Annotated in this window: 49 protein-coding genes (2 of these 49 running past the window's edge); 25 read left to right on the forward strand and 24 right to left on the reverse strand. The window is 68.0% G+C overall.

Annotated elements, in window-relative coordinates; all coding sequences use genetic code 11:
• Together WFI54_RS09490 and WFI54_RS09495 are read left to right on the forward strand one after the other, a co-directional pair.
• Positions 1-527: the 3' portion of an ABC transporter ATP-binding protein gene (locus WFI54_RS09490; RefSeq protein WP_336652546.1), read on the forward strand. Its footprint begins 379 nt before the window's first position; 527 of the gene's 906 nt are visible here — the last part of the coding sequence; the start codon falls outside the window, past its left edge; its stop codon occupies positions 525-527.
• A complete protein-coding gene (locus WFI54_RS09495) occupies positions 524-1651 on the forward strand; it encodes an ABC transporter permease (protein WP_336652547.1) in 1128 nt (375 codons plus the stop codon). The genes WFI54_RS09490 and WFI54_RS09495 overlap by 4 nt, the downstream gene beginning before the upstream one ends.
• Positions 1652-1796: 145 nt before the next feature.
• Here WFI54_RS09495 and WFI54_RS09500 read toward each other — a convergent pair whose 3' ends face one another.
• Positions 1797-2648, reverse strand: coding sequence for an aldo/keto reductase (locus tag WFI54_RS09500; protein WP_336652548.1), 852 nt, complete (start codon positions 2646-2648; stop codon positions 1797-1799).
• A gap of 179 nt (positions 2649-2827) precedes the next feature.
• On the opposite strand from WFI54_RS09500, the gene WFI54_RS09505 reads away from it, so the two are divergent.
• Complete coding sequence (locus WFI54_RS09505; RefSeq protein WP_336652549.1) at positions 2828-4348, forward strand: DHA2 family efflux MFS transporter permease subunit; 1521 nt, start codon at positions 2828-2830, stop codon at positions 4346-4348.
• 92 nt (positions 4349-4440) lie between these two features.
• Positions 4441-4764 (forward strand): thiamine-binding protein, encoded by a 324-nt coding sequence (locus tag WFI54_RS09510; RefSeq protein WP_336652550.1) that lies wholly within the window; start codon positions 4441-4443, stop codon positions 4762-4764.
• Between the two features lie 82 nt (positions 4765-4846).
• On the opposite strand, the gene WFI54_RS09515 is transcribed toward WFI54_RS09510, so the two are convergent.
• Complete coding sequence (locus tag WFI54_RS09515) at positions 4847-11398, reverse strand: DUF5979 domain-containing protein (RefSeq protein WP_336652551.1); 6552 nt, start codon at positions 11396-11398, stop codon at positions 4847-4849.
• A gap of 305 nt (positions 11399-11703) precedes the next feature.
• Here WFI54_RS09515 and WFI54_RS09520 point away from each other — a divergent pair, with 305 nt between their 5' ends.
• From WFI54_RS09520 to nrdF, 9 genes are all read left to right on the forward strand, one after another.
• Positions 11704-13668: a sigma-70 family RNA polymerase sigma factor gene (locus tag WFI54_RS09520; protein ID WP_336652552.1), complete on the forward strand. Its 1965-nt coding sequence runs from the start codon at positions 11704-11706 to the stop codon at positions 13666-13668.
• A gap of 97 nt (positions 13669-13765) precedes the next feature.
• Positions 13766-15634 (forward strand): ABC transporter ATP-binding protein, encoded by a 1869-nt coding sequence (locus WFI54_RS09525; protein ID WP_336652677.1) that lies wholly within the window; start codon positions 13766-13768, stop codon positions 15632-15634.
• 19 nt (positions 15635-15653) lie between these two features.
• Positions 15654-16880 (forward strand): pyridoxal phosphate-dependent aminotransferase, encoded by a 1227-nt coding sequence (locus tag WFI54_RS09530; protein ID WP_336652553.1) that lies wholly within the window; start codon positions 15654-15656, stop codon positions 16878-16880.
• A complete protein-coding gene (rlmH, locus tag WFI54_RS09535; RefSeq protein ID WP_336652554.1) occupies positions 16877-17335 on the forward strand; it encodes a 23S rRNA (pseudouridine(1915)-N(3))-methyltransferase RlmH in 459 nt (152 codons plus the stop codon). The genes WFI54_RS09530 and rlmH overlap by 4 nt, the downstream gene beginning before the upstream one ends.
• Positions 17336-17453: 118 nt before the next feature.
• Complete coding sequence (locus WFI54_RS09540; protein ID WP_336652555.1) at positions 17454-17831, forward strand: hypothetical protein; 378 nt, start codon at positions 17454-17456, stop codon at positions 17829-17831.
• A gap of 296 nt (positions 17832-18127) precedes the next feature.
• Positions 18128-18361: a glutaredoxin-like protein NrdH gene (gene nrdH / locus WFI54_RS09545; RefSeq protein ID WP_024356182.1), complete on the forward strand. Its 234-nt coding sequence runs from the start codon at positions 18128-18130 to the stop codon at positions 18359-18361.
• Positions 18362-18532: 171 nt separating this feature from the next.
• Entirely contained in the window at positions 18533-18955 is a 423-nt protein-coding gene (gene nrdI / locus WFI54_RS09550; RefSeq protein WP_336652556.1) for a class Ib ribonucleoside-diphosphate reductase assembly flavoprotein NrdI, read from the forward strand.
• Positions 18955-21096 carry a class 1b ribonucleoside-diphosphate reductase subunit alpha gene (gene nrdE / locus WFI54_RS09555; protein WP_336652557.1) on the forward strand — a complete coding sequence of 714 codons (2142 nt, stop codon included), beginning with the start codon at positions 18955-18957 and terminating at the stop codon, positions 21094-21096. The genes nrdI and nrdE overlap by 1 nt, the downstream gene beginning before the upstream one ends.
• Positions 21097-21223: 127 nt before the next feature.
• A complete protein-coding gene (gene nrdF, locus WFI54_RS09560) occupies positions 21224-22192 on the forward strand; it encodes a class 1b ribonucleoside-diphosphate reductase subunit beta (protein ID WP_336652558.1) in 969 nt (322 codons plus the stop codon).
• 155 nt (positions 22193-22347) lie between these two features.
• Here nrdF and WFI54_RS09565 read toward each other — a convergent pair whose 3' ends face one another.
• Together WFI54_RS09565 and WFI54_RS09570 are read right to left on the reverse strand one after the other, a co-directional pair.
• Positions 22348-22491: a hypothetical protein gene (locus WFI54_RS09565; RefSeq protein WP_336652559.1), complete on the reverse strand. Its 144-nt coding sequence runs from the start codon at positions 22489-22491 to the stop codon at positions 22348-22350.
• Between the two features lie 44 nt (positions 22492-22535).
• Positions 22536-23051 carry a hypothetical protein gene (locus tag WFI54_RS09570; RefSeq protein WP_336652560.1) on the reverse strand — a complete coding sequence of 172 codons (516 nt, stop codon included), beginning with the start codon at positions 23049-23051 and terminating at the stop codon, positions 22536-22538.
• 70 nt (positions 23052-23121) lie between these two features.
• On the opposite strand from WFI54_RS09570, the gene WFI54_RS09575 reads away from it, so the two are divergent.
• Together WFI54_RS09575 and WFI54_RS09580 are read left to right on the forward strand one after the other, a co-directional pair.
• A complete protein-coding gene (locus tag WFI54_RS09575; protein WP_336652561.1) occupies positions 23122-24447 on the forward strand; it encodes a cryptochrome/photolyase family protein in 1326 nt (441 codons plus the stop codon).
• Positions 24448-24485: 38 nt separating this feature from the next.
• Entirely contained in the window at positions 24486-24941 is a 456-nt protein-coding gene (locus WFI54_RS09580; RefSeq protein WP_336652562.1) for a DUF3817 domain-containing protein, read from the forward strand.
• 112 nt (positions 24942-25053) lie between these two features.
• Here the strand turns inward: WFI54_RS09580 and WFI54_RS09585 are convergent, their stop codons facing one another.
• Genes WFI54_RS09585 through WFI54_RS09605 form a run of 5 tightly spaced genes read right to left on the reverse strand, consistent with a single transcriptional unit; the run spans position 25054 to position 32018 of the window.
• Positions 25054-26703: an ABC transporter ATP-binding protein gene (locus WFI54_RS09585; RefSeq protein WP_336652563.1), complete on the reverse strand. Its 1650-nt coding sequence runs from the start codon at positions 26701-26703 to the stop codon at positions 25054-25056.
• Positions 26700-27608, reverse strand: a complete 909-nt coding sequence (locus WFI54_RS09590; protein ID WP_336652564.1) for an ABC transporter permease — start codon at positions 27606-27608, stop codon at positions 26700-26702. Before WFI54_RS09590 ends, WFI54_RS09585 begins: the two co-directional genes overlap by 4 nt.
• The gene (locus WFI54_RS09595; RefSeq protein ID WP_336652565.1) at positions 27605-28645 is read right to left on the reverse strand and encodes an ABC transporter permease; all 1041 of its coding nucleotides are present in this window, start codon (positions 28643-28645) and stop codon (positions 27605-27607) included. Before WFI54_RS09595 ends, WFI54_RS09590 begins: the two co-directional genes overlap by 4 nt.
• Positions 28645-30306: an ABC transporter substrate-binding protein gene (locus tag WFI54_RS09600; RefSeq protein ID WP_336652566.1), complete on the reverse strand. Its 1662-nt coding sequence runs from the start codon at positions 30304-30306 to the stop codon at positions 28645-28647. The genes WFI54_RS09595 and WFI54_RS09600 overlap by 1 nt, the downstream gene beginning before the upstream one ends.
• Positions 30303-32018, reverse strand: coding sequence for an amidohydrolase (locus WFI54_RS09605; protein ID WP_336652567.1), 1716 nt, complete (start codon positions 32016-32018; stop codon positions 30303-30305). Before WFI54_RS09605 ends, WFI54_RS09600 begins: the two co-directional genes overlap by 4 nt.
• 143 nt (positions 32019-32161) lie before the next feature.
• Here WFI54_RS09605 and WFI54_RS09610 point away from each other — a divergent pair, with 143 nt between their 5' ends.
• Together WFI54_RS09610 and WFI54_RS09615 are read left to right on the forward strand one after the other, a co-directional pair.
• On the forward strand, positions 32162-32845 hold the full coding sequence (locus tag WFI54_RS09610; protein ID WP_336652568.1) for a TetR/AcrR family transcriptional regulator: 684 nt from the start codon (positions 32162-32164) through the stop codon (positions 32843-32845).
• Positions 32846-33036: 191 nt separating this feature from the next.
• Positions 33037-34383 carry a M20/M25/M40 family metallo-hydrolase gene (locus WFI54_RS09615; protein ID WP_336652569.1) on the forward strand — a complete coding sequence of 449 codons (1347 nt, stop codon included), beginning with the start codon at positions 33037-33039 and terminating at the stop codon, positions 34381-34383.
• A 9-nt stretch (positions 34384-34392) separates the two neighbouring features.
• Here the strand turns inward: WFI54_RS09615 and WFI54_RS09620 are convergent, their stop codons facing one another.
• Positions 34393-35583, reverse strand: a complete 1191-nt coding sequence (locus WFI54_RS09620; RefSeq protein WP_336652570.1) for a helix-turn-helix domain-containing protein — start codon at positions 35581-35583, stop codon at positions 34393-34395.
• 156 nt (positions 35584-35739) lie between these two features.
• On the opposite strand from WFI54_RS09620, the gene WFI54_RS09625 reads away from it, so the two are divergent.
• Genes WFI54_RS09625 through WFI54_RS09640 form a run of 4 tightly spaced genes read left to right on the forward strand, consistent with a single transcriptional unit; the run spans position 35740 to position 41777 of the window.
• Positions 35740-37071 (forward strand): MFS transporter, encoded by a 1332-nt coding sequence (locus WFI54_RS09625; RefSeq protein WP_336652571.1) that lies wholly within the window; start codon positions 35740-35742, stop codon positions 37069-37071.
• A 51-nt stretch (positions 37072-37122) separates the two neighbouring features.
• Positions 37123-38778, forward strand: a complete 1656-nt coding sequence (locus WFI54_RS09630; RefSeq protein ID WP_336652572.1) for a thiamine pyrophosphate-dependent enzyme — start codon at positions 37123-37125, stop codon at positions 38776-38778.
• Positions 38779-38828: 50 nt separating this feature from the next.
• Positions 38829-40478, forward strand: a complete 1650-nt coding sequence (locus WFI54_RS09635) for an amidohydrolase (protein WP_336652573.1) — start codon at positions 38829-38831, stop codon at positions 40476-40478.
• 24 nt (positions 40479-40502) lie between these two features.
• Positions 40503-41777: a M20 family metallo-hydrolase gene (locus WFI54_RS09640; protein WP_336652574.1), complete on the forward strand. Its 1275-nt coding sequence runs from the start codon at positions 40503-40505 to the stop codon at positions 41775-41777.
• Here the strand turns inward: WFI54_RS09640 and WFI54_RS09645 are convergent.
• From WFI54_RS09645 to WFI54_RS09670, 6 genes are read right to left on the reverse strand one after another with little or no spacing between them, the layout of a single operon-like run.
• On the reverse strand, positions 41728-42600 hold the full coding sequence (locus tag WFI54_RS09645) for an amino acid ABC transporter permease (RefSeq protein ID WP_336652575.1): 873 nt from the start codon (positions 42598-42600) through the stop codon (positions 41728-41730). The two genes, WFI54_RS09640 and WFI54_RS09645, sit on opposite strands and share 50 nt — an antisense overlap.
• A complete protein-coding gene (locus WFI54_RS09650; RefSeq protein ID WP_336652576.1) occupies positions 42597-43244 on the reverse strand; it encodes an amino acid ABC transporter permease in 648 nt (215 codons plus the stop codon). Before WFI54_RS09650 ends, WFI54_RS09645 begins: the two co-directional genes overlap by 4 nt.
• Positions 43245-43293: 49 nt before the next feature.
• Positions 43294-44196, reverse strand: a complete 903-nt coding sequence (locus tag WFI54_RS09655; protein WP_336652577.1) for a transporter substrate-binding domain-containing protein — start codon at positions 44194-44196, stop codon at positions 43294-43296.
• A 44-nt stretch (positions 44197-44240) separates the two neighbouring features.
• Positions 44241-44999: an amino acid ABC transporter ATP-binding protein gene (locus WFI54_RS09660; RefSeq protein ID WP_336652578.1), complete on the reverse strand. Its 759-nt coding sequence runs from the start codon at positions 44997-44999 to the stop codon at positions 44241-44243.
• Positions 44996-46183 (reverse strand): amidase, encoded by a 1188-nt coding sequence (locus WFI54_RS09665; protein WP_336652579.1) that lies wholly within the window; start codon positions 46181-46183, stop codon positions 44996-44998. The genes WFI54_RS09660 and WFI54_RS09665 overlap by 4 nt, the downstream gene beginning before the upstream one ends.
• Positions 46176-46919 (reverse strand): aspartate/glutamate racemase family protein, encoded by a 744-nt coding sequence (locus tag WFI54_RS09670; RefSeq protein WP_336652580.1) that lies wholly within the window; start codon positions 46917-46919, stop codon positions 46176-46178. Before WFI54_RS09670 ends, WFI54_RS09665 begins: the two co-directional genes overlap by 8 nt.
• A gap of 113 nt (positions 46920-47032) precedes the next feature.
• On the opposite strand from WFI54_RS09670, the gene WFI54_RS09675 reads away from it, so the two are divergent.
• The gene (locus tag WFI54_RS09675; RefSeq protein WP_336652581.1) at positions 47033-47692 is read left to right on the forward strand and encodes a GntR family transcriptional regulator; all 660 of its coding nucleotides are present in this window, start codon (positions 47033-47035) and stop codon (positions 47690-47692) included.
• A 136-nt stretch (positions 47693-47828) separates the two neighbouring features.
• On the opposite strand, the gene WFI54_RS09680 is transcribed toward WFI54_RS09675, so the two are convergent.
• Positions 47829-48251: a TFIIB-type zinc ribbon-containing protein gene (locus tag WFI54_RS09680; RefSeq protein ID WP_336652582.1), complete on the reverse strand. Its 423-nt coding sequence runs from the start codon at positions 48249-48251 to the stop codon at positions 47829-47831.
• Positions 48252-48390: 139 nt separating this feature from the next.
• On the opposite strand from WFI54_RS09680, the gene WFI54_RS09685 reads away from it, so the two are divergent.
• On the forward strand, positions 48391-48780 hold the full coding sequence (locus tag WFI54_RS09685) for a TIGR02611 family protein (RefSeq protein ID WP_336652583.1): 390 nt from the start codon (positions 48391-48393) through the stop codon (positions 48778-48780).
• Here the strand turns inward: WFI54_RS09685 and WFI54_RS09690 are convergent.
• From WFI54_RS09690 to cls, 3 genes are all read right to left on the reverse strand, one after another.
• On the reverse strand, positions 48773-49381 hold the full coding sequence (locus WFI54_RS09690; RefSeq protein WP_336652584.1) for a DUF4870 domain-containing protein: 609 nt from the start codon (positions 49379-49381) through the stop codon (positions 48773-48775). The two genes, WFI54_RS09685 and WFI54_RS09690, sit on opposite strands and share 8 nt — an antisense overlap.
• A gap of 139 nt (positions 49382-49520) precedes the next feature.
• Positions 49521-50216, reverse strand: coding sequence for a winged helix-turn-helix domain-containing protein (locus WFI54_RS09695; RefSeq protein WP_336652585.1), 696 nt, complete (start codon positions 50214-50216; stop codon positions 49521-49523).
• A gap of 455 nt (positions 50217-50671) precedes the next feature.
• Positions 50672-52174, reverse strand: a complete 1503-nt coding sequence (gene cls / locus WFI54_RS09700) for a cardiolipin synthase (protein WP_336652586.1) — start codon at positions 52172-52174, stop codon at positions 50672-50674.
• A 258-nt stretch (positions 52175-52432) separates the two neighbouring features.
• Between cls and WFI54_RS09705 the strand changes: the two genes are divergently transcribed.
• Complete coding sequence (locus WFI54_RS09705) at positions 52433-53779, forward strand: hypothetical protein (protein ID WP_336652587.1); 1347 nt, start codon at positions 52433-52435, stop codon at positions 53777-53779.
• A gap of 79 nt (positions 53780-53858) precedes the next feature.
• On the opposite strand, the gene upp is transcribed toward WFI54_RS09705, so the two are convergent.
• Positions 53859-54497, reverse strand: a complete 639-nt coding sequence (gene upp, locus WFI54_RS09710; protein WP_336652588.1) for a uracil phosphoribosyltransferase — start codon at positions 54495-54497, stop codon at positions 53859-53861.
• A gap of 26 nt (positions 54498-54523) precedes the next feature.
• On the opposite strand from upp, the gene WFI54_RS09715 reads away from it, so the two are divergent.
• Positions 54524-54988: a nucleoside deaminase gene (locus WFI54_RS09715; protein ID WP_442918562.1), complete on the forward strand. Its 465-nt coding sequence runs from the start codon at positions 54524-54526 to the stop codon at positions 54986-54988.
• An 80-nt stretch (positions 54989-55068) separates the two neighbouring features.
• On the opposite strand, the gene WFI54_RS09720 is transcribed toward WFI54_RS09715, so the two are convergent.
• The 3 genes in view from WFI54_RS09720 to WFI54_RS09730 are tightly spaced (at most 1 nt apart) and all read right to left on the reverse strand, a layout consistent with a single transcriptional unit that may run on beyond the window.
• Entirely contained in the window at positions 55069-56139 is a 1071-nt protein-coding gene (locus tag WFI54_RS09720; protein ID WP_336652590.1) for an ABC transporter ATP-binding protein, read from the reverse strand.
• Position 56140: 1 nt separating this feature from the next.
• Positions 56141-57031, reverse strand: a complete 891-nt coding sequence (locus tag WFI54_RS09725) for an ABC transporter permease (protein ID WP_336652591.1) — start codon at positions 57029-57031, stop codon at positions 56141-56143.
• A protein-coding gene (locus tag WFI54_RS09730) for an ABC transporter permease (protein ID WP_336652592.1) crosses the window boundary here: on the reverse strand, positions 57028-57156 show its end. The gene runs 720 nt beyond the window's last position; the window shows 129 of its 849 coding nt (coding positions 721-849); the start codon falls outside the window, past its right edge — the gene reads right to left on this strand; its stop codon occupies positions 57028-57030. Before WFI54_RS09730 ends, WFI54_RS09725 begins: the two co-directional genes overlap by 4 nt.

Consider the following 57156-nt stretch of genomic DNA (forward strand, 5'->3'; position numbering starts at 1 on the left):
TCGAGAGCCTCTCGCTCGGCAACCAGCAGCGCGCGCAGATCGCTGCGGCGCTCGTGCACGAGCCGATCGCGCTGGTGCTCGACGAGCCCTTCTCCGGTCTCGATCCAATCGCCGTTGAGGTGGTGCTCGGCGTGCTGCGCGACTACGCAGCGCAGGGCGCGCCCGTGCTGTTCTCGTCGCACCAGCTCGATATCGTCGAACGCCTCTGCGATGACGTCGTCGTGATCGGCAACGGGCGCATTCTTGCCTCTGGATCCCGCGAAGATCTGCGCGCCCAGCACTCGGGGCGCGAGTTCGAGATCGAGCTCACCGGCGCCACCGCCGATGCGGGCTGGGTGCGTGAGCAGCCCGGCATCTCGGTCACCCACCTCGATGGCGGCTTCGCCCGCTTCCAAGCCGATACCGACGCTGCCGCGCAGGCCCTGCTCGTGCGTGCCGTCGCACTCGACTCGGCAGAGTCTGCAGTGCGCCGCTTCGGCCCTGTCACCCCGACGCTCGCCCAGATCTTCAAGGAGGTCGTGCAATGACCACGCAGATTCAGACCCGTGCCGCATCCCGCCCGGTCGGAGGTGCGCAGGGCGCCTGGCTCGTCGCCGAGCGCGAGATCACCACTAAGCTCCGCAGCAAGGCCTTCCTGGTGTCGAGCGGTGTGTTGCTGCTACTCGTGCTCGCCGGTGTGCTGTTCAGTGGCTTCATGGCGAACACGGGCGGGCTCGGCGGCCCGACGAAGGTCGCCGCGGTTGGCGAGGCGTCGACGGCGCTGCAGCCGTTCGCGGGGCACGGCTTCGAGGTGATGCAGGCGTCAGATCGCGCTGCCGCCGAGCAGCTCGTGCTCGATGGTGAGGTAGACGCGGCGGTCGTGCCCGGCGGTGACACCGCTGTCAATCTCACGGTGCTCGCAAAAGACAGCCCCCCGACCGACGTGCTGAGCGCGCTCTCGGCGACACCCTCCGTCGAGCTGCTGGCACCCACAACCGACAACCCGGCGCTCGCCTATGTCATCGCGATCGCCTTCGGCGTGGTGTTCATGATGAGCGCGATCACCTTTGGCACCACGATCGCGCAGAGTGTTGTCGAAGAGAAGCAGACCCGCATCGTCGAGATCCTGCTCGCCACGGTCTCGGCACGAACCCTGCTCGCGGGCAAGATTCTTGGCAACAGCATCCTCGCGCTCGCTCAGGTTGTGGCGATCGTGGCGGTCGCCTCGGTGGGCATGCTGGCGACGGGGCAGGATCTGCTGCTCGGCGAACTCGGCACCTCGCTCATCTGGTTCGGCATCCTGTTCGCCTTCGGTTTCGTGCTGCTCGCCACGATGTACGCCGCACTGGCAACGCTCGTGTCGCGGCAGGAAGACGTGGCCTCGGCGGTGAGCCCGGTGATGTGGCTCGTGATGCTGCCCTACTTCGCGATCATCTTCTTCAACGACAATCCGCAGGCGCTCGCCATCATGAGCTACGTGCCGTTCTCGGCCCCCATCGGCATGCCGATGCGGCTGTACCTCGGCACTGCCGAGTGGTGGGAGCCGCTGCTGTCGATGGGCGTGCTGCTCGTCTCGATCGCGATTGTGCTCTGGATCGGCGCGCGTATCTACAGCAACTCGATCCTGCGCACGGGTGCCAAGGTCAAGCTCAGCGAGGCCATCAAGGGGTAGTCCCCGCCGTACACGACGGGCCTGGCGGCGATCCGTATGGGATCTGCCGAAGATATGGTCGATTCGACTGTGAATCCCATATCTTCGGCAGATCCCATATTGTTGGGGCGTGGGCTGGGGCTGGTCAGGGGCTGGGCCTCCGGGCTCAGTTCACCTCGTCGGGATGGGAGCCGCTGCGGAAGCCGCGATCCAGCCCGGCAATGGCGACCATCGCCTGGTCGTCGAGTTCGAAGCCGAACACATCGCCGTTCTCGGTGATGCGGGAGGCGCTGCTGGCCTTCGGAATCACGACGTTGCCGCTCTGCAGATGCCAGCGGATCGCGATTTGCGCGACCGACACACCCCGCTCCCGCGCGAGCTCCGCGAGCACCGGGTCGTCGAGCAGTCGCCCGCGCGCGAGCGGTGACCACGCCTCCGTGGTGATTCCGTGCTCGGCGTGGAACTCGCGAAGCTCCCGCTGTTGCAGCCAGGGGTGCAGTTCGACCTGGTTGACAGCGGGCACGGTCTCGGTTTCGTCAAGCAGTCGCTGCAGGTGAGGGATCTGGAAGTTGCTCACGCCGATCGCCCGCACCCGCCCCTCTGAGCGCAGCCGCTCCAGCGCACGATACGTCTCGACGAACAGCCCCCGTGCGGCGCACGGCCAGTGGATGAGGAAGAGGTCGAGCTGATCGAGCCCCAGATCTGCAAGCGTGCGGTCGAAGGCGCGTAGGGTGCGGTCGTACCCCTGCTCCGTGTTCCACACCTTGCCGGTCACGAAGAGGTCTTCGCGCGAGAGGCCGCTGTCGAGTGCGCTGCGGATTCCTCTTCCCACGCCGGTCTCGTTGCCGTAGAAGGCGGCACCGTCGAGGTGGCGGTATCCGGCGGCCAGGGCGAGGGACACCAGCCGTTCGGCGTCGTCTGCCGGCACCTTGTAGAGGCCGTAGCCAAGCTGCGGCATCTCAACGCCTGGGGCGATGGGGATTCGCGGGGCGGGGAGGGGCGCAGCTGCAGCGGTCATGCTTCGACGCTACCGAACACCGCGCGCGCCGCCCAGCCCTGAATCGATCCCCGCCGCCGCGATTAAGGCCTGTGCGAGCCTTGGCTGACGGCAGCGATCCGCCCGGGAGAGTGCCCGACAAGGCCCGCGATCCGCCCCTCCCGCCTGTCGATGTCAGAGGCCGGGAGTAGGCTTGCCGCGTGAACAGCGCCCCTTCCTCCAACCGCTCCGAGATCAGGCCGTGGCCGGCCCTGTGGTCTCTGGTGCTCGGCTTCTTCATGATCCTCGTCGACACCACGATCGTGTCGGTGGCCAACCCGTCGATCATGCGCGGCCTCGACACGACGATGGTGGCAACGCTGTGGGCCACGAGCGCCTATCTGCTCGCTTATGCTGTGCCGCTGCTCATTACGGGCCGTCTCGGCGACCGCTTCGGCCCGCGCCGTATCTACCTCGTTGGGTTGACGGTCTTCACGCTGTCATCGCTTGCGTGCGGCCTGGCCGGCGGCATCGAAACGCTCGTCGCGGCCCGCGTCTTCCAGGGCCTCGGTGCGGCGCTCATGACGCCGCAGACCATGGCCGTGATCACGCGCATCTTCCCGCCGCGCGAGCGGGGCTCGGCGATGGCTGTCTGGGGTGTCACGGCGGGCGTCGCGACACTGGTGGGGCCCATCCTCGGCGGGTTTCTCGTCGATGCCTGGGGTTGGCAGTGGATCTTCTTCATCAACGTGCCCGTCGGTGTGATCGCATTCGTGCTCGCGCTGCGCTTCGTGCCGGTGCTGCCCACTCACGCGCACCGCTTCGACTGGCTCGGGGTGCTGCTGAGCGCGGTCGGCATGTTCCTGCTGGTGTTCGGTATTCAGGAGGGTGAGAGCTTCGACTGGGGCACCATTTGGGGGCCGATCACCGTGTGGAGTCTCATCATCGCGGGCGTCGTGGTGCTCGCGCTGTTCGTGTTTTGGCAGCGGGTACAGCGGGGCGAACCCCTGATCCCGCTGCAGATTTTCCGTGACCGCAACTTCTCGGTGGGCTCTGCGGTGATCGTGACCGTCGGGTTCTCAGTCACCGGTATGGCGCTGCCACTCATGTTCTACCTGCAGTTGGTGCGCGGGCTCACACCCACGCAGTCGGCGCTCATGATGGTGCCGATGGCGGTGCTGTCGATTCTGCTGGCCCGCCCCATCGGCCTGCTCATCGACAGGCGCGATCCGCGCCGTCTGCCCGTGCTCGGTCTGCTGCTCGTCGCCGCCGGTTTGGCCAGCTACGCATTGATGGCTCGCCCAGACATATCGCTGTGGCTGCTGCTGATTCCGAGCGCGGTGCTCGGTCTCGGGAACGCCTTCATGTGGGGCCCGCTCGCGTCGATCACCACCTTCAGCCTCGCGCAAGATCTCGCAGGGGCCGGCTCAGGCGTGTACAACACGAGCCGGCAGGTCGGTGCGGTGCTGGGCTCCGCTGCGATGGCGGCGTTCATGGGATCGCGGATCGCGGCCCATTTCGGCCCCGCAGCGGCTGACGCAGCTGGTGGGTTCGGCGGAGCGACCGGCGGATCGGGAGCTCTGCCCGCCGCCCTGCAGGGCGACTTCTCGGCGGCAATGGCGGAGTCGATTCTCATGCCGATGGGCGTGATGATCCTTGGTGCGCTCGTCGCGCTGCTCTTCGCGAGGCGCCCGAAGAGCGCCCGGGAAGCCGCCCAGGAGGCCGCAGCCGCCGCGAAGTGACACAGCAGCCCTGAGCGGCACCTCGATCGAGGCGCTTCTGGATCCGCCCCCGGTCAACCCGGCCCCACATCACCCCGAAAGGAATACCGCGCATGATCGTCGCATTCTCCGTCGCCCCGAGCGGCGGCCCACAGCGAGGCGACTCCGTCTCCGACGCCGTTGCCGAAGCCGTGAAGGTGGTGCGCGCCTCGGGGCTGCCGCACCGCACCAGCAGCATGTTCACCGAGATCGAGGGGGAGTGGGACGAGGTCTTCGACGTCGTCAAGCGCGCCACCGAGGCTGTGCTGCCCTTCGGATCGCGGGTGTCGCTCGTGGTGAAGGCCGATATTCGCCCCGGCTACGAAGGCGAACTCGACGCGAAGCTCACCCGCCTCGAGCGCGCCATCGTTAGCGCCGAGGGCGCAGGCGGCGAGTAACGGCTCGGCCAAGAACCCCACAAACGCCGCAGCGGCGGCCGCCCGGTGAGGGCGACCGCCGCTGCGGCGTTTCCGAAGTGGCTCAGGCGTTCGAGCTGCGTCGGCGCCGGGCAACGCCCAGGCCCACACCGCCTGCCGCGATCAGCGCGACCACAGCGGCGGCGAGCCCCCACAGTTCGGCACCCGTGGTGGAGAGCACCCCGCCCGGTGCCGGCGGGGTCGGGGGCACGCCGTCGAAGGTGTTCGCGACCAGCGCGGTGGTGCCGCCGGCAGCCACCACGATGCCGTCGCGGCTCGCGCCCGCGGTCTCCTCACCAGCCACGGTGATCGAAGTCGACTTCGCCCCGCCGGTGCCAGTCTCGGTGAGTGCGCAGCGCGCCCCCTCCGGCAGCCCGGTCTCGGCGTGCCGCTCGCCGGCGCTGAGGGTGAAGCGCTTCGTGATCGGATCGCTCAGCCCGCGAGCCTCGCAGACCAGTTCGAAGGCGTAGCGCTCCGAGCGGTGCTCTGCCGCAACCGGGTGCTCGTCAGCGCTGAGCACCGACTTCTCCACCACGATGCCGCCCAGGGTGTAGGTGTTGGTGAAGCGCAGCTGCGTCGCACCATCCTCCTGCTCCCTGATGCGCACCTCAGCGCTCTGGCCGTCGCTCGCAGGGGAGACCCCCGGCTGCGTCTCGATCGAGCGGCCGGTCTCGCCGTGCTCGCCGACAGCCCCGGCCTCGGTCGCCGTGCAATCGGCGCCGACGGGCATGCCCGGCACGGTCACCGAGCCGTTCTTCGGCACCATCACCGTAGACATTTCGCCCAGGTCGAGCGAAACGCGGGCGGGATCGGCCACGCCGCTCGGCACGGTGCAGGAGAGTTCGACGGGATACTCGGCCGGCGCATTCTCGACGCCGGCACCGACCACCTGCTTCGAGATGACGAGCGGTGCCGTCTTCACGGTGACACCGGCACGCTGCGGAGTCGCGGGCAGGTTGACCCGGTTTCCAGAGGTATCCCAGGCGATCACACCGTTCTGGTTCCACGCGAACTGCGGGGTTGCGAACTGCTCGAGCGTGGGGTGAAGGCCCTGAGCTGCCGGGTCAATCACGCGGTTCACGGTGTCGAACTCGATGACGACGTCGCCGCCTGGTGCGAGCGGTGTCGCGGTCATATCGACATTCACACGAATACCGGCGATATCGGCGATGTCCCCGGTGAACGCGGCGACGGGGGTCCACACATTCGCCGGGTTCGTCGCGGTGTCGGAGCAGGTGGGATCCGCCACCCACAGCGATCCGCCAGGCACGTCACCGACACAGGCAGCGGGATTCACGGTCACCTCGACCGTGGGTGTCGCCCCCGCGGGCAAACCGCTGAATCGGAAGACATCGGCGAGGTTCTCGCCGACGAGCACGGGCCGGAACGTCGACCCCCGCTCCGCGCCGCCCGCAAGCATCTTGTCGCCGATCGTCGGCATCATGTCGACGATCGTCATCCGTGCGAGCGGGTTCGTGCCCGTGTTGAAGTGCTGCAATTTCCAGGTGTCGCGCGCTCCGACCGCTGAATACGATGCGCAGGGGTTGCGCGTGTAGTCGGAGCCGATGGGCCGGTACACCGTGGGCAGGCACTCCTCGCCGGTGCGCACATTGAGTGCTCCGTTCACGAGATTCTCGCCGAGGGTGTCGACGTACTCGCCGCGCACCGTCTTCGCTGAGCCGACCACGGTGCCCGCACGCGGCTGCACGAAGTTCGTGTTCGAGCAGCGGTACGCCTCGACAGGGGCAGGCGGCTGCTGCCCGAAGTCGTTTGGCTGCTGGCACACCGCGAGCGGCACGCCAGTCTCGACGGTGACGGTGTTCGTCGCCTGAGTGCCCGTAGGAACCGGCAGCAGGGCGAGTCCGAGCCCAATGGTCATCGTCTCACCGGGCGCCATGCGAGACCCTTCCGGCCAGGTGAACACCAGCGACCTGCCGTCGGGCGAGCGCGTCACCGAAACATCCGAAGGGTCGGTGCTGAGGCCGCCCGTGCCGGTGCTCGTGAAGGTGGGCTGTTCGCCATCCCATTCGAGTGTGGTGGGGAGCGTATCGGTGACGTTCACGAGGGGCAGGTAGCCCGTGCCCGTGTTCGTGAAGATGAGCTGCCAGGGCATGCTCACGAGCGGTTCGACCTGGTGGGTGCCCGCGTCGTTCGGGGCGCGTTTGCTGACCCTGAGCGTGTGCGTGCCCGGGCCGAAGGTCACCTCGGCGTCGGCGTCGGCGTCGGCCCGGCCGTAGGCGCGGTTGTCTGCGACCACGCTCGCCGTGTTCTGCTCGCTGTCGCCAGTCCAATCGACTGCGGCGTCAGCGCGCAAGCGCACGGTGAAGCCGAGCGCGGCGGAGCCCCACGAAGAGTTCCACGACGTTGCGCCCTGCGGGAAGAGCCCGTTCCCTGCCGCGCGCGAGAAGTCGACGGCCACGCCGGTGATCTTCGCCGGGTCGCCGGTGAAGCCGTCGAACGCCGTCCATGCTCCGTCGACCTGCACCTGCAGTGCTGAGGTGTCGGCGTCCTGGGGGGCGGTGACGGTGCCAAACGACACGAACTCGAAGCGCTGCCAGAACGAGGCGGAGTCGTCTTCGATGCGCAGCGTGTTCAGCGGAGCGGTCGAACCGTTCGAGTTCGCGGTGAGCGCCACCTGCACGGGGTCGGTGGGCGAGGCCTCGATGATCGTGGTGTCGCTCGAGGAGCCGTGCTGCACGGCGACGGTCTTCTGCAGTGCGACCTGCACGGCCGCCTTCTGCAGATCGACGGCCGCCTGGGCGGTGTCGCTCGGCTGCGTCTCGGGTGCGATGACGGCATCCCAGCCGCGGGCTACCGCGAGGTTCGGCACGCTCACCACGGAGTCGATGTCGCCGCCCTCGACAGGCAGCCCGGTGAGTCGTGACTCTTCGCGCAACTGCACGTCGAGCTTCATCACGAGCGCACTACCGACGGCGATGCGGTTGCCGTTCGTATCGGGGTCGGTGCCCGAGAACGTCGTGGCGATGCCGATCACGTCAGGCAGCAGCGCCGTGAAGGCGGGGTCGCCGTTGAGCACCTGCTGCAGCGTGAACGTGGTGCGTGTGCCGGCGGGGGTGCCGTCGTAGAGCCACAGCTCGACCTCGCTGTCAGCAGTGTCGATGAAGGCGGGCAGCGTGCCGAAGCTCACCCCGGTGAGGTTGAAGACATCGAAGTGGTTGCCCGCACCGCGCACCTCGGCACCGTAGTCGCGGTCGGCGAACTGGCTTTCGTCGATTTCGACTACGGTGCCTGGCCGCAGCGTGTCAGTGATGCGGATCTTCGCGAGCTGCATGGCGTCCCGCGTGCCCTGCGGCGCTGTCGAAGCATTCGAGCCGGTAAGGGTGTAGCGGGCGCGCGGGTAGTCGGCCGCGGCGAGCTCGCCCTCGTTCGGAACGGTCATCTTGATGCTGGCTGCCGGTGAGCCCGTGGGGGCACCGGTGACGGCGTCGAGGGGCTGCACCTGCTTCACGAGGTCGACGTTCGTGGTGCCGTCGAGCACCTGGATGGTGTCTGCGGCGGTTGCCGTATCCGAGGTCGAGTCGCCGCGGATCCCGGTTGCGGCGAAGACGTTCTCGACGCAGCCATCGGCGGCGCCTACGCAGTTGAACGTCGTGTTGTGCTCCTTCACCCACTTCACCGATCCGTCGGCGGTGCGGGCGCGCTCGCGCAGCTGCCAGTCGAGGCGAAAGGTGCGGATGTCGGCCGAGGCCGCAACGCCGGTGCCGGCCTTCGGGGCGGTGAGGTCGCCTGCCTGGGCTGCGGCCTCGCGCGCGGCCGTGTTCTCGGTGAGCACGAGGCGCACGCCGAGCGTGCTGAGCTGCTGCTGGGGGGTGAGGGTGTACCCGGTGAAACCGTTGGCGTTCATCCAACTGCCGCCGGGGATCGGGGTCACACTCACCCAGTCGCTGCCGTTGTAGAGCTGCACGTCGGTGACGAGATCCCAGGCGAGCCGCGGGTCGACGGTTGCGTTTGCGGCGGATCCACTGGTGCGGATCGGGCGGATATGCGTGAGGTTGAAGGCCTCGAAGACGGTGCCTGCGCCGCTTGCGGTGGGCGCTGCCGGATCCTGCAGCACTACCGTGGCGTAGCCGGGCTCGGTTGTGGCCCAGCGCTGCGTGGTGGAGGTGCGTGCCCCGGACTGCGACGTGAGCAGGTCGTCGGCCCAGGCCTTCGACGCCCACATTCCGGTTCCGGGCTCCGGCCCGTTGTCCTGCGTGCCGCGCACGCCCACGTTCTCGGCGTCGTTGGCCCTGCCGGTGACGACACGGCTGTCGAGTTCGCCGGTACCTGTCGCTGAGGCGACGTTCTCGTAGCGCTTGGCGGTGAGGTAGTCGGTTGCTGTGGGTGTAGCGGCGTCACTGCGCAGGCTGGTGCGGGCGGTGAATGACAGGTTGGGCTTCACGTAGGTTTTCTGTGAGAGACCCTGTTCGTTGGTGTACACGAAGCGCACACCGGTGACGCCGGCGGGCAGCGGGAAGGCGTCTTGCTCTGCCGGGTTGGTGACGAGCGGGGTCGTCGCCCAGTTGCCGGCGGCATCACGGATGTAGATGTCGAGATTGGCCTGGGTCGCGGGTTCGGTCATGTTGACCGGCCTGCTGATCGGGGGGAGGATCTGCGTCGCGTCGAAGGCGTCCCAGAAGGTGCCTGCGCCGCCCCAAGCATCTTCGACGGTGATCGTTGTCGGTTTGGTGCGTCCACCGCCGGTGGTGGCTGTGGTGTCGAGCTGCACCACGACGTTCTGGCCGGGGAGCACGGTGCCGGGGCCGACGCGCTTGTCGATGACGACGTCGATGCGGGGGGCGACGAGCGCGAGCGTCGCACGGGCGGTGGTGGTGGCGTCGGGCATGCCTGCCTTGGTGCCGGTGACCGCGATGACGTTCGGCAGCGGCTGGGTGCGGGTGCCGGGTGCGACGAAGGTCTCAGCGGAGTTCGTCTTGATGCGGTAGCGCAGCTCTGCGGCGGTGTTCGGCGCGATCTTGCCTGCGTAGCTGATCGAGAAGCCTGTGATTGTCGCGCCGGCTGGCGGTGCAGGGAGCGGATCGCCCCGTGTCAGGGCGACGGTTGTGGGTCCGCCGGCGTGGAGCCAGGTGAACTCGGCAGTGTCGGCCCCGGCCGGCCAGATCGCGTCGAGGTTGCTGTTGTCGAAACCGTCGAAGGTGAGATCTGATCCGAGGAAGAGCGGATCGGAGCCCGTGCCGGGCTCGGCGATCGTGAGCGTGTCGAGGCTGGTGCTCTGGGGTGCGCTGGGGTTGATGGCGCGCAGCACGACGCCTACGGATTCGCCTGCGGTGATGTCTGCGAGGGCGGGGGTTTCGGTGCCGCCGGGAAGCGCGTAGAACCGCTTCTGAGCGTTGACCGCGATCGCTTCGGGGGCCACCTCGAAACCTGCTTCGGCTGGCTTCGACACCGGTGCCTGATCAGGTGCTTCCACGGTGGCGAGCACCTGATTGCTTGCCGTCCAGCCCGTTGCCACGCTGGCGCCGGTGCTGCGGTTCGTGGCGCGCTGCGTCACGGAGAATGCCTGAGAGACCGACGCGCCGGGAGCAATGCTCGCTTCTGCCGCGGTATAGGCGGTGCGCACGCCGGCGATCTCAGTGTTGGGGATTGCGGGCGTCCACGTCACCCAGTTCCAGGATCCGCCGGTGAACCGGTACACCTCGACAGTGGTGCTGTCGGCCCCAGCGGGTCGGGCACTTGTGGGGTCTGTGGGTGCGGTGAACCCGGCGAAGTCGACGAAGTTGAAGGGGTTGCCCGCGGGCAGTGCGCTCGCGCCGTCGGGGGCGAGCGCCGGGTCGGCGGGGTCTTGCAGTTTGATCGCGCTGGCGGGGATGTTCGAGGCCTGGGTTGCGCCGATGGTGACCGTCGAGGCGGCACCCGGTTCGTAGCTCTGCGCTGACGGGCTCCAGCTCTTCACCGGTGCGACGTCGATCGAAACGGGGTTGTCGACTTCGATGATCGCGCTCGACGACACCTCGAGTGCTTTCGCACCTGATTTGGCGGTGAAGGTTGCGGTGTTGGTGAGGTCGGAGCGGAGCACCGGATCATTCGGGGCGAGCCCCTCAGGAATGGTGATCGTGTATTCGAGCACGCCCTGCGCGCCCGTCGGCAGGCCCGTGCCCGCCGTGTTGCCCGCGCCTGCCTGCACCGGCAACGCCACCCCGACAGTGATCCGCAGCTGTGCGGGATCGCTCGGGAGGGTGCCGCTCAGAGGCTGCGTGGGGGAGTCGCCCGTGGCGATTCCGGGGAGATCGAGGGTGACACCGGTGCGCTGATTGTTGAAGCTGGCATTGAGGTCACTGATCCGCCAACCCGCGAATGCGGCGGGCAGTGCGTCCACAACAACCGCAGGGCCGTCCGCGTCTTCATCGTTCGCAAGGAACTCGACACGGTACGTCACAGAATCGCCAGGGCGGAGGTCGCGTACCTCCTTTTCCCCGTTCACCGTCTTACTGATGAGAATCGAAGCGCCCTCCGCGGCAGCCGCCGGCAGCACCTGCCCGCCAGCCGCGAGTGCGCCGCCGAACAGCAGCGCAGACAGCGCTCCCGCGAGCACGCGCGTTACGCGCCGCCCCTTCGGCTGATCCTGATTCTTTCGCCTGAGCGCTGAGAATCGCATACCTTGTGTCCCCCTTCGGTACGGTTCGAGCGCACCCCTGCGCTCGAAGCCCGGCTCCTGCGCTTGGGAATACTTCTGGGGGAAGCAGCGCAGAAGCCGGGCACACAGAAGACGGCAGAATCTCCGAATCGTGACGCGCGTTTGCAGAAATTTTTCTCACAGTGCCCGAATTGGAGTTCCCAGTGGTTCCACCGATAATCGGATGGAGGGGGCCTTGCGCACCGATTTCGGGGCACGAGGGGCTTATCTGGGTTTGTGTCGCAGGGAATCGGCGCGGATCCGCAACCAAGTGGGGGCTTGTGGTGATGAGCGATGATTGGCGACGGCACTCGGATTCCGAGCTGCTTGAGCTGAGCCGCGATGGCGGTGACGACGCCTTCGCCGAGCTGTGGAGGCGGCATCGCCGCGCCGGTTACGCAGCGGCTCGCAACATCGCCCCCTCGCTCGATGCCGATGATCTCGTCTCCGGCGCCTACCTGAAGATTTTCGAGCTTGTGCGTGACGGGCGCGGGCCCAGCGGCGCGTTCCGCCCCTATCTCTACAGGGTGCTGTCTTCGCTCGCCGTAGACGCCTACCGTTCGCCGGAGCATGCCGTCGCTGATCTTGAAACCTCGCCTGACGTGGTCGAAGAGGCTCCCGGCGCAGACGCTGCGTTCGACCGCGAATCGGCGGCCCGGGCCTTCGCATCGCTGCCAGAGCGTTGGCGGGCAGTGCTCTGGTACACCGTCGTTGAAGGGCTCCCGCCGCGAGAAGCGGCACCGCTGCTGGGCATTTCGCCGAATGGCGTTTCGGCGCTCGCCCTGCGGGCCCGGGAGGGGCTGCAGTCGGCGTGGGTCGAGGAGCACGCCGACATGCAGCTCGCCGATCTTGCCTGCCGGACCACGCGCCGCCGCCTGCAGAACTTTCAGCGCGGCAAACTGCCGGCCAGGCAGAGCAGAGAGGTCGAAGCACATCTCGACAGTTGCGAGGCGTGCGCCGCCGTCGCCGCCGAGTTCACGATGCTCAACCGCCAGCTCGCCCTCGTGCTTTCGCTGGTGGTGCTCGGAGGCGGATCCGCGGCCGCATTCGCGGCGACGCTCGGGGCGGGATCAGGCGTCTCTGCCACCGCGGCCGCTGCAGTTGCGGCGGCTGGTGGCGGTGCCGGGTCGGGGGGTGCCGGCGGCGCCGGTGGCTCTTCCGGGGCCGGGCTCGGCGGGGTGACGATCGCCGTCGTCGCAGTTGCTGCTTCGGTTGCGCTCGCCGCGGCAGCGGTCGGCGGGGTGGCGCTCGTGAACTCCTTCGGTGGAGGAACGGATCCGTCGGCTCCCGTGGAAGCTGCGCCAGCGGATGATGCTGCCGGAGGGGCTGGAGACCTGCTCACCCGGGCTGATGCCGCCGAGCCGGATGCGCGCAGCGCTGATGCAGTGTCACCGCCTGTGGTCACGAAGCGCGCCTCCGCGGAGGATGCGCCGGGATCGGGGGCGCCCGCCGAGGTGCCGCAGACTGTGGCACCGGGCACGTCGGAGACGGTACCTGGGGAGCCCGATCCGGGTACAACGGGCCCGACGGGCCCACAAGTGGAGCCCGCCACCCTCTTTCCGGGGGAGCCGTGCTTCACCCCCAATGTCGATGCTGGGCAGTTTTCGATCTCCGGGCGCGCAAGCGCGACGGGTTCGGTCGAGCTGCGCCTTCCTGCCGAACTGGGCGGCAGCACGGTTACCGCCGTGACCGGCGGCGACCGGAACTGGGCTTCGGAAGCGATGTCAGGGCTCGACGTGCTCGTCGCGAGCACGACGGCAGTCGAGGCTCGCCTCGTCACGGGGTCTGCTGCCGGGCTGTGGGTGAGCGTACCACTGCCGCAGTGCGGCCAAACCGGGCCGAATGTGGTCTCCGGGATCAGCGTGACGGGGGTCTGCCTGGCGGTGCCAGGCAGTCAGCTCGGAACCGTGCGACTCGACGGCGAACTCTCCGAGTACGGTGTGGTGTTCGCGCGGCACCGGCTGTTGGGAATCACCACCCCGATCACCGATCCGCTGCTCGAAGGAGCGCCGGACCTGCGCTACCCGTGGCTCACTTGGCACGGGATTCTTGCGCGCGCAGCGGCGTGGAGCCCGCACAGCTGGTCGGCGACATTCCCGCTGGTGGTCGCACCCGCTTCGGTTGACGAATACAACGCGGGCCTCTTCGGCACCCTTGAACTCAGGGTGCAGACCCCTGGCTTCTGGGGCATCGACGGGGGAACCACCTCGCCGTGGATGCCGATCGACACGCTGCAGGCCTGCACTCCGTAGCGGCGGCCGCCGATGCGGGGCGGGTGCGCAGTTCTCCGCCTGCAGCGGACGCACCGCGTGAATGTCGGCCGCTGCAGGTAGTCTCCGAACCATGAGCATGGGCGGTGGCATAGGAGGCGGGCGCGGATCGCGCGTATCCGCGGGCGACGCGGCGCGCCAGCGCGAGATCAACGAAGCGGCCCCCCAGATCCCGCATCTCGGTCAGCGCATCGCGGCGCTCTTCTCCCCGTACCGCTGGCAGCTCGCGGTGATCATCGTGCTGGTGCTGATCGCCGCCGGGCTCGGCATCCTGCCACCGCTTCTCACGCAGCGCATATTTGACGACGGGCTGTTCCCGCCGGGCGGGATGCCCAACCTCGAACTGCTGTCGTGGCTCGTGGCGGGCATGATCGCGGCCTTCGTGCTGTCATCGGCAATCGGCATCGTGCAAACCCTCTTCACCGCGCGCGTCGGCAATCGGGTAATGGGTGATCTGCGCGTGCGACTGTTCGCGCATCTGCAGTCGATGGAGCTCGGCTTCTTCACCCGCACCAAGACCGGCGTGATCCAGTCGCGCCTGCAGAATGACGTGGGCGGTGTCGCCAATGTGCTCACCAATACGGTCTCGAACATCATCGGCAACACGGTCACCGTGATCGCAGCTGCGGTCGCGATGCTGCTGCTCAGTTGGCAGCTCACCATCATCGCAGTGGTGCTCATGCCGATCCTCGTGATCGCGCAGCGTCGGGTGGGTCAGGTTCGCGCCCGTATCGCGGGCCGCACCCAAGAATCGCTCTCCGAAATGACGGCAATCACCCAGGAAGCCCTCTCGGTCTCGGGGGTGCTGCTCGCCAAGACCTATTCCCGGCAGCGAGCAGAGACCGAGCGTTACGCCGCAGAGAACCGCAGACAGATCGAACTGCAGGTGCGGCAGACGATGAGCGGCCAGGTCTTCTTCGCCCTCGTGCAGGTGTTTCTGTCGGCCGTGCCCGCCATCGTCTATCTGGTGTCGGGGTGGATCATTGCGCGCGGGCAGGGTGAGGGTTTCGACCCTGGGATCACGGCCGGCACGATTGTCGCGTTCACCACGGTGCAGTCGCGCCTGCTCTTCCCGCTCATGGCGCTCATGCGCATTGCGCTCGACCTCCAGACCTCGAAGGCGCTCTTCGCCCGTATCTTCGAGTACCTCGACCTCGAGCCCGCGATCACCGACGCCCCCGACGCCCGCGAGCCGTCGGATGCCCCCGGCCAGGCCGGCCGCGTCGATTTCGACGGGGTCTCCTTCCGCTACCCGGACGCCGGGGCGCAGCAACGGCCCACGCTCGACGGGGTCACGTTTCACGTGGAACCGGGCGAGTTCGTCGCCTTCGTGGGTGCTTCTGGCTCGGGCAAGACCACCATCGGCTCACTGATTCCGCGCCTTTATGACGCCAGTGCCGGCACTGTGCGCTACGCGGGCGACGACGTGCGCGAGCTGCGCCACGAAGCGCTTGTCGACCGCATCGGCGTGGTCACGCAAGAGCCTTACCTCTTCCACGCCTCGGTCGCCGCGAACCTGCGCTACGCCAAGCCCGACGCATCGCAGCAGGAACTGGAAGCGGCGGCACGGCTCGCCAATATCCACGACACCATTGCAGGCTTCGCCGACGGCTACGACACCATCGTGGGGGAGCGCGGCTACCGCCTCTCAGGGGGTGAAAAGCAGCGCATCGCCATCGCTCGGGTGCTGCTCAAGAACCCTCGGGTGCTCGTGCTCGACGAGGCAACCAGCGCACTCGACACCGTGAATGAGCGCGCCGTGCAGCGCGCGCTCGACGACGCACGCAGCGGGCGCACCACTATCGCAATCGCCCACCGACTCTCCACCGTCGTCGACGCCGACCGCATCTACGTTGTCGGCGAAGGCCGCATCCTCGAACAGGGCACGCACCACGAGCTCCTGCTGCGCGGCGGCGCCTACGCCGAGCTCTACGCCCAGCAGAGCTGAGCGGGAGTAGGATTTTCGCGTGCGCCCCATTACCCAGTCGAGCAAGTTGGCGGGGGTGCGCTACGACGTGCGCGGCCCGATCCTGCAGGAGGCCGAGCGGCTCGAGCGCGTGGGGCACAAGATCCTCAAGCTCAACATCGGCAACCCGGCCCCCTTCGGCTTCGAGGCACCGCCCGAGATCGTTGAGGAGCTGCGGCGCATCCTGCCCATAGCCCAGGGGTACAGCGACTCCCGCGGCATCCTGACCGCCCGCGAGGCGGTAGCCCGCTTCTACGCCGAGGAGGGCGTCGCCGGAGTCGGCCCCGACGACGTGTTCATCGGCAACGGTGTCAGCGAGATGATCTCGCTTGTGCTGCAGGCCCTCGTCGACGACGGCGACGAGATTCTCGTGCCCGCCCCCGACTATCCGCTGTGGACGGCGCAGGTGACGCTTGCCGGCGGTCTTGCCGTGCACTACCCCTGCGATGAGTCGAACGGGTGGATGCCCGAGCTTGAAGCGATCGAGCGCCTCATCACCCCGCGCACCACGGGCATCGTGCTCATTAACCCGAACAACCCCACCGGCGCTGTCTATTCGCCCGAGTTGGTGCGCGGTTTCGCGGCGCTCGCTGAACGGCACGGCCTGGTGCTGATGGCCGACGAGATCTACGACCGTATTCTTTACGATGGGGCGGTGCATGAGCACGCGGCGTTGCACGCGCGCGACACCCTCTGTCTCACGTTCAGCGGGCTGTCGAAGGCGCAGCGCATCGCGGGGTATCGTTCGGGCTGGGTGGTCGCCTCGGGTGATCGCGCGGTCGCGCGCGACTTCCTTGAGGGTCTGACCCTGCTCGCGAATATGCGCATGTGCGCGAGTGTGCCGGCGCAGCATGCGATCCCGATTGCGCTCGCGGCTGGGTCGAACGGCTCGGGGATCGTCGAGCTTTGCGCGCCCGGGGGCAGGCTTCGGGAGCAGCGGGATGTTGCGCACCGGCTGCTGACGGAGATTCCCGGCGTGAGTTGTGAGCGGCCGGGCGGCGCGCTGTATCTCTTTCCGCGGCTCGATCCCGAGGTGTATCCGATCGACGATGATCAGCGCTTCGTGATCGAGTTGCTGCGCGCGACGCGAGTGCTCGTCACGAACGGGCGAGGCTTCAATCTGCCCACGCCCGACCATCTGCGTTTTGTGACGTTGCCGTCGGTGCCGGTGTTGACCGAGGCGATCGGCCGCATTGCCGACTATCTCGAGACGGTGCGGTCGCGATGACGGTGCGGGTGCTCGCGGTGGGCAAGAAGCACGAGGCGTGGGTCACGGAGGGCATCGACCGCTACGAGAAGCGCCTGCGCAAGCCCTTCGATGTGAGTTGGCAGTTGTTGCCCCATTCTGCGCGTGAGGGGGATGCGGCGCGGGCTGAGGAGTCGGAGCGCATTCTCGCGAAGGTGGATCGCGATGCGTTTCTGGTGCTGCTCGATGAGCGCGGGCGCAATGTCGATTCGCCTGAGCTTGCCGCGACGCTGCAGGGAGCGTTTGCGGCGGGTCGTTCGGTGACTGTGGTGATCGGCGGTGCGTATGGGGTGGCGGATCGCGTGCGTGAGCGCGCCGATTTCGTGTGGAGCCTGTCGAAGCTCGTCTTTCCGCATCAGCTCGTGCGTTTGATTCTCGCCGAGCAGATCTATCGCGCGCAGGAGATCGCGGCGGGTCGGCCGTATCACCACGTGTGAGCTGGCCCGCTCGGCTCAGACTGATGCGGTGCGTTGCAGCCTGGGGAGGGCGTGTGAGCGAGGCGCGCCAGCGCACCCGCATCCCATCAATGTCAGTGGTGCCGCCTAGCGTGAGGACATGACCCCCTTTCGCTTGAGCACCCGGCTGCAGCCGCCCCCTCGGGGCCGCCTGTCGCTGGCCCGGCCTATGGTGCCGGCGGCGGGTTCTGAGGCGGGCGCCGTCGAGGTGCCGTGGCGGGTGGTTGCGCGTTCGGCGAGCGGTGTGATCGAGGTGGAGCATTGCGGTGACGGGCCGCTGCACTCGGTGCGCTTCGCTCTCGCGGGCGAGGGCATGTTGGGGCTGTCGCTGCCCCGCACGGTGTATCCAGAGGAGCGGCTGCGGGTGGTGGTGCGCAGCGCGAGCGGGTCGGCGGTTGCCGAGTCGGCCGACGCGATGCTGGTGCTGCGCTGGTTTCAGCCCGATGGGAGGGAGCTGCTGTGGCCGATCGCGCTCTGAATCGAGGCCCGCCGGGGTGGGTGTGCGGCGGCTTGTGCGGCTCTGTGCGGGGGTGTCATGCGACACGCCGGGGCGGGAGTGTGTGGGAAAAAACTTCCCTGCCTCCCGGCTTGTGGATAACCACCCGAAAGGGGCGGAACTCCGCCGAAAGTTCTCCCCAGATGCGCTCGGCTCCGGTGGAAATAAAGTGGAAAACTACAGCGTTGTAACTACTGCATCTTGTGGTTCACGCGGGTGTGGTTCACTATATGTAGTGCCCCGGACGGGGCGTATGACTTTTGGAAAAGGGGCGTGAAATGGCCATCACGGTGTACACCAAGCCGTCGTGCGTGCAGTGCACGGCGACCTACCGGGCGCTCGACAGCAAGGGAATCGAGTACGACGTGCTCGACCTCTCGCAGGACGAAGCCGCGCTGGAAACGGTGAAGGAGCTCGGCTACCTGCAGGCTCCCGTTGTGGTGACCGACGACGAGCACTGGTCGGGTTTCCGACCCGACAAGATTTCGGAGCTCGCCGGCCGCCTCGCGTAAGCGATCTGAGCCGAGTCGGCAGCGGGTGGGGGAATGCTCGTGGCCAGCTCGGACGCACTGACATCATTTCGAACCGCTGCGGCGGGCAGGGCCAGAAGGCCCCGCCCGCGGCAGCGGTTCAGCAGCGAGGGGGTCTCACGGCCCTCGGGGGTTCGCGCGGAGGTGACGAGCATGACCGACCTGGTGTACTTCTCCAGCGTCTCGGGCAACACGCACCGTTTCGTGCAAAAGCTCGGGCGTCCCGCCCTGCGCATCCCCCTCCACTCGCGCGACGAGCCGCTTCTGGTCACCGAACCCTACGTGCTGCTCGTCCCCACCTATGGCGGCGGTCCCGAAACGCGGGCCGTTCCCAAACAGGTGATCCGCTTTCTGAATGACGAGCGCAATCGCAAGCTGCTGCGCGGTGTGATGGCGGCTGGCAACACCAATTTCGGTGAGGCCTACGGGATCGCGGGCGACATCATCGCCCGGAAGTGCCACGTGCCCTTCCTCTATCGATTCGAACTCTTTGGAACCCCGGACGACGTCACAGCCGTCCACGAAGGATTGGAACAGTTTTGGGCTCTGCAGGAACCACAGCCGGAGGCACCGTGATGGAAGCCGGTCACGAGTCTTCGAAGATCAGCGAGATGGATTACCACTCGCTCAACGCGATGCTCAACCTCTACGACGCCGACGGCAAGATCCAGTTCGACAAGGATCGTGAAGCTGCGCGCCAGTACTTCCTGCAGCACGTGAACCAGAACACGGTGTTCTTCCACTCCTTCGAGGAGCGGATGCGCTACCTCCTCGACAACGACTACTACGAGCGCGAGCTCATCGAGCAGTACTCGCTCGATTTCATCGAGGCGCTGCGCGACGAGGCCTACGGCATGAAGTTCCGCTTCCCCACCTTCCTCGGGGCGTTCAAGTTCTTCACCTCGTACGCGCTGAAAACCTTCGACGGCAAGCGCTACCTGGAGCGCTTCGAGGATCGCGTCGTGATGGTCGCCCTCGGCCTCGCCCGCGGCAACGAGGAGCTGGCCCGCGGCATCGTGCGCGAGATCATCTCCGGCCGTTTCCAGCCCGCAACCCCCACCTTCCTCAACCTCGGCAAGGCACAGCGCGGCGAACTCGTCTCCTGCTTCCTCCTCCGCATCGAGGACAACATGGAGTCGATCTCCCGCGGCATTAACTCCTCGCTGCAGCTCTCCAAGCGCGGCGGCGGTGTCGCGCTCCTCCTCTCGAACATCCGCGAGGCAGGCGCCCCGATCAAGAAGATCGAGAACCAGTCCTCCGGCATCATCCCCGTCATGAAGCTCCTCGAAGACAGCTTCAGCTACGCGAACCAGCTTGGTGCGCGTCAGGGCGCAGGCGCGGTGTACCTCTCGGCGCACCACCCCGACATCATGAAGTTCCTCGACACGAAGCGCGAGAACGCCGACGAGAAGATCCGCATCAAGACCCTCTCCCTTGGTGTCGTCATCCCCGACATCACCTTCGAACTCGCGAAGAAGAACGAAGACATGTATCTCTTCTCGCCCTACGACGTCGAGAAGGTCTACGGGGTGCCCTTCGGTGACATCTCCGTCTCCGAGAAGTACCACGAGATGGTCGACGACGCGCGCATCAAGAAGACCAAGATCAGCGCCCGCCACTTCTTCCAGACCATTGCCGAGCTGCAGTTCGAGTCGGGCTACCCCTACATCGTGTTCGAAGACACCGTGAATCGGGCAAACCCGATCAAGGGTCGCATCAACATGTCGAACCTCTGTTCCGAGATCCTCCAGGTCAACACCCCGACCACCTACAACGAAGACCTCAGCTACGACCACATCGGCAAAGACATCAGCTGCAACCTCGGCTCGATGAACATCGCCAAGATGATGGACGGCGAGAACTTCGGCGAGAGCGTCGAGCTTGCGATCCGCGCGCTCTCCGCGGTGAGCGACATGAGCCACATCGCCTCGGTGCGCTCCATTGAAGATGGCAACGACAAGTCGCACGCCATCGGTCTCGGCCAGATGAACCTCCACGGCTACCTTGCGCGCGAGCACGTGCACTACGGCAGCGAAGAAGGTATCGACTTCACGAACATTTACTTCTACACGATCCTGTTCCATGCGCTGCGCGCCTCGAACACGATCGCGATCGAGCGCGGCACCACCTTCGAGGGCTTCGCCGACTCGAAGTACGCCTCCGGTGAGTTCTTCGACAAGTACACCGACAATGTGTGGGAGCCCGCGACCGAGCGCGTGCGTGCCCTCTTCGCAGATGCAGGCGTGACGATCCCCACGCAGGACGACTGGCGAGAGCTCAAGGCGAGCGTGCAGCAGCACGGCATCTACAACCAGAACCTGCAGGCGGTGCCCCCCACAGGCTCCATCTCCTACATCAACAACTCCACCTCGTCGATCCACCCGATCGCATCGAAGATCGAGATCCGCAAAGAAGGCAAGCTGGGTCGCGTGTACTACCCGGCCCCGTACCTCACGAACGAGAACCTCGAATACTACGAGGATGCCTACGAGATCGGGCCCGAGAAGATCATCGACACCTATGCTGCGGCCACGCAGCACGTCGATCAGGGTCTGTCGCTGACGCTGTTCTTCAAGGACACCGCGTCGACGCGCGACATCAACAAGGCTCAGATCTACGCATGGCGCAAGGGCATCAAGACGATCTACTACATCCGCCTGCGTCAGCTCGCACTCGAGGGCACCGAACTCGAGCAGTGCGTCAGCTGCATGCTCTGATGCACGGAGGCCCGCGCTCGTCGCGGGCCTCCGCTATCCTGCGGGTGGTGCGCGCCGCGGGATCCGCACCCTTGGATCGAAGCGATCCTGCAGCTCTCGGCAGGATAACTGAGCAGAAAGAACACCGATGAACTTCAAGCTGGGCCACGCAGTGCAGGCGATCAACTGGAACCGCATCGAGGACGAAAAAGACCTTGAGGTCTGGAACCGTCTCGTCAACAACTTCTGGCTTCCCGAGAAGGTGCCGCTCTCGAACGATGTGCAGTCGTGGGCCACGCTCACCCCTGCGGAGCAGCTGCTTACCATGCGCGTCTTCACCGGGCTGACGCTGCTCGACACGATCCAGGGCACTGTGGGCGCTGTGTCGCTCATCCCCGACGCGATCACCCCGCACGAAGAAGCCGTGTACACCAACATCGCGTTCATGGAGTCGGTGCACGCGAAGAGCTACTCGTCGATTTTCTCCACGCTCTGCTCCACGCAGGAGATCGATGACGCCTTCCGGTGGTCGGTCGAAAACCAGTACCTGCAGAAGAAGGCGCAGATCATCGTCGACTACTACGAGGGCGACGACCCGCTCAAGCGCAAGATCGCTTCGACCCTGCTCGAATCGTTCCTCTTCTACTCCGGCTTCTACCTGCCGATCTACTGGTCGTCGAAGGCGAAGCTCACGAACACCGCCGATCTCATCCGCCTCATCATCCGCGATGAGGCCGTGCACGGCTACTACATCGGCTACAAGTTCCAGAAGGGGCTCGAAGCCGAAAGCGAAGAGCGCCGCCAGGAGCTCAAGGACTACACCTTCGCGCTGCTCTACGACCTCTACGAGAACGAGGTGCTCTACACGCAGGACCTCTACGACGGGGTCGGCCTCACCGAAGACGTCAAGAAGTTCCTGCACTACAACGCGAACAAGGCGCTCATGAACCTCGGCTTCGAGCCGATGTTCCCCAAGGAGATGACCGACGTCAACCCCGCGATCCTGTCGTCGCTCTCTCCGAATGCCGATGAGAACCACGACTTCTTCTCGGGCTCCGGCTCCAGCTACGTCATCGGCAAGGCCGTCGCCACCGAAGACGAGGACTGGGACTTCTAACCACAGTGCGCCGCCCCCACGGGGGCGGCGCACTGCTTTCTGTTGAGGAGGTTCGAGGCCCTATGCAAAACCATCAAAACCGCCTCACCCCACCCCAAACCCCCTGATCAAAAAGCCTCTTCTCCACGCGTAGCGTGGATGTTCCCAGCCGCGGCTCACGAGCGCGGCACGAGCCCCACAGGGTGGAGCAAAGCGGCTCGCCGGCGCCGCTTCGGGTAGGGGCGCGTCGTGGGGGCGCCCTCTGCAATCACATGCGGATCGGCCGACACCACGGTGCCGACACCTGCAAGGGGCGCCATCACAGCACCGCCTCTGAGCGCCGCCGATCCGCCACCCCAAGAACCTACTGAGCCCGCCACCCCCGAGCCAGCTTGCGCAGTTTCTGCACCCGCCAGCGCCACATCGGCCAGAGCACGACGGCGGCCAGCGGCGCGAACCATCCGCCGATCGTGAGTTCGTCGCGCCATACCGCGGAGCGCGGGCCCGCCGGGATGATCGTGATCTCGTGATTCCAGGAGCTGATCAGCGCGAGAGGGCCCGAAAGCGGGCACCCCGCATCACGCATGGTTCGCGCCTGCGAGCCGACCGTCTGCGAGCCGGCCGCCCGCGAGTTGGCCTCCTGCGCATCGAGATCCACGATGACGATGCGCTGCGTTCCCGCCGGGAGCACCCCGAAGAAGCGCAAGGCAACATCGACCCGGCTGCCCGTCTCGAACACCGCCGGGAATTGCGCACCACCGCGGGGCCGCATCTGCAGCAGCGGCCGATACAGCTGCCCGGCGGCGGCAGGTGAGTGCGCCGCTCGCCACGCAGCATCAGCCGAGCAGTCGAGCGCCGCAGCAACAGCAATCCGCACCATATTTCCGCCCCCCTCGCAACGCGAGCGGCGAGTTCCGCCGTTCGTCAGACCTCAACGCTACTCTGAAGTGATGACAACGCTCGTGTGGCTTCGTGACGACCTGCGGCTTGCCGATCACCCGGCCCTCAATGCCGCCGCGCAAGACCCCGACGGCATCGTCGTGCTCTACGTGCTGGAAGACGCATCCGAGCATGTGCGGCCCCTCGGAGGCGCCACCAGGTGGTGGCTGCACCACTCCCTCGTCGCGCTGCGAAACTCCCTCGAACAGCACGGCATCGAACTGGTGCTTAGACGCGGCGCAGCCGAAACCGTCGTGCCGGCGGTGGCACGCGAATCCGGCGCCGACAGGGTGCTGTGGAACCGGCGCTACAACGAAGCACGCGCGCACGACGCACACATCAAAACGGCACTGAGAGCAGCCGGCATCGAAGCGCACTCCACCCCCGGTGACCTGCTCTTCGAGCCGTGGCACATCGCCAACGGGGAGGGAAACCCGTACCGGGTGTACTCAGCATTCTGGCGCGCCTGCACCTCCGGGCTGCCACCCGCGGCACCCCTCGGCCCACCAGACACGCTCACCGCAGCCGCTGCGAGCGTCGACAGTGACGCGCTGGAATCGTGGGGCCTGCTGCCGCACGCCCCCGACTGGTCCGGCGGGCTCGCCGAGCGCTGGACCCCAGGCGAACACGCCGCTCTCGACAAACTCACCACCTTCCTCGCAGACGGCGCGCAGCACTACTCGCGCCGCGACTTCCCCGCCGAACGCACCGGCTCAGAACTGTCACCGCACCTGCGCTGGGGCGAAATCAGCCCGCGACAGGTGTGGCATGAAGCGCTGCGTGCCGGCGGCGATGTGGGCCTGTTTCTCTCCGAGCTCGGCTGGCGTGAGTTCGCGAAACACACCGCCTACCACTTCGGCCCGCTCGCCTCGCGCAGCCTCGACACCCGCTTCGAAACTTTCCCCTGGCGCGAGGTCGACGCAGACGAACTGCGTGCCTGGCAGCAGGGCCGCACCGGCTTCGGCATCGTCGACGCCGGCATGCAAGAACTCTGGCAGACCGGCTTCATGCACAACCGGGTGAGAATGATCGCCGCATCGCTCTTCACCAAAAATCTGCGCTTCGACTGGCGCGTGGGGGAAGCGTGGTTCTGGGATACGCTTGTCGACGCCGACGACGCCAGCAATCCTTTCAACTGGCAGTGGGTCGCCGGCTGCGGGGCCGACGCAGCACCCTACTTCCGCGTCTTCAACCCCGATCTGCAGCAGAAGAAGTTCGATCCCGAGGGCCGCTACGTCGACCGGTGGGCGCCCTACAGCGCCGGCCTGCCCCGCATCCTCGACCTGAAGGCCTCCCGCGCCGAAGCCCTGCAGGCCTACCAATCAATCACGCGCTAAGCACGCTCTCCCAGCCGCGTCTCGATACCCTGGGAGGCATGTCACCACGCCTGCTCTTCCGCACCTTCGCGTTCGCCGAACTCGTGACCTGGACGGGGCTCATCACCGCCCTCGTGCTGCGGGGCACCGGCGTCTCCGACGCCCTCGTCGCCCCAGCCGGCGGGGTGCACGGCTTCGTGTTCCTCTCCTACTGCGTCATCACCGTGTTCGTGTGGGTGAACGATCGCTGGTCGTTCGGCACGGGCCTCCTCGGCCTCGCCACCGCCGTGGTGCCGTTCGCGACGCTGCCGTTCGAACTCGTCATGGATCATCGCGGCAAGCTGGGGCGCAGCTGGCGTCTCGGCGCCGGCGGCGAGCAGCCCCGCAACTTCATCGAGCGGGTGCAGGCGTGGGTGCTGCGGCACCCCTGGTGGGCGCTCGTCATTCTCGCGGTGGGCGTGACAGCCGTGTTCTCGCTGCTGCTGTGGATGGGGCCGCCGATTCCGAAGAGCTGACCGGGGCCGGGCTGCGAAGTGCCGACGGGCGCAGCGCGAGCAGCGCAGCACAGCTGAAACGGCGATGGCCGGGGGCGGATCCGATCCGCCCCCGGCCATCGCCGTTCTGTCGTTATGCCGCCTGTTCCCAGAGCGGTTCGGGCCGTGACTCGATGAGCCTGCGGGTGTAGTCCTCGCGGGGTGCGCCGAGGATTTGCGCGGTGCGACCGTGTTCGACGATCCGCCCGCGCTGCATCACGATCGTCTCCTCGCAGACGCGCGACACCACAGCGAGGTCGTGAGTGACGAACACGATCGTGAGACCGAACTGTTCGCGCACCTCCTCCACGAGTTCGAGCACCTGCGCCTGCACCGAAACATCGAGTGCGCTGGTCGCTTCGTCGAGCACGAGCATGCTCGGCTGCGCGGCGAGTGCTTTCGCGAGCGCGACGCGCTGCCGCTGCCCGCCGGAGAGGCCTCGCGGCCGCGAGGCCAGCTGTTCGGGGCGGATCCCCACCCGTTCGAGCAGCGCGCTCGCCTCCCGCTCCGCATCCGCGCGTGACGCTCCGCGGTGCAGGCGCACCACGTCGGCGACGGCGCGGCCCACCGCGATGCGGGGATCGAGGGAGAGGTATGGATCCTGGAACACCATCTGCGTGTGCGCGGCGAGCGCGCGCCGTTCTGTCGCGTTGAGCGGGCGCTGCGGTCGGTCGGTGCCGTCGATGGTGAGCGTGCCCGAACTCGGCTCTTCGAGGCCTACGATGATGCGGGCGAGGGTCGACTTGCCAGATCCTGACTCGCCCACGATGCCGAGGGAGCCGCCGCGTGCCAGCTCGAAGCCCACATCGGAGAGCGCGAGCACGTCGTCGCGGCCGGGGATGCGGTAGCGCTTGGTGATGCCTGCGGCGCGGATCGCGGCAGGTTGTGCGGCGGCGGGCTGCCCAGCCACTGGCACCGCGTCTCCGAAGCGGTCGAGGTCGATGCGGGGCGTCGCGGCCAGCAGCTGCTGCGTGTACGCCTCCCGCGGGTCGCGGAACACCGCCTCGGTGGCACCCTCCTCGACGACGAGGCCGCCGCGCAGCACCACCACCCGTTCGCAGAGCGACGCCGCGAGGCCGAGGTCGTGCGTGATGAACAGCATGCCCATGCCGCGCGCCTGCTGCTGCTCGCGCAGCAGTTCGACGATGCCGGCCTGCGTGGTCACGTCGAGCGCCGTGGTGGGCTCGTCGCAGAGCAGCAGTTCTGGCTCGTCGAGCAGCGCCGCCGCGATCATCACGCGTTGCAGCATGCCGCCAGACAGCTGGTGCGGGTACTGGTCGAGCAGCGCTTCAGCGCGCGGCAAGCCCACCTGTTCGAGCTGCGCGATCGCGCGGGCGGCAGCGTCGGCGCGGCTGAGCCCGTGCCAGCGCACCAGCGTCTCGGTGAGGAAGTCGCCGAGGGTGCGCACCGGGTTGATGCCGGAGCGCGGATCTTGGAAGATCATCGACGCGCGCTTGCGGCGGATCGTCTGCAGATCGGCGGGTGTCGCCGTCACCGTGTCGATTCCGGCGACGCGCACCGAGCCGGTGAGGGAGGCGTGTTCGGGGAACAGGCCCAGAGCGGCGCGTGTGGTGAGCGACTTGCCCGATCCCGATTCGCCCACGAGCGCCACCGACTCACCGGCGCCGACAGCCAGTGAGACACCGTGCAGCAGGGGGCCGTGGCTGGGCACGCGCAGGGTGAGGTCGTCGATCTGCAGCAGCGGATCGCCGCCGCCATGACGGGTGTGAGATGCTGCGGTCATGAGAAGTTGCCTCCGATTCGGTCGGAAAGTTCTTCGCCGATCACATTGATGGCGACGACCACGAGCACCACCACGGCGGCGGGCACGAAGGTGGGCAGTAGCGCACCGCTCATGAGCGCGCCGCGGCTCTCGTTGATCATGGAGCCCCAGTCGGCAGTGGGTGCCTGCACGCCGAGGCCGATGAACGACAGCGCGGCGAGGTCGGCGAGTACGTAGCCGAAGTTGAGGGTGGACTGCGCGCCGACCGTGGGCACCACGTTCGGCAGCACCCGGGTGAACGCGATCCATGAGCTGCGGAAACCCAGCACCCGGTAGGCCTGCACGTAGGGGCGGGCGCGCTCCGTGATGATGAGACCGCGGGTGAGCCGCGCCACATACGGCACGTAGGCGATCGTCATCGCGAGCACCGGTGCGAACAGGCCCTTCCCGAAGAGTGCGACACCGAGCATCGCGAGCAGCATCGCCGGGAAGGAGAACAGGAAGTCGAACACCCGCGATAGCACGGCATCGAGCCAGCCGCCCTGCCACGCAGCGACCAGGCCGAGTACCAGCCCGAGCACCGTTGAACCGAGCACCACAATCAGCGGGCCGATCAGCGAGGTGCGCGCGCCGAACATGAGGCGCGTGAGCAGGTCGCGGCCGAGCGCGTCGGTGCCGAGCCAGTGTGCCCAGCTGGGGCCGGCCAGAATGTTCTGCAGGTCGACATGGTCGGGGTCGTAGGGGGCGATGACCGGCGCGAGCGCTGCGGCCAACACGACAACCGCGACGAACACGACCGCGATCCGCCCGGTCACGGTGAACAGGCCACGCCGCTTCACCTTGACAGGCACGGTGAGGGCACGGGTGCCCTCAGGCGGTGCGGGTGCCGCGGCTGCGCGGCGCGAGGGGGTTGCTGCGGTGCTCATCGGGTCTCCGTTCCTGCGGCGATGCGCGGATCGATCAGCGGTTGGATGAGGTCGACGATGGTGTTGACCGTGACGAAAGCGACCACCACGACCAGCACGATCGCCTGCACGACGGGGAAGTCGAGGCGGTCGACCGACTGCACGAGCAGTGAGCCGATCCCGGCGAGGCCGAAGGTCTGCTCCACGATCGCGCTCGACACAAGCAGACCGGCGACGAGCACGCCGCTGACCAGCAGAATCGGGCCGATCGCGTTGCGCAGCACATGCCGCAGCACCACCGACGACTTCGTGAGGCCGCGGCTGGTAGCCACCTCGACGTGCTCGCGCACGAACTGCTCATTCATGGACGAGCGGGTGACCCTCGCCACCAGCGCCACGAAGGCCAGGCCGAGCGCGAAGGCAGGCAGCACCAGGTGCACGAAACGGTCAACACCCTCATGCCCGCTGCCGAACGACGGAAACCAGCCCAACTGCACCGAAAAGATGGCGATGAGCAGGATCGCGATGACGAACGACGGCACCGCGCCGAGCGCGGTGGAGGTGATGAGGATCGCGCGATCCGTGAAGCGACCGCGCCGCAGGCTCGCCCAGATACCAGCCGCGAGGCCCAGCACCGAAATGATCACCGCGGCCATCGCCACGAGTTCGAGGGTGACGGGGAGGCGCTGCAGCAGCACATGCGAGACATCGTCGCGGTACTGCAGCGAACGCCCGAAGTCGCCGCGCAGCACGCCGCTGATCCAGCTCAGGTACTGCTCGATAGGCGATTTGTCGAGCCCGTACTGGCGCGTCACCTCGGCGATGGCCTCAGGGCTCGGGCTGCGACCGCGCAGCAGGAACCGGGCCGGATCACCCGGCACCACGAAGCGCGAGAAGAACACCACCAGCGAGGCGGCGAACAGCGTCGCGACGAGGCCGACGATGCGGCCAACGATGAAGCGCGCGGTGCGCGCGCCCCGGCTCGGCCTGCGGCGGCTCTCGCTCTCCTGCAAGCGCACAGCCCGCGTCTGCGGAGCTCCCATTGCGGTTTCGCTCATCACTCGGCCCTCCCGATCGTCGCAGCCCAGGGGTAGTACATGTAGGAGATGGAGGGGTCGACACCCGTGATCCGCTCACCCAACCACAGCGTGGTGGGCAGATCGATCAGCGGAATCCAGGGCAGCTCCTCGCTGGCGATCTGCTGCGCCTCAGCCGAGAGGAAGGACCGCCCCCCGTCATCCATGGTCTGCAGCGCCCGGTTCACCACATCATCGAACTCTGGGTTCGACCACTGCCCGTAGTTCGAGAACTCGCCGGTGCGCAGCACCGCGTACATCTCGAGCGGGTCGGTGCTCGACAGGTACCAGGTGGTGGCGAACAGGTCGACGCCCTCGATCGCGGAAGGATCGGAGAAGAGCAGCGTGTAGGCGTTCGGGGTGCGAGTCTCGATCTCGATGTCGAGGCCGATCTCGCGGCCAGCCGAGGCGACCGCCTGCGAGACCACGTCGAACGACGAGTCGAGCGGGGCGGTCACATAGGTGATCTTCGCGCCCTCGGCACCGGCCTCCTGGATCAGTTTGCGGGCCGCCTCCAGGTCGTAGTCGTATGCGGGCAGCTCGTCGAACGCGAGGCGGGTGGCCTCGGGGTCGCCGTCGATCCACACCGACTCGGAGGTGAGCGCGTTGGTGGCGGTGCCGTAGCCCTGCACCGCGGCGCGCACCAGCGCCTCGCGATCCAGCGCCATCGTGAGCGCCCGGCGCACCCGCACATCGCCCAGCGGGCCGTCGAGGTTCGATACGACGAGACTCTGCACCGTGGTGTTCGTGCCGAAATAGACGGAGCCGGTGTCGCTGGCACGCAGCACGTCGATCGCGTTGTACGGGATGGTCCATGCGCCGTCGATCTCGCCGGTCTGCAGCGCGTTGACCCGGGCATTGGCGTCGTTGAGGATCACGAACGTCATCTGCTCGGCCTTCGCCCGCAGCTCGGGATCCCAGTAGTCGTCGAAGCGGTTGAGGGTGATCGACTCACCGGCTCGCCACTCCCCGAACGAGAACGGCCCGGTGCAGTTCACCCCCGTCGACTGGTTGCCGTAGTCGGGGCCGGCCGCCTCGGTGGTCGCAGCCGACTGGATCACGCCAGGCGCGGCCGACATGAGTTTGTTGAACTGCGAGTCCGGCACGACGGTGCGCACGGTGACTTCGTGCTCGCCCGTCTGCTCGATCGACTCGACGTTCTTGTACGAGTCGTACCAGAACGAGGCGACCTCGGGATCGAGGTGGCGCTTCAGCGAGACCACCACGTCGTTCGGCGTCATCGTGGTGCCGTCGTGAAACTTGACGCCCTCGCGGATCGTGTAGACCCAGCTGAGGGGGTCTGGGTGCGTCACCTCGGTGGCGAGACCGGGCGACTGCGACAGGTCGGAGTTCCACCGCAGCAGCGACTCGCACACGTTGGCGAGCACAGTGTTGTCGGCATAGTCGAAAGCGTAGGCGGGGTCGAGCGAGTAGGGCTCAGTCTGCAGCGCCCAGGTGAAGGAGTCGATGTCGCCGGCGGGCGCGGGCGTGTGTTCGGTGAGCGTGAAGGTGCCGGAGTTGCGGGCGGTGGCGCTCTGCCCGCACCCCGCGAGGGCGCTCACCGCGAGAGCAGCAACGCCCATGGTGGCGATGATACGGCGGTTGCGGGCGGCGCTGCCGGCCAGGCGGATCCGATCCGTCATGCGGCGGCCCCCCTCGGATCGACGGCGTCGCCGGTCGCTGCGCTGTCAGCCGCTGCGCGTGCGTAGACGCGCTCGCCGCCGACCCAGGTCTCATCGACGCCGACGCTGCCGATCTGTTCGGCTGGCACATCGAAGACGTTGCGGTCGAGGATCGCGAGATCGGCGTAGTAGCCGGGGAGGAGCCGCCCGGTGGCGTGGTCGAGGTGGTTGATGCGAGCGGTGCCCTGCGTGTAAGCGTCGAGGGCCTGCGCGAGGGTGAGCTTCTGGTGCTCGGGGCCGAGGGGCGGGCGCTCCTCGCCGTAGGCGACGCGGTTCACGGCGACGTGGATGGCCTGGATCGGGTCGGGGCTGGAGACCGGCCAGTCACTGCCCGCGGCGAGGGCTGCCCCGGCCGAGGCGAGCTCCCCGAAGGGGTAGTGGTGCGTTTCGGCGTCGCCAGCGAGGAACGGGAGGGTGAGTGTGTCGAGCTGATCCTCGTGGCACGCCCACAGCGCCTGCATGTTGGCGGTGGCGCCAAGCGGCGCGAAACGGTCGACATCCTCGGAGCGCACGAGCTGCAGATGGGCGAGATGGTGGCGGTTGCCGCTGGGGCCGTTCACGGTGCGCGCCTGCTCGATGGCGTTGAGGGCGTCGGTGACGGCGCGATCACCGAGCGCGTGGAAGTGCACCTGCACGCCTTCACGGTCGAGTGCCGTGACGAAGTCGGCCATCTGGCGCGGGTCGAAGAAGGAGATGCCTCGGTTGTCGGTGGCCTGACCGTGGTGGTCGAGGTAGCAGTCGTGCATCGCAGCAGTGAAGTTCTCGGCGACGCCGTCGACCATCACCTTCACCGAGCTCAGCGAGAGACGTTCGGGGTCGCAGGCGGCGGCGGCCTCGTCGCGGCGGGCGATAATGGGGCCGAGCTGTGCGTCGCCCTCTTCGCGGTTCCACCACTGCGCGCCCCGCACGCGTACCTTGAGCGTGCCGTCGGCGACCGCGCGATGGTAGACGGGCACAGTGTCGGGACTGCCCATGAACTCGCCGACGGCGGCGTCCTGCCAGGCGGTGATGCCGAAGGAGAGCAGGTATTCCTGAGCTGCGAGTAGGCCATCGTAGGCCTTCTGTTGGGTTGCGCGGGGGCGAGCGGCCGCGAAAAGGTTCATGGCACCCTCGTGTGCGGTGCCGGCCGGAGTGCCGTCGTCTTCGCGTTCGAAGCGGCCGTCTGCCGGGTCGGCCGTGGTGGCGTCGACGCCGGCGAGTTCGGCTGCGCGGGTGTTGAACCAGGCACCGTGGTGGTCGCGGTTCTCGAGGAAGACGGGGCGGTCGGGCACGATCGCGTCGAGCATCTGCCTGGTGGGGGTGCCGCCGGGGAATGCGTCCATCGACCAGCCTGCGCCGAGAATCCACTCGACCTCGGGGTGGGCTTCGGCGTAGGCCGCGATGGCGGCGAGCGTGCGCTCTGCGGTGTCGCACTCGGTGAGGTTGCAGCTGAGTAGTTCGATGCCGGCGCTGACGGGGTGCACGTGGGCGTCTTGGAAGCCGGGGATGAGCAGGCGGCCGGCGAGATCGACGCGTTCGGTGGCGGTCTCGGCGAGGCGTGCGACCTCTTCGGGGTCGGTGCTGAGAATGCGGCCGTCGGCGACGGCGATTCCACCTGGTCTGGGTTGTGAGTCCGTGCCGGTGTAGATCCAGCCGTTCTCAAATACGACGTCTGCGTGCGGGGTTGCGGTCACCGGAGCCTCCTGAGGTATCGTCATCGATCCGTGCTGCCACAGTAGGCCGATCAGTGGGTAATGTCAATTACGTTGACATTTACGTTGACACATCAGTGTCGTTGCCGGCCCTCGGGCCTACACTGGTGTCAAGAATCCGAACAATGGGGGTCGAGATGGTGCAGGCCGAGAGTGCACGACGAGTGCGACTGGATCAGCGCGGAATCGTCGACGCGATGTTGCGGCTGGCGCGAGATGAACCGCACGCGCGAATCACCTTCAAGCGACTCGGCGATGCCCTGGGTGTTGACGCGACCGCCATGTACCGGCACTTCCGCAACAAAGACGAGCTGCTCAAAGCCGCCCTCGACCGCATCACTGGCTGGGCTACGGAGGCAGGGCGTGAGAGCTCGGGCAGCTGGCGCGAGCGGCTGGAAGCTCACCTCATGCGTACAGCCGAGCTTGCGCTGGAGTACCCATCGATCGGTGCAGAGGCAGCCGTTATTGATCCCGGTGGCCCCGGCGACACCTCCGCCGTTGAGTTCATGCTCGAGATGCTCGCCGAGGGTGGGCTGCGCGATGAAGCGCTGCTGCGCGCCTACGCTGCGGTCTCCGGCTTCGCGCTCTCGCAGAGCGCAGCGCTCGCGAACGACGTGCTGCGCAATCCCGATGCCGCGCGCGACGGCTCCGAGCCGTGGATCAGCACCTTCGGCTCGGTCAACCTCACCGAGTACCCGCTCGTGAATCAGCACCGCGACGCGCTGCTCGCGATGGACGGCATGACCGTCTACCGTGCGGGCATCGCGGCCATCCTCGACGCCGTCGAACTGGCGACAGGTCCTGCCTGATCCCGCCTGATCCTGCTCGGTCCGTCGATATGGAATCTGCCGAAAATATGACGGGTCCCACCTCCTGTGCCATATGCACGGCAGATCCCATATGCGCGGACGGCTTCTCCGCACGCTCAGACGTCTGAAAACGGGAGCGGAGGAGCGTCGGGGCTAGGGTAGGAGGGATCGAGGCGAGCGGAGGTGCGAGGGTGACTGCAGAGCGTGGCGGCGGATCCGGCGGCGCCGAAGAGGCGATCGAGTTGCTGCGCGCCCTTATTCGTGAAGGGTGCGTCAACGATGGCACGCCCGCCTCCGGCCAGGAGATCCGCAGTGTGCGCGTGCTGCAGCGCTTTCTTGCTGACGTGATCGCACTGGAGCACGTTGAGGCCCACGTGCTCGAATCGGCGCCCGGTCGCGCCTCGCTCATCGTGCGCGTGCACGGCACAGACCCCGCGGCCCCGGCGCTGGGTCTGCTCGGTCACCTCGACGTGGTGCCCGTTGACCCCGACGGCTGGACCCGCAACCCCTTCGGCGGCGAACTCATCGACGGCGAGATCTGGGGCCGGGGCGCCGTAGACATGCTCTACCTCACCGCCGCGTTCGCGTGCGTGTTGCGCGAGGTCGCGCTCGCGCCGACACCGCCCCGCGGTGACCTTGTGCTGCTGGCGGTCGCCGATGAAGAGGCCGGCAGCAGTCTCGGCATGCACTGGCTCGTGCGCGAGCACCCCGAGATCGTGCGTGTCACTGAGGCGCTCTCCGAGTCCGGCGGGATGCGCATGGGGCGGCACGTTGCCATCGAGGTCGCCGAGAAGGGATCGGCCGGTCGTCGTCTCGTGGTGCAGGGCAAACCGGGTCACGCCTCGATCCCATTCGGGGCGACCAGTGCTGCCTACCGTATGGGCGAGGTGCTGCAGCGGCTCGAAGAGGTGATGCCCGCAGCGCAGCTGGGGGAGTTGTGGAACGCGTTTGTCGATGCCCGCATCGACGATCCCGCTCTCGCTGAGCGGTTGCGCGACCCCGTGCGCCTGGATGCGGCGCTGCCGCAGCTCGGCGGTATCGCGGGCTATGCGCACGCAGTCTCGCGGATCACGATTTCGCCGACGGTGGTGCGCGCCGGTTCCGTGCACAATGTGATTCCGGGGTCGGCGTCGATCGACCTCGACATCCGCACGCTGCCCGGCACGAGCGACGACGAGGTCGATGAACTGCTCGTGGCGGTGCTCGGTCCGATCGCCGATCAGGTGGAGATCCGCCATCTGCACGGTTGGGCCGCGACGGGATCGAGCCCGCACACGCCGCTGTTCGCGTCGATTATGCGCGCGATTGCGGAAGTTGCTGACGCGCCGACGGTGCCCATCATGGCGGCGGGCGGGTCGGACGCACGCGTGCTGCGCGAACTCGGCATCCCCGCGTACGGTTTCGGGCTGCTCGCCCCTGGCTGGAGCTATGAGCGCTACCGCGAGGGTGTGCACGGCAACGATGAGCGCATCGACGTTACCTCGGTGGAGCTGTCGATGGCGGCGCTGCGTCGCATTGTCGCCGACCGCATCGGCTAGCGGAGCCGCTCATGCCCAGCCCACCACGAGGCGGGCCGCCTGCTCGGGCACCGTCGGGTCGACCCCCGTCAGCTCGGCGAACCGCCGCAGCCGGTTCGCGAGCGTGTTGCGGTGGCAGAACAGTTCGGCAGACGAGGCTCCGATGCTGCCCGTGCGGAGGTAGCTGCGCGCCGCCTCCTCCAGACGCACCCGCTCCGCCTCCCCGCAGCTCGCGAGCGCGCGGTGCACGTCGGAGAGCAGGGGTCGTCCGGCGGCGAGCAGGCTGCGTGCCGCGACCCTCGCCCACCCTCGGCTCCACGTCATGGCCCCGTCCTCTCCGGGCTCGAATACGCGCGCCAGTTCGCGCACGGTGGCGGCAGTGCGGCTCAGACCGGCGAGGCCCTCGGTGGCGGTCATCACGCCGATGCGCAGGTCGAGCAGGCGGCGCCCCAGCTCTTCGAGTCGCGAGCCCGGCAATTCGAGGTGCCGGGCGAAGGCGACGAGGGCGTCGCCGAGGTGATGGGTGAAGACGCGGCCGCCCGCACGCTCCAGCTCCGACACCGCCACGCGCAGCGGGGCGATGTCCTCTTCGACGGCGGCGAGCACCACGAGCGGGGCGTCGACGGGCAGGTCGAGTTCGTCGGCGATGCGCTGCAGCTGCGGGCCGCCGGGCAGTGGCTCCTGGAAGAGCGAGGCGATGAGGCCCTGTCGCACGGAGGCCCGCTCTTCGCGCATGCGCTCGCGCTCGGCCGCGTAGGCGCGCTGGGTCTGCCCCACATACTCGTCGACCGTGCGCAGCACGATGCCCGTGTGGCGCACGATGAGCTCGGCATCGTCGGCGTCGGCGACTCTGGTAAGCGCTTCCCAGAGCACTGTGAAGTCGTGTCGGATCGCGGTCATGAGGGCGGGCAGGGGGATGCCGGCGCGGGCTCGGGAGACGCCCACTTCGGCGGCGGTCGTGATCGGGGCGTCGAGCCCGCCGGCGCGGAGACCCTCGATGAGGGTGATGAAGGAGAGTCTGCCCGTGCGGCGCAGCTCCGAGAGGGGGATCGGCGCGGGGTCATAGCCGGCGACGTTGCCCACGAGTGCGAGGAAGGTCTCGGTGAGCTCGGCGGGGTCGAGGCGGTCGAGCAGCTGGAGCCAGCGCTCGCGATCCCCTCGGGCAGGGGTGTCGCTCAATGCGCGGGCTGGGCTCGAGGGGTCGTTGGATTGCGGGGCCACGCCCGCAGTATATGTGCATATGCACAATGCAGGCGGCGAAACCAGGGGCTTTTCGTGCCTGCAACAGTGCGAAATGCTTGAGATTCTGGAACGCGTGCCGCCGCGACCGCGACGGCACGCCAGCACCGGATCCCGCATCCTCGACGGAGAGAGAGCATGAGCGAGACAACCAATACCTCGGCGATCGAGTACGACGCCACGCACGAACTGAGCATCAAGGACGCCAACAAGGTCGCCCTCGGCGCTCTGATCGGCACCGCACTCGAGTGGTACGACTTCTTCCTGTTCAGCGCCGCGGCGGCGCTGGTCTTCAACGTCCAGTACTTCACCAGCGAGAACGCCACCGCTGCAGCGCTCGCCTCCTTCGCCACCTTCGGTGTCGGCCTCGCGGCTCGCCCCATCGGTGGCATCATCTTCGGCCGCATGGGCGACCGCATCGGCCGTCGCAAGGTGCTGATGATCACGATCGTGGGCATCGGCCTCGTGACCGGTCTCATCGGCATGCTGCCGACCTACGCCGCCATCGGCATTGCCGCACCGATCCTGCTCGTGCTGCTGCGCGTGCTGCAGGGTCTCTTCGTCGGCGGCGAATGGTCGGGCGCCATGACCATCGTGGTCGAGAACGCGCCGCTGCACCTGCGCGCCCGCTACGCGGCGATCCCGCAGATCGGCTCCCCGATCGGCACGATCCTCTCCTCCGGCGGCTTCTTCATCATGACGCTGGTCTTCTCGCAGCAGAACTTCGACGCCTGGGGCTGGCGAATCCCGTTCCTCATCGCGCTGCCGCTGCTGCTCGTGGCGATCTACATTCGCTCGAAGCTCGAGGAGTCTCCCGTCTTCCGTCAGCTGGAAGAATCGGGCGAGGTCGTGAAGAGCCCCGTGCTCACCACCTTCCGCAACAGCTGGCGCCAGATCATCGTGGGCATGGCCGCGGCCCTGCTCGGCGTCGGTGGTTTCTACCTCGTGACCGCGTTCTGCGTCTGGTACGGCGTGAACGTGCTCGGCTACGACTCATCGCTGATGCTGCTCGGCTCGATGGTCGCCGCGGCAGTCGAGATTCTCGTGCTCATCTGGGGTGGCAACCTCGGCGCCAAGTACGGCGCGAGCCGCGTGATTCTGTGGGGCGGCGTGCTCTCGGCCGTGGTTGCGGTGCCCGCCTTCATGATGCTCTCCTCGGGCAATCCGGTGCTCGTGGTGATCGCGATGACCCTCGCGGTGTCTGCGCTCTCGCTGCCCTACGCCGCATCGGGCACCGTGCTCACCGGGCTCTTCCCCGCGAAGACCCGCTACACCGGGGTCGGCCTCGCGCAGAACACGGCAGGCATGCTCTCGGGCTTCATCCCGCTGCTCGCCACCGGTTTCGTGTCGGCGGCAGGCGATCACTGGTGGCCCGCCGCCGCGATGCTCGCTTTCCTGTCGTTGTTCACCGCCGTCGCGGGCGCCATGGCCCCGAGCCTGAGTGTGAAGCTGCCCGGCTTCAAGCACTGATCCGCACCCCGCATCATCCCATCCCCCGCAGTCTCCCGAGAGGATCACACCATGTCGCAGTCAGCCGGACACTTGATCGTGCGCACACTCGAAGCGCACGGCGTGCAGCGTGTGTACGCCGTGCCCGGCGAGAGCTACCTTGATGTGCTCGACGGGCTGCACGACTCGGCGATCGAGACCGTCGTGTGCCGCCACGAGGGGGGCGCCGGCTTCATGGCGCTCGCCGAGGGGCGGCTCACGGGGCGGCCGGGCATTGCGATGGTCACCCGCGGCCCCGGCGCGGCGAACGCGATGATCGCGATCCACACCGCGTGGCAGGATGCGACGCCGCTCGTGCTCTTCGTCGGGCTCATCCCGGTCGCCGACCGCGAGCGCGAATCGTTCCAAGAGTTCAGCCTGGCCGGCTGGTTCGGCACGACCGCGAAGCGCGTCATCACGATCGACGCACCGCATCGGGCGGGCGAGCTGGTCGACGAGGCGATGCGGATCGCCGCGGCCGGCCGGCCCGGCCCCGTCGTAGTGGGGCTGCCGGAAGATCTGCTGGTCGAGCTCACCGAGGCCCCGGTCGCTGGGCCGACCGCCGCACCAGCCCCGACGCCATCCGCATCGGAGATCGCGGTGCTCACCGAACGCCTGGCCCGAGCCGAACGCCCCGCCTTCGTGGTCGGCGGCGACGGCTGGCAGTCGGGCTGCGGCGCCGAGCTGGCGGCCTACGCCGAGGCGGCGGGCGTGCCGGTGTTCGCCGACTGGCGCGCCTACGACGCGGTGCCGCACGACAGCGGGGCGTGGGCCGGCTGGCTCGGGTACGGCCGCGCCGACGCCGTCGCGCAGGGCTACGCGCAGGCCGACCTGCTCGTCTTCGTGGGTTGCGCCCGCACCGACGTGCTCAGCGACGGCTACACGCTCGGCTTCGACGCGCAGACGGTGCTGGTCACGGGCGACCCCGAGGCCAAAGCCCACGCCGGCCGCATCGACCAGCAGATCGTCTCCACTCCCGCCGCGTTCACGAGCGCGCTCACGGCGACCGAGCCGGCTGCTGCGCGCGGTGCCCGCGACGACGCCTGGCTCACCGGCCGGGTCGCCGCGCAGGCCCGCTTCGCTGCGCACCGCGCCGACGCCTCTGTGCCCGGCGCGCTCGCCGATGCCGGGGTCGACCTCGGCGTGGCCTTCGGCGAACTCGACGCTCGCTTGAACGGCGAGGCGATCCTCACCTTCGGCGCCGGCAATGCGACGATCTGGGCGCACCGCTTCGTGCGGCACCTCGTGCCCGCCAGCCTCGTCGGCGCCCGCAACGGCGCGATGGGGCTCGCCGTGCCTGGCGCGGTCGCCGCCTCCCTCGCCTTCCCCGACCGCCGCGCGGTTGCCGTCTGCGGCGACGGCGACTTCCTCATGAACGGGCAGGAAATTGCCACCGCGATCGCGCACGGCGGCAAGCCGCTCGTGATCGTGGTCGACAACGGCATCTACGGCACGATCGTGCAGCACCAGGAGAAGCACTACCCGGGCCGCCCCTCGGGCACCCGGATGGCCAACCCCGACTTCGCGGCCTGGATGGCGTCGTTCGGCGGGCACGGCGAGCGCGTCGAGGCCACTGAGGAGTTCGCCCCCGCCCTTGATCGTGCCCTCGCGGCAGACGCCCCGGCACTGATCCACGTGCTCATCAGCAGCGAGGTCATGCCGCCGGCCTCCGATGAGATCACGGGCTGAGCGCCCCAGCACCGCCGCCGACCGTTCGACAGCCCCAAGGAGTCCGCATCATGCAGCTCGACCTGATTCTCACCGCGCGCGAGATTCTCACCATGAATCCGGCGCATCCCATCGCCCGTGCGGTGGGTGTGCTCGGCGGCCGCATCGTCGGCTTCGACGAGCAGATCGCTGGGCTCGATGCCGAGCGCAGGCTCGACTTCGGCGACGCCGTCGTCACGCCCGGGCTGATCGATGCCCACTGCCACACCGCCTGGTGGGGTCTTGGCCTCGCTGCGGTCGATCTCGCCAGGGCGCGCGGGCTCGATGAGCTCTACGCGCTGATCGAGGCCGAGGTTGCCCGGCTCGATCAACTCGGCGATGCTGCCGCGTGGGTGCACGGCACCGGCTTCAACCAAGCCCACCACGGCGGCGCGTTCCCTGATATCGCGCGTCTCGACGAGATCACGGGCGGTCGCCCGCTCTACCTGCGGCACACCTCGGGTCACGCGTCGATCACCAACTCGGCTACGCTGCGCCTCGTCGGTGCACTCGATCCGGGCTTTGAGAACCCGGTGGGCGGCGTCGTGGTGCGCGACGCCGAGGGCGCGCCAACGGGGCTCGTCGAGGAGGCGGCCCAGGGTCTGGTGCAGGCGCTGCTGCTGCCCTACTCCACCGAGCGGCTCGTCGAAGCGCTTGACGCGGCCACCTCGCGCTATGCGGCCGAGGGCATCACGAGCTTCACAGAGGCTGGGGTCGGCGGCGGGTGGATCGGCCACAGCCCCGTTGAGGTGGCCGCCTACCAGGCCGCCGCCGAACGCGGCCGCCTGCACGCCCGCGCCCAGCTCATGCCCGCGATCGACGCGCTGCGCCCCATTTCAGGTCACGCCGCCGACTTCCACGGGGAGGGCAATGGTCGCGGGTTCGACCTCGGCATCCGCTTTGGCTTTGGTGACGACGCTGTGCGCTTCGGGCACGTGAAGGTGTTCCTCGACGGCTCGCTGCTCGGTGCGACTGCCGCCGTCACCGAGGACTTCTGCGGGCACGATCACAACCGCGGCTACCTGCTCGACGAGCCCGAGAGCTACCGCGATCGGGCCTTGGGCGCCTACCGCGCCGGTTGGCCGCTTGCCCTGCACGCTATCGGCGACGCCGCCATCGACCTCGCCCTCGACCTCATCGAGGAAGCCCAGCAGCGCTATGGCCGCCTCGCCGCGCCCTGCCGTATTGAGCACTTCGGCATCGCCCGCCCCGATCAGCTCGAGCGCGCCGGTAGGCTCACCATCGCGGTGACGCCGCAGGCCGGCTTCATCGGACCCATCGGAGATCAGATGGCGGATCGCGTAGGCCCCGAGCGTGCCGACTGGCTCTACCGCGGTCGCAGTGTGGTCGACGCAGGCGTGCTGCTCGCGGGATCCTCGGACCTGCCGGTCGCCGACAACAACCTGCGCCGCGGCATGCAGTCGGCGGTCGACCGTCTCACCGAGAGCGGTGCCGCGCTCGGTGCCGCCGAAGCGCTCACGCCCGAGGAGGCGCTGCGCACCCACACCGAGTGGGCGGCGCGGGCGACCGGCCAGATCGCCGACAAGGGCACCCTCGAACGCGGTAAGCTCGCCGACTTCGCCGTATTCTCGGACTCGCCGCTCACCGCACCGAGCATCGCGCGGATCGACGTGGTGGCCACCGTGGTCGGCGGCGAGCTCACCTTCGACGCACGATCCTGATCCGCCCTCTCGAAAGGAACCGTCATGACGGAGCACCCCACCACGCAGCACCACGCATTCCTCGCCGACTGGGCCGTGCACTCCCGCTTCGGTGCCGTCGAGGGCACCGGGGGCGTTGAACGCCAGGCCGCGAGCGCGGCTGACGGCGAGCAGCGCGCCTGGTTCGCGCAGCTGCTCGAATCGCACGGCTTCACGGTGCGTCGCGACGAGATCGGCAACCAGTTCGGCCTGCTCGAACTCGTGCCCGGTGCCCCTTACGTGCTCACCGGCTCGCACATGGATTCGCAGCCCACCGCGGGCCGCTTCGACGGCGCCTACGGGGTCATGGCGTCGGCGCACGCGTGCTTTCGCGTGGCCGACGAGCTGCGGGCCTCGGGTGAGGTGCCGCGCTGCAACCTCGCGGTCGTCAACTGGTTCAACGAAGAAGGGTCGCGCTTCAAACCCTCGATGATGGGCAGTTCGGTGTTCACCGGCAAGCTGCCCCTCGCCGACGCGCTCGCGACGCCCGACCCGCACGGGGTGACCGTCGCGGAGGCGCTCGACGCCATCGGGGAGCGGGGTGACGCCGCGGTGTTCGGCGATGACGGGTTGCAGGTCGCCTCCTACGCCGAGATCCACGTGCAGCAGGGGCGCAGCATGGAGGAGGATGGCGTCACCATCGGACTCGTGAACGCTACCTGGGGTGCGCGCAAGTTCGAGTTCAAGGTCACCGGTGAGCAGGCGCACAGCGGATCGACGCTCATGGCCGATCGCCGCGATGCGCTACTCGGCGCGGCACGCCTCATCGTGGCCGCCCGCGAACTGGTCGACGAGTTCGAGCCTGGCATCCTGCACACGGCCTGCGGCGAGATCAACGTCTACCCGAACTCGCCCGTGGTGGTGGCGAGCGAGGTGCAGTTGCTGTTTGATCTGCGTTCGCCGAGCAGCGAGGTGCTGAGTGCCGCATACGACCGGGTTATGGAGACTGTCGAGCGGGTGCAGCGCGAGGATCGCGTGCAGATCGAGATCGTTGCCGAGCACAGCTGGGATCAGAACCCGTATCCCGAGGCGGGGCTTGAACTCGCCCGTGAGGTGGCGCAGGAGCTAGGGCTCACCCATGACCGGGTGATGACCGTGGCGGGGCACGACTCGACCAACATGAAGGATCAGGCGCCCACGGTCATGCTCTTCGTGCCGAGCGTCGACGGCGTCTCGCACAACCTCAACGAGTTCACCCGCGACGAGGATCTGCTCGCGGGCGTCGATCACCTCACGGGCGTGGTGCGGCGGCTCGCCGGCGGAGCGCTCGTCGCCGAGTAGGCGCTGCGCCACGCAGGCGGGCCTCCGTGGCCCGGGCGAGCCACGACAGCAGTCCGTTCACGACGAAGAAGATCGCGCCGATGAGCAGGTACATCTGCAGCGGGTTGCCCAGGGTCTGAACTGCGATCTCGCCGCGGCGCAGCAGCTCCTCGAAGCCGATGATGAAGCCGAGCGCGGTGTCTTTCACGACGATCACGAGCTGCGCGATGAGCGAGGGCAGCATGATGCGGAACGCCTGCGGCAGCACGATGCTGCGCAGCGCGCGACCGCGGCTCAGACCAAGGGCGAGCGCCGCTTCGGTCTGGCCGCGCGGCACTGCCTGAATGCCGGCGCGCACGATCTCGGAGATCGCCACCGAGTTGTAGATGGTGAGCCCGATCACGAGGTACCACAGCAGCGGCAGGTCGATGCCGATCACCGGCAGTGCCCGCGAGGCAAAGAAGATCGAGATCACCACGGGCACGGTGCGGAAGAACTCGGTGACGCCCACGATGCACCAGCGGTACCAGGGCAGGGCGGTCACCCGCAGCAGCGCCAGCGCAGTGCCGATGGCGAGGCCCAGCACGATCGAGATCGCGCCGGCCGAGGCCGTATTGCCGAGCCCGCCGAGCAGGAACTTCCAGACGGTCGTGAACTGCGGGTCGAAGGGGTTGAAGAGCGGCGACCAGTGCCGGGCTTCGAGCTGTCCCGATTGCTGCAGGCGCACGCCCACGTAGGCGGCGACGGCAAGCAGCGCGGCCCCCACGACCGCGGTGATGATGTGCGTGCGGCGGCGGCCTCGCGGGCCGAGCCTGTCGAAGAGCACGGAGGGCGAACCGGTCATCGGAGGACCGCCTTTCGTTCTGCGAGCGAGAACAGCGCACTGGTGGGTGCGATGATGAGCAGGTAGCCGACCACGACGCCGCCGAGCACCGGGATGACGTCGAGACCGCGGGTGGCTGCAAGAGTGTCGGCCACGCTGAATAGGTCGCCGCCCACGCCGATCGCGCCGACGAGGGCCGAGTCCTTGATCATGGCGATGGTGGTGTTCGCGAGCGGCGGCACGGCCGCGCGGAACGCCTGCGGCAGCAGGATCTGCGTGAGCGTCGTGCCGAAGCCGACCCCCAGCGCGCGGGCGGCCTCGGCCTGCCCGATCGGTACCGCATTGATGCCGCTGCGCAGCGCTTCACAGACGAACGCGGCCGTGTAGACCGCGAGCGCGCTCGTGCCGAACCAGAAGTATGAGCCGCGTACGCCGATCTCGGGCAGGCCGAAGGCGAAGAAGAACAGCACGACCGCGAGGGGCACGTTGCGCATGGTGGCGACCCACCCGGTTCCGATCCTGTTGAGGATCGGAACCGGGGTCACCGAGCAGACGGCGAGCAGCGATCCGAGCACGAGTGCCCCGAGGCCGCCCCATAGGCAGATGCTCAGCGTACGCAGCATCCCCTCGCCGAAGAGCGGCAGGTTGTCGAAGATGACGGACACGTCGAGGTCCCTTCAGATCAGTGCGCGTCGTCCGCGCGTCGGCGGTGAGCTACGCGCAGGCGATGAACTCGGGCAGCGAGGGCACCTCCGGCACCACCTTGCCGGCGGTGCGCTTCCAGGCTTCGGCGAAGCGGCCGTCCTCGACCGCGGCGTTGAGGGTGTCGTCGATGAACTCGCAGAACTCGATGTCGCCCTTGGTGATGCCAATGCCGAAGAGCTGGTCGAGGTACGACTCGCCTACGATCTTGAACTCGCCGTCGGCCTCGTCGGCGAGGCCGAGCAGGATGGTGCTGTCGGCAGCGATTGCGTCGACCTGACCGGTGCGCAGCGCGTCGGCGCACTTCGAGTAGACGTCGAAGAGTACGAGCTGTGCCGAGGGGTCTGCAAGATGCTCGGAGATCGCATCGAGGTCGGCGGATCCGGTGGCGCCGCACACCTTCACCGAAGCGTCGCCCACCGACTCGATACCGGTGATGGCATCGTTGTCGGCAAGAGCCATGGTGAGCGTACCCGCGTTGTAATAGGGGCCTGCGAAGGTGACGCGCTCCTGGCGCTCCTCGGTGATCATGTAGGTGGCGATGACCATGTCGGCCTTGCCCGACATCACGGCCTCGTCGCGCACCTTCGTGTTCGTCTCGATGAAGTTGATCTTGTCGGCGGGGATGCCGAGCTCGCCGGCGATGATCTTGCCGATCTCAACGTCGAATCCGGTGGGCTGGTTGTCGAGTCCCTTCAGCCCGAAGAGGGGCTGATCGAACTTGGTGCCGATGGTGACGGTGCCGGCCTCGGCGAGGCGCGCCATGGTGGAGCCCTCGGGGAAGTCGGTGGAGCTCGCTACGGCGGGCGCCTCTGCGGCGGCGGATCCAGAGTCGCCGCCCGAGCAGGCGGTAAGCAGCAGCGCGCCGGCTGCGAGAGCGGCGAGCGCCGCGGCGGTACGGGTACGGTGCAACATGACAGTTCTCCTTTGATGCTGTGTGGTTGTTGACGGGGTGTGGTTCAGTGCTGCAGTACGCGCGACAGGAACTCCCTGCCGCGCGCGGACGCGGGTCGGGTGAAGAACGACTCAGGGGTGGTGTCCTCGACGATGCGCCCGTCGTCCATGAACAGCAGGCGGTCGGCTACCTTGCGGGCGAAGCCCATCTCGTGGGTCACCACGAGCATGGTCATCCCTTCGCGGGCCAGCTCGGTCATCACGTCGAGCACCTCCTGCACCATCTCGGGGTCGAGGGCGCTCGTGGGCTCGTCGAAGAGCAGCGCCTCGGGCTGCATGGCAAGTGCACGCGCGATCGCGACGCGTTGCTGCTGCCCGCCCGAGAGTTGATGGGGGTACTTCTTGGCGTGCGCGGTGAGGCCGACGCGCTCGAGCAGCCGCTCGGCGGTGGCGCGGGCTTCGGCTCGTGGCACGCGCCGCACGCGGGTGGGGGCGAACATGATGTTCTCCTCGACGGTCTGGTGCGCGAAGAGGTTGAACTGCTGGAACACCATGCCGACCCTGGCCCGCAACCGGGTGAGGGCTCGCCCCTCCTCGGGCAGTAGTTCGCCGCCGATTCTGATCTCACCGGCCCGGATCGGTTCAAGCCTGTTGATCGACCGGCAGAGCGTCGACTTGCCTGAGCCGGAGGGCCCCACGACCACCACCACCTCGCCGGGTGCGAGCTGCAGCTCGACCTGCTTGAGCACGTGGTGATCGCCGTAGTAGGTGTCGACGCCGTGCAGGCTGATGAGCGCCGTCGTCTCGGGTGCTTCGTCGGTCATGATCCGCTCCGATCTGCATGCGGCGACGCCGCATGCGAGTGTGCCCCGCGCGTGAGCGCGGCTTCGAACTGTGAGGCGCATTCCAGCGCGGTCGCCTCGTCGCGCGCCACGATTTGCAGGCCGCCGACGCAGGCGACGGCGGCGTCGAGCGCCGAGAACAGGGCCGAGGGCCATCCGAGCTCGGCGCGGATCGAGGCTTCGTCGACTCCTGCGGCGGGAATGCTCCGACCGAGTGCCGGGGCGAGCACGGCGTCGTAGGTGTCGAGCGCGCGCGCGAAGGCATCGCGGTGTTCGGCCAGCTGGGCCCGTGCGCCTGAGGTGTCGCCTGCGGAGGCGGCAGCGGTCGCGAGTTTCGCGCGAATCGCCGGCCCGTAGCCCTTGGCGCCCGCCTCGTAGCGCATCCGGTGGGTGCGGTAGGACTCGGCGTGCATCACGGTCCAGAATGCGTCGAGCACCACGCGGTCGATGTCGATCTCTGCGACGGCGCCCCAGTGCGCGGGGGTTGCGGGCGGGTTCCAGTGGGGCAGGCGCATCGCCGCGATGCGCGGCTCATCGATCGGAGGGGCACCGCTTGTGCCGCTCATCGCCGCCCAGGCCAGCCGCAGCAGGCGGGTGTTGCGGGCGAGCGGTCCCACCACGTCGAATGAGGGCGCGAGCGGGTGCACGCCGTCGCGCGCCACTGTTCCCGTGCGCGGGCGCAGCCCGACCACGTCGCAGCAGGCCGCTGGGATGCGGATCGATCCGGCGGTGTCGGTGCCGAGGCCGATGTCTGCGAGGCCGGCGGCGATCATTGCGGCTGTGCCGCCGCTCGAGCCACCGGTCGTGAGTTCGGGGTGCGCAGGGTTGGTGATGCGCCCCCAGTGCGTGTTCTCGCCGGTGACTCCCCACGCGAACTCGTCGAGGTTCGCTTTGCCCACCACGCGGGCTCCGGCGGCAACGAGCGCCGTGACGACGGAGGCGCTGGTCGGGGCGGGTGCGGGGTCGTAGGCGCGGGAGCCGCAGGTGGTGATGTAGCCGGCGACGTCGATGTTGTCCTTCACGGCGAGGCGCGCGCCCACGAGGGCGCCGCCCGGCTCGGTGTCTGCGGCCGGGTCGGGCCCGCCGCTCGCGAGTGGCGGTTCGCTGATGGTCATGTTGCCGGGTGCCCGGCGCTGGCCGGGCAGGGCAATGGTGAGGTCACGCATGGATCGGGCTCCCCTGATGGCTGCGGACGAGGGCTTCGGCGGCGAGCGTCAGCGGGTCGAGCACTGGCATACCTGCGAACTCGGCGCCGAGCACTGAGGGCAGCTCGGTGCAGCCTGCGAGCAGTGCGCCTGCGCCCGTCTCTTGCAGCTCTGCCGCGACGCCGAGGAGCAACGCGGTCGCAGTGTTGAGGTCGCCGGCCTTCACTGCGCGGATCGCCTGCATGACGCGTGGCTGCGCCGCTTCGGGTGGCAGGAACGCAGGCACTCCCGCGGCTGCGAAGGCCTCCTGATAGACGCCGGAGGCGATGGTGCCGTCGGTGGCGAGGATCGCGACGCCCTCGCCGTCGACACCGCGCTCGGCGGCAACGCGCACGGTTTCGTCTACGAGACTAAGGAGCGGCACGTCGATGCCCTCCAGTGCCCGGTCGAGGAATACGTGCGCGGTGTTACAAGCGACGACGAGTTGTTCGGCACCGGCTGCGACGAGGGTGAGCGCTGCGGAGCGGATCGCGTCGGTCGGGTCGGCGCCGCCGGCGGTGAGGGCGTCACTGCGGTCGGGGATGCGGGGGTCGCCCCAGATGATGAGGGGGAGGTGATCCTGGTCACGTGACGCCGCGGTCGCGGTGATGATGTCACGGTAGAAGTCGGCGGTTGCGAGCGGACCCATGCCGCCGATGACGCCCACAAGCCCGGCACCGGACGACGCCGGTGTACCGGGGGAGATGCCACTGGTCATGCTCGCCTCCTTGCGATCGCAGAAACCAATATATCGGATTCAATGTATTGAATCTTGGCAGACTCAGAGCGTCGTGGCAAGAGGGCCGGTGAACTGCGTTACATTAAGGCACCATGGAGCAGTTGCGAACCGTCGAGCGCCGCCGTCTGAGCGACGTGGCCTTCGAGCGTCTGCTCGACGCGATCATCCGCGAAGACCTGCCCCCGGGCGCGCGCATTCGAGACGCCGAACTTGCCTCACAGTTGGGTCTCTCGCGTACCCCCGTGCGCGAAGCGGTGAATCGCCTCGTCGACCTCGGGCTCGCCGAATCGAAGCCGAGCGCGCACACGCGCGTCACCACGCTCACCACACGTTCGGTGGAGCGCACGCTCGAGATATTGCAGTCGCTCGATCGGCTCGCCGTCGAGCAGGCTGTGGCAAACATTGGGCCGGGTGAGCTCGCTGAACTGCAGCGGATGAACGACCGCTTCGCAGAAGCCATCCGATCGGGGTCACCCGTAGCGGTGCTCGACGCCGATGTCACCTTTCATCAGGCTTTGCGCGAGTATGCCGAGAATCCTGTGCTCATGCGTGTGATGTCGCAGCTCGATCCGCATGTGCAGCGCATCCTGTTCCGCAAGTTCAGTTCGCGGCTCGGCGCTCCGAACACAGTCCACCACCATGTGGCGTTGCTTGACCTGATCGCCGCGGGCGACGCCGCGGGAGCCGCATCATCGTCGGCCCAGCAGTGGCGCGAGCTGGGAGGTCAAATCGGCGAACTCTTCGCCGACTAAGTGCACACCGCGTCGCGCCCTGGTGCGTCGCAGGCCAGGTGGAGGAAATCCGTGATTTCCTCCACCTGAGTTGCGATCCACGCCCTGAGTGGCGGTCTGGGGTAGGGCAGGCCGGCCTCGGGACTGGCGGGTGGGGTTAGTCGAAGATGTCGCCGAGGAAGTCGAAGGGCTTCTTCTTCTTGTAACGCGGATCGCGGTGGCGATCGTCGACCCGGCGGTCGCCATAGGAGGAGTCGTAGCGTGGGGCGTCGTAGCGGGGCGCGTCGTAGCGCGGCGCATCATGGCGCTGCGCGCCGTAGCCGGGATCTGCTGCGCCGTAGGGCTGCTGCGGATAGCCCTGCTGCTGCGGGGCTGCAGGCGGTGCGGCGGGCGGTGCAGCGGGCGGTGCAGCGGGCGCTGACGAAGCGAGCAGCGCCTCGGCTTCGGACTGGGCTCGCTCAAGAATCTTGTCGAGTTCGCCGCGGTCGAGCCAGACTCCGCGGCACTGGGGGCAGTAGTCGATCTCCACGCCCTGTCGTTCGCTCATGAGCAGGGTGGTTCCGTCGCTGGGGCAGTTCATGCTCCGACAGTATTGGTGATCGAGGGTCGCCACGCAGTGGCGGGCCCGACTCGCGGCAGATTCAGAGCTTCGGGCGCGTGCTGGGGGGCATCGGGGCGGGCTTCGGCTGCCTGCCAGCCCGAAGCCGTATTCTCTCGGTATGTCCGACCCCTATGCCGGCGACGCAGAGCGCGCCAGACGGCTGAGCAAGCGCTTCGGACGCTTCATGGAGCGATGGCGCGCGATCATCCGCCGTTACCCCTGGCTGAACACCACCTACAAGATCATCGTCACGGTGCTGGGCGTGCTCGTCGTGATCGTCGGCTTGATTCTCGTGCCGCTGCCGGGCCCGGGCTGGCTCATCGTGTTCGTCGGGCTCACCATTCTCGGCACCGAGTATCACTGGGCGCGCCGCTTGCTGGGGTGGTTGCGGCGGGTGCTCGCGCGTTTTTGGGAGCGCTGGAACGCATGGAGGGCGGCCCGCCGGGCCCGCAAGGCCGAAGCCCGCGGAGCCGGTGAGCCGCCCTCGGAGGCGACGCCGTCTACTTGATCAACGGAATGTTGAAGATGAACGGCGGCTGTTCGTTGCGGCGGTAGGCTTCGGGAGCCTTCACCGCGGCGATGATGTGGAAGATGAACAGCACCAGTGCTGCGATGCCGCCGATGATCCAGCCGATGTATGGGATGACGGCGACGAGTCCAACGATGACGCGCAGCAGCGAGAAGTTCAGGTTGTCGCGGTGGAAGGCGTACGCCTTGGCATCGCCTTTGTCCTTCTCGATGAGGAAGAAGATGAGCGCCGGAATCCAGCTGAAGAAAACCGACAGCCAGTAGTTCAGCGTGATGTTGTCGAGCGGGTTGGATACCGGCTGCTGGTACCCGACACCCGGCTGCTGGTAGCCGCCGGGCGGCGGTGCCTGCCCGGCGGCGGGCGGTGCCTGGTACTGCGGCTGCGGCGGGGCGTACTGCGGCGCCGGGGGCGGCTGCGGTGCCTCGTGCTGCTGCGGTGCCGATTCGGCAGGCGCGGCTGGCGGTGCAGGCGGTGCCGGTGGCGCGGTCGGAGGCTCACCAGGGGTGCCTGTCGGCGGGATGCTGGTGGGCTCGCCGCCGGTGGGCTGCTCGCCCTGGCCTTCGGGAGGAAGCGTTGACATCGTCGGTCTCCTTCGAACTGCGGGTGTGTATTGACGTTACCGCAGGCCGCCCTGCGGCGGGAAGTGTTGCGGCGCGCCGATCTGCCTGAGCCCGGTGATCAGCAGCAGGCTTTCAGGCGCTGCCGCGGCTCGCACAGCTCTAAAATGCGTCGGGGCTGGGGGCTGCGGTGTGCAGGATCGAGACGTCAGCGTGGCGGTCGAATCGGTAGCCGGTGCCGCGCACGGTGCGCACGATGTCCTGGTACTGGGCGAGCTTCACGCGCAGGCGTCGCACGTGCACATCGATGGTGCGCTCGCTCGGCACCTCAGCCGCGGGGGCGTCGCTCCACAGCCCGGTGATGAGCTCTTCGCGGCTGATGGTGCGTCCCTCGCGCAGCACCAGGTACTGCAGCAGCTCAAACTCACGGAAGGTGAGTGCTGCTGGCACGTTGTCGAGCAGCACCCGCTTGCGGGAAAGGTCGAGCACGACACCCGCCGCGACCCGGTCTTCGGTGTCGGCCTCGTGCTGCTTCTGGCGGGCGTGAGCGGCGGGGTCGCCGAGGGCGAGCCGCACCACGTCGACGTCGCGACCGCCGGTGCCTTCGGGTGCCAGCGCCACTGCGGCGTAGGTGTCGGCTGCGGGGGCGAGCTCGGCGACGAGCTGCTTAATGCGAGTGACGATGGTGCCGAGTCGGGGGTCGCCGTCGGCGATCTTGTCGTCGGCGAGGCCGACATAGAGCGCGAATCCGCGCACCTCGGTGCCCTCGGGCACGTTGCGCTCGGGTGCGGTCTGCGTGGGGAGCGAGGCGGTGAGGTCGGGGCGGGCCGAGCGGAGGGTCTGGGGGGTGGCGTTCATGATGATGTCCTTCGAAGCTGTCGTGCCGCGCTGGTGAGCGATGCTCGGGAGAGGAGCGCGGCGGTGCGGCCCGTGGGCCGCGGGGTGCGGTGCTGCGAGCCGGCCTGGGACGCGGTGCTCGCTGGGTATGAATCGAGCGGCGGATCCGGGGATCGACGCCGGGCTTATGGATTCAGGCGGGTGCCGGGTGTGCGTACCCGGCGGGGCGAACGAGATTCAGAAGTCGCTCACATGCACATTCGACAGCGCATGACACCGCGACCGGACATCATCATGCCGGTCATCCCAAAGTTCACCTCGAGGGCGGACTGGGTGCGAATGGTCTCATGCATGAGGCTCAGTTAAGCAAAGTGCGACCCTGCGTGTCAAGATATGACGTCAGGTTACGGGAGACATTCGGCGATGCACAGCTCGTGACGCGGCACCGCAGGCAAGGCCGCGCCCATGCTCTCGCCCTATTGCAGGGCAGAGGTGAGTCGCATCGCGGACTCGGTATAGCGCCTTGTAAGCGAGCGTGTTCCCCAGCTCTCGAGGTCGAGTTCGGTGCTCAGCGCCGCGTATTCGTCGATGAGGTCACGCACCTCGGTGACGAGATCGCCTCCTGTGGCGAGCAGGCTGATCTCGTAGTTCAGCCCGAAGGAGCGCATGTCCATGTTCGACGAGCCGAGCACCGCACACTCGTCGTCGACGAGGAAGCACTTCGTGTGGAGCACGGCGGGGGCGGGATAGCGCAGGATGCGCACACCGGCTTCGAGGAGTGTGCTGTAGTACGACGACTGCGCGCGATCCACCATGAACTGGTCAGCAGCCTCGCTCACGTAGAGCTCGACGGCGACGCCGCGCTGCGCCGCGGTGGTGATCGCGGCGAGCAGGGATTCGTCTGGCACGAAGTACGGGCTCACGATGGCGAGCCTGCGCTTCGCGAGGTACATGAGCGAGGTGAAGACGCGAAGATTCGGCTCGGTGCGGAAGCCGGGCCCGGAGGGTATAAGCTGCACGGCGTTCACCGGACCACCGATCTCGCCGGCGCTCTCGTGCACCGCGGGAAGGAGACGCGGGTGGCTCGCATCGTGGGTGCCGCGGTAGGCGTGCACCTCGATGTACTCGCCGCTTTCGGTGTACCAGTCCACCGCGAACACCGCTTCGAGCGACGACACGATCTCGCCGCTCAGCTCGACGGTGATGTCGTGCCAGAGGCGCCCGGCGGCGAGATTCTTCGGTGAACCGTAGTGGGCCTCGATCATGTTCTGCGAGCCCATCACTGCCCTGACGCCGTCGACGACGAGCAGCTTGCGATGGTTGCGGAGGTCGATGCGACGCATACGCCGTTCGAGCGGGAGGAAGGGCAGCATGAGATGCCATTCGATGCCCGCCGCGGTCATGCGGGAGAGCATGCGCCGGAAGCCCGGGTACTTTCGTGAACCGATGTGGTCGAGCAGCACCCGCACTTGCACGCCCCGCGCCGCTGCAGCCTCGAGCGCCTGGAAGAAGCCCTCGGTGGAGTTGTCGCGGGCCATGATGTAGATCTCGACGTGCACTGACTCGGTGGCCGACTCCACGAGGTCGGTCATGCGATCGATGCTCTCCTGGTAGCCGCTGAGCACGCCGTGGTTCACGCCGGTGACCATAGGCAGTGCGGTGAGCACGCGGGAGAGTTCGACGACGGCGGCGAGCGGTTCCGAGACCGTCGCCGATTCGGGCACCCGCGGCACGCGCTCGGTGCCCTCGGCGAGCAGCAGATTCGCCTGGGCTTGGATGCGGGCTCGGCGGCCGCCCACGTAGGGGCTGCCGATGATGAGGAAGAGGGGCACGCCGAGAATCGGCACGAAGAGAATGAGCAGCAACCACGCGGTCGATGAAGACGGTTTCCGGTTCGTCGGCACGACGCCGATGGCGACGATCTTGACGATGTATTCGATGATGACGAACGCTGTGGTGGCGATTGCGAGCACGCTCATACCAGCAGGGCTCCAAGAGAGGTGGGTCGCAATGCTCTATCCCTTCGTTCTCGCCGCAGTGCCTGGGTGCAGCCGCGCGAGGATCCCCCTCAATATACAGAGGCGGCAGCGTCCTGATCGAGGCAGAGCCCGGCATCCGAGACCCCCGCGTGGTGCATAGCGATATCGTAGATGCATCGTGCCAGCGCGATTGCGAGACGACAGGGTTCGCAACGTCGCACGGCACGACGATGTGACCGCAGCGCAGGGAGCAGATCCATGGCCGAAAAAACTGAGCCGACGAATGTCGATCTGCAGCAGCGACTTGCAGCGGCAGAGGCCGAGAATCGGTCGCTGCGCGCGCGACTCGACGCGACGGAGCACGACGGCGGTACCGGTGCTGCGACGGCTCCGGGAGATCCGCGCACCGCTCGCCGCTGGCGGGCTTTCCTCTCGGGCCTCCTCATCGTGATTGCCGCGATCCTCGCGCCGATCGCGGTTGTCGGCGCCTCCGCGCACGCGCAGCTGACCGACACCGAGATCTTCGTTGCCAGGTACGCGCCGCTCGCCGAAGATCCCGAGGTGCAGGCGCTCGTCACTGATCAGCTGGTGGCGGCGATCGAGCGCGAGGTCGATATCCCTGCGGTTACCGCCTCGCTCGTCGACGGGATCGCGTCGCTCAACGTCAACGATCGGGCCGTCGAGGCGTTGCGGCTCTTCGAGGCGCCGATCAACGCCGGGCTCTCGAACCTGGTGCGCAGCACGGTGACGAATCTTGTCGAGTCTCAGGCGTTCGTCGAGCTCTGGCGTTCGGCGCTGCGCCTCACCCACACCCAACTGCTGAAAACCCTCACGGGTGATGAAGCCGCTGCGCTCGCCATCGATCGCAACGGGTCGCTCGGCGTGCAGCTCTCGCCGGTGCTCGCCGAGGTGAAGCGCGCGCTGCTCAGTCAGGGGTTCCCGCTCGCTGCGCAGATCCCGGAGATGAACATCGTGGTGCCGGTCGCCGCCGATGTCAATCTGGGCAACGCCCAGCTCGGCTATCGCGCCGCGGTGACCGGCACCGCTTGGCTGCCGTGGGCGGCACTCGTGCTGCTCGTGACAGGGGTGCTCGTGGCCCGCAACCGCCGCCGTGCGCTGTTTGGTGCGGCGCTCGGGCTCATGATCGCTATGGGGATTCTGCTCGTGGGCTTCGGCGTGACGGGCGTGCTCCTGCCAGCGGCGATCGAGTTGCCTTCTGGCGCGGTCAGTGCCGTAATGGCGGCCATTGTCGACCCGATCGCGCAGCTCGCTGTCGCGGTGCTGTTGATCGCGGTTGCGTTGACCGTGGTGAGCTGGTTCGCCGGCCCGGGGAGTCTGCCGACGAAGCTGCGCGGGCTCGTGGTCGCGGGCGCAGCTGAAGCGCGGGGATTCGCGGCCCGCCACTCGTTCAGCACCGGGCGTGTGGGGGTATGGGTCGAACGCTGGCAGCAGGCTTTGCGCTGGGGCGTGGGCCTGGTGGCGGGGCTGGTGGTGTGCCTGGCGCGTCCGCTCACCACAGGGGTTGTGGTGGGAACCGTGGTGTGCGCGCTCGTCGCGCTGCTGGTGATCGAACTGGTGCGACGACCCGACGCGGTCACCGACTGACGCGCCAGAGCCTGGCCCGCGGGCCAGACACTGGCGCAGGCGACAGCAGTCAGAACCCGGGATCTTGCCCGAGCGGTGTCTAGTGGTCGACGGTGCCGTAGAGGCGGTCGCCTGCGTCGCCGAGACCGGGCACGATGTAGGCGTGCTCGTCGAGGCCGTCGTCGAGGGCGCCCAGCACGAGCGCTACCTGACGGTCGCCCGCAGCCTTGCGGATCACCTCAACACCCTCCGGGGTGCCGAGCACGCAGATCGCCGTCACATCGTCGGCGCCGCGCTCGAACAAGAACTCGATCGCGGCAGCGAGCGATCCGCCCGTTGCCAGCATGGGATCGAGCACGAAGCACTGGCGGCCAGCAAGGGACTCGGGCAGGCGCTCGGCGTAGGTGGTGGGCTCGAGCGTCTGCTCATCGCGCACCATGCCGAGGAAGCCCACCTCAGCCGTGGGAACGAGCTTCACCATTCCCTCGAGCATGCCCAGGCCGGCGCGCAGGATCGGCACGATGAGCGGCAGCGGCTCGCTGAGGCGCACACCCGTGGTGGGGGAGACAGGAGTTTCGATCGCGTGCGGCTCGACGCGCACCTCGCGGGTCGCCTCGTAGGCGAGCAGCGTCATGAGCTCCTCGATGAGGAGACGAAATGTGGGCTGCGGAGTGTTCTTGTCGCGCAGTACCGTCAGCTTGTGGGTGATGAGGGGGTGATCCGCAACGAAGACTCGCATGCGCCTATCCTATTGCCGTGCCCACCATCCCTCCATCACAGCGCGACATCGATGCGATGGATCTTGCGCTCGCCGCGGCGCGGCGCGCTGCCGAGGCCGGCGAGATTCCCGTGGGTGCGGTGCTGCTCGATGCTGACGGCACGGTGCTCACCACGGGCAGCAACGTCCGTGAGAGCGACCCGGACCCGACGGGGCACGCTGAGATCATCGCCATTCGTGAGGCTGCCCGCCTGCGGGGCGACAGAATGCTCGACGGCTGCACCCTGGTGGTCACCCTCGAACCCTGTGCGATGTGCGCCGGGGTCATACTTGCCGCGCGCGTGCCGCGCGTGGTGTTCGGTGCATGGGACGAGAAGGCTGGCGCGGCGGGCAGCGTCTACGATCTGCTGCGCGACGGCCGCCTGCCGCATCCCGTGCCGGAGGTTGTGGCGGGGGTGCGCGCCGAGCAGAGCATCGCGCTGCTGCGCGACTTCTTCGAGCAGCGCCGGTGAGGGATCCGGCTCCGGCGCGACCGCAGAGTTCAGAGGTCGCACCGGAGCCGCACCCGCCCCGCAGGTGTGCGGCGCGTCGATCAGCTCCGCGGCGCCACCGTCACGGGCTCCGCGGCAAACGACACCCGCACCCGGTCGCCCGCCCCGTAGGCCGCCTCGGCGCCGTGCTGCACTGCGAGCGTGTCACCGTCTGCGAACTGCACGATGGTGCGGCGTATCGGCCCGAGGAATCCGCTCGACACCACCACTGCGTCGAGCTGCCCCACGCCCCGCTGGGAGCCGGCCCCGAGCCGCACATGCTCCGGGCGCACGTAGACCCGCACCTCGGCGCCGCCGGTCGCGGGCGTCCCCATGACGGGGAGTTCGGCGCCGCGCACGATCACCCGGTCGCCCTCGAGCCGGCCATTGACCTGGTTCGAGAGCCCCACGAAGTCGGCCACGAAGGGCGACGCGGGGCGGCGGTAGAGCTCTTCTGGCGTGCCGAGCTGCGCGATCCGACCGCCCTCCATCACGGCGACCCGGTCCGAGACCGCCAGCGCCTCCTCCTGATCGTGGGTGACGAACACGGTCGTGATGCCGAGCTCGGTCTGGATGAGCCGGATCTGCTCGCGCAGCCGCACGCGCACCTTGGCGTCGAGCGCCGAGAGCGGCTCATCGAGCAGCAGGGCCCGCGGCCGGGTGACGAGTGCGCGGGCGAGCGCCACGCGCTGCTGCTGGCCGCCCGACAGCTCGTGCGGAAAGCGCTCAGCGAGGTGCGAGAGGCCCACGATGTCGAGCATGTCGGCGCTGCGCGCCGACCGCTCGGTCCTCGGTACGCGCCGCATCTCAAGGCCGAACTCGACGTTGCGCGCCACCGTGAGGTGAGGGAAGAGCGAGTACTGCTGAAAGACCATGCCGATGTCGCGGCGGTTCACGGGCACTCCCGTGACGTCTTCGTCGCCGATGAGCACACGGCCGCCCGAGACCGGCTCGAGCCCGGCGATGCAACGAAGCGCGGTCGTCTTTCCGCAGCCCGAGGGGCCGAGCAGGCAGATTAACTCGCCCGGGGCGAGCTCGAGGTCGACGCCGTGCAGCACCGTGGTGGAACCGTAGGACTTGGCGACCCGCTCCAGGCGGACCGAGGAACCGGTGGTCGAGGGATCGGTGGGCACGTCAAGACTCCTTGGCGGTGGCGGAAACTGGGGCTGGCGCGGCCGGGGCGCCGGCTGCTGCGAGCGCGCTCGCGAAGGGGCCGCCGCCGCGTCGCGCGCGTCGCCGCGTCGCCGAGCTTGTGCTGCTCACCGCGAGCAGCACGGCAAAGGCACCGATGAGCGAGAGCAGCGAGACGATGACGGCCGCGAACGGGTCGGACTTCGACACTTGCAGCAGCGCGACCTGCAGGGTCGTGCGGTTGAGCAGCGATGAGACGGTGAACTCGCCGAGCACGATCGCGATGGTGAGCAGCGATGCCGCGAGCAGGCCTCGCCGCACCCCGGGCGCGATGACCCGCACGAGCACGGTGCCCCAGCCCGCGCCGAGCGACCGGGCGGCCTCGGCGCGGGTGCGGGCATCCATGCCCTGAAGATCGGCCACGATGGCGCGGTACGCGAACGGCAGCACGAGCACGCCGTAAGCGAGGCCCAGTGTCCAGACCCCCGACCCGATCAGCTGCCCGATTACCCGGTAGACGGGTGCGAAACCCACGACGAGCACGATCGCGGGGATCGCGATCGGCAGCACGGTGAGCAGGTCGAGCGCGCGCTCGAGGCGCGGGAAGCGCAGGTGCACCAGCACAATCGTGGGGAAGAACAGCACGAGCACGATCGCGAGTGCGATGGCTGCGAGCGCGAAGGAGTTGCCGATGCCCTGAAACAGCGTGCGGTACCTGCGCGCGTTCTCGGGATCGAACAGTGCCGCCCAGCGCTCGAGGCCGTAGCCGCCGGCGGTCTGCCGCAGTGTGAACTCGAGCATGGCGACCAGCGGGATCAGGAAGAGGCCGCCGACGACCGCGACGACGATGCGGGCGGCGACGGGCGAGGGGCGCCCGGGCACTCGCGCGCTCATCGCTGCCACCTCGCGGCGCGCGCCATGAGCCGCCCGTAGACGAGCATCACCGCGGTCATCACGACGATCATGCCGAGCGCGAGGGCGCCCGCCGTGCTCGCGCTGCTGCCGCCGGTCTCGCCGAT

Origin of the sequence: Leucobacter sp. MMO-125, assembly GCF_037148395.1 — a bacterium.
Taxonomy (GTDB): Bacteria; Actinomycetota; Actinomycetes; order Actinomycetales; family Microbacteriaceae; genus Leucobacter.

What these genes read in the sequence shown, in the direction of transcription:
- WFI54_RS09495 (WP_336652547.1), top strand. Translation starts at nt 524, where the DNA reads ATGACCACGCAGATTCAGACCCGTGCCGCATCCCGCCCGGTCGGAGGT.
- WFI54_RS09500 (WP_336652548.1), bottom strand. Translation starts at nt 2,648, where the DNA reads ATGACCGCTGCAGCTGCGCCCCTCCCCGCCCCGCGAATCCCCATCGCC.
- WFI54_RS09510 (WP_336652550.1), top strand. Translation starts at nt 4,441, where the DNA reads ATGATCGTCGCATTCTCCGTCGCCCCGAGCGGCGGCCCACAGCGAGGC.
- WFI54_RS09515 (WP_336652551.1), bottom strand. Translation starts at nt 11,398, where the DNA reads ATGCGATTCTCAGCGCTCAGGCGAAAGAATCAGGATCAGCCGAAGGGG.
- WFI54_RS09520 (WP_336652552.1), top strand. Translation starts at nt 11,704, where the DNA reads ATGAGCGATGATTGGCGACGGCACTCGGATTCCGAGCTGCTTGAGCTG.
- WFI54_RS09525 (WP_336652677.1), top strand. Translation starts at nt 13,766, where the DNA reads ATGGGCGGTGGCATAGGAGGCGGGCGCGGATCGCGCGTATCCGCGGGC.
- rlmH (WP_336652554.1), top strand. Translation starts at nt 16,877, where the DNA reads ATGACGGTGCGGGTGCTCGCGGTGGGCAAGAAGCACGAGGCGTGGGTC.
- WFI54_RS09540 (WP_336652555.1), top strand. Translation starts at nt 17,454, where the DNA reads ATGACCCCCTTTCGCTTGAGCACCCGGCTGCAGCCGCCCCCTCGGGGC.
- nrdH (WP_024356182.1), top strand. Translation starts at nt 18,128, where the DNA reads ATGGCCATCACGGTGTACACCAAGCCGTCGTGCGTGCAGTGCACGGCG.
- nrdI (WP_336652556.1), top strand. Translation starts at nt 18,533, where the DNA reads ATGACCGACCTGGTGTACTTCTCCAGCGTCTCGGGCAACACGCACCGT.
- nrdE (WP_336652557.1), top strand. Translation starts at nt 18,955, where the DNA reads ATGGAAGCCGGTCACGAGTCTTCGAAGATCAGCGAGATGGATTACCAC.
- nrdF (WP_336652558.1), top strand. Translation starts at nt 21,224, where the DNA reads ATGAACTTCAAGCTGGGCCACGCAGTGCAGGCGATCAACTGGAACCGC.
- WFI54_RS09565 (WP_336652559.1), bottom strand. Translation starts at nt 22,491, where the DNA reads ATGGCGCCCCTTGCAGGTGTCGGCACCGTGGTGTCGGCCGATCCGCAT.
- WFI54_RS09570 (WP_336652560.1), bottom strand. Translation starts at nt 23,051, where the DNA reads ATGGTGCGGATTGCTGTTGCTGCGGCGCTCGACTGCTCGGCTGATGCT.
- WFI54_RS09575 (WP_336652561.1), top strand. Translation starts at nt 23,122, where the DNA reads ATGACAACGCTCGTGTGGCTTCGTGACGACCTGCGGCTTGCCGATCAC.
- WFI54_RS09580 (WP_336652562.1), top strand. Translation starts at nt 24,486, where the DNA reads ATGTCACCACGCCTGCTCTTCCGCACCTTCGCGTTCGCCGAACTCGTG.
- WFI54_RS09585 (WP_336652563.1), bottom strand. Translation starts at nt 26,703, where the DNA reads ATGACCGCAGCATCTCACACCCGTCATGGCGGCGGCGATCCGCTGCTG.
- WFI54_RS09590 (WP_336652564.1), bottom strand. Translation starts at nt 27,608, where the DNA reads ATGAGCACCGCAGCAACCCCCTCGCGCCGCGCAGCCGCGGCACCCGCA.
- WFI54_RS09595 (WP_336652565.1), bottom strand. Translation starts at nt 28,645, where the DNA reads ATGAGCGAAACCGCAATGGGAGCTCCGCAGACGCGGGCTGTGCGCTTG.
- WFI54_RS09600 (WP_336652566.1), bottom strand. Translation starts at nt 30,306, where the DNA reads ATGACGGATCGGATCCGCCTGGCCGGCAGCGCCGCCCGCAACCGCCGT.
- WFI54_RS09610 (WP_336652568.1), top strand. Translation starts at nt 32,162, where the DNA reads ATGGGGGTCGAGATGGTGCAGGCCGAGAGTGCACGACGAGTGCGACTG.
- WFI54_RS09625 (WP_336652571.1), top strand. Translation starts at nt 35,740, where the DNA reads ATGAGCGAGACAACCAATACCTCGGCGATCGAGTACGACGCCACGCAC.
- WFI54_RS09630 (WP_336652572.1), top strand. Translation starts at nt 37,123, where the DNA reads ATGTCGCAGTCAGCCGGACACTTGATCGTGCGCACACTCGAAGCGCAC.
- WFI54_RS09635 (WP_336652573.1), top strand. Translation starts at nt 38,829, where the DNA reads ATGCAGCTCGACCTGATTCTCACCGCGCGCGAGATTCTCACCATGAAT.
- WFI54_RS09640 (WP_336652574.1), top strand. Translation starts at nt 40,503, where the DNA reads ATGACGGAGCACCCCACCACGCAGCACCACGCATTCCTCGCCGACTGG.
- WFI54_RS09645 (WP_336652575.1), bottom strand. Translation starts at nt 42,600, where the DNA reads ATGACCGGTTCGCCCTCCGTGCTCTTCGACAGGCTCGGCCCGCGAGGC.
- WFI54_RS09655 (WP_336652577.1), bottom strand. Translation starts at nt 44,196, where the DNA reads ATGTTGCACCGTACCCGTACCGCCGCGGCGCTCGCCGCTCTCGCAGCC.
- WFI54_RS09660 (WP_336652578.1), bottom strand. Translation starts at nt 44,999, where the DNA reads ATGACCGACGAAGCACCCGAGACGACGGCGCTCATCAGCCTGCACGGC.
- WFI54_RS09665 (WP_336652579.1), bottom strand. Translation starts at nt 46,183, where the DNA reads ATGCGTGACCTCACCATTGCCCTGCCCGGCCAGCGCCGGGCACCCGGC.
- WFI54_RS09670 (WP_336652580.1), bottom strand. Translation starts at nt 46,919, where the DNA reads ATGACCAGTGGCATCTCCCCCGGTACACCGGCGTCGTCCGGTGCCGGG.
- WFI54_RS09675 (WP_336652581.1), top strand. Translation starts at nt 47,033, where the DNA reads ATGGAGCAGTTGCGAACCGTCGAGCGCCGCCGTCTGAGCGACGTGGCC.
- WFI54_RS09680 (WP_336652582.1), bottom strand. Translation starts at nt 48,251, where the DNA reads ATGAACTGCCCCAGCGACGGAACCACCCTGCTCATGAGCGAACGACAG.
- WFI54_RS09685 (WP_336652583.1), top strand. Translation starts at nt 48,391, where the DNA reads ATGTCCGACCCCTATGCCGGCGACGCAGAGCGCGCCAGACGGCTGAGC.
- WFI54_RS09690 (WP_336652584.1), bottom strand. Translation starts at nt 49,381, where the DNA reads ATGTCAACGCTTCCTCCCGAAGGCCAGGGCGAGCAGCCCACCGGCGGC.
- WFI54_RS09695 (WP_336652585.1), bottom strand. Translation starts at nt 50,216, where the DNA reads ATGAACGCCACCCCCCAGACCCTCCGCTCGGCCCGCCCCGACCTCACC.
- cls (WP_336652586.1), bottom strand. Translation starts at nt 52,174, where the DNA reads ATGAGCGTGCTCGCAATCGCCACCACAGCGTTCGTCATCATCGAATAC.
- WFI54_RS09705 (WP_336652587.1), top strand. Translation starts at nt 52,433, where the DNA reads ATGGCCGAAAAAACTGAGCCGACGAATGTCGATCTGCAGCAGCGACTT.
- upp (WP_336652588.1), bottom strand. Translation starts at nt 54,497, where the DNA reads ATGCGAGTCTTCGTTGCGGATCACCCCCTCATCACCCACAAGCTGACG.
- WFI54_RS09725 (WP_336652591.1), bottom strand. Translation starts at nt 57,031, where the DNA reads ATGAGCGCGCGAGTGCCCGGGCGCCCCTCGCCCGTCGCCGCCCGCATC.